Genomic DNA, 57,671 nt, shown 5'->3' with positions numbered 1-57,671 from the left:
AACTTTGAACAACTAGATTGAGGGATTCTGTTGTTCCTTTTGTCCAGATAATATTTTCAGCTTTCGGAGCGTTGATGAGTTCAGCAACTTGTTGCCGGGCATGTTCATAGCGGGATGTGATTTCCAGCGCTGCTTGGTGCTGGCTGCGATGTACGGTAGCGCTACTGTTTTGATAATAGTCTTGGGTTGCCTTTATCATCGCTTGTGGTTTGAGTGCAGTGGCTGCGCTATCCAGAAATATCGTCTGTTGTTGTGCTGGAAATTGTTGTAGCGCTGGAAATTGCTGGCGGAACTGTTCTGGTTCGAACTTTTTCATGAGTGTATTAATTTTGTTTTATGGTTATGTATCCGATTGTTTTGGCTGAAAATGGATAGGTTATTACATGGAATAATATTGCCATGTTTTACTCTTTATGCCAAAAAAAAGCACCGCAACTGCGGTGCATTAAAAAATCACTATGGACAGACAGGGTAAATGTACAGGAAGTGAAAAAAACAGTAGCTTAAGCTACAGGGTCTGGTTTCCCAGACAACTTGCAAACACAACATCACAACCACAAAGCCAAAAGTTTCATAGCGTTAAGCTGATTCACTTTTCGTTCCGGCTTAGGAAGTGGCGCCACTATAGGGATTTACTGGTGTATCCTCAAGGGACAATTTATAATGATTCGGATTACAAAAACTAATAACTAAATATAAAGAGTTACCGGTATCGCCAACATTACATAAGGGCTCACATGTCCAAACGTTTACCACCACTTAATGCGTTGCGGGTTTTTGATGCTGCGGCGCGTCATTTAAGTTTTACTAAGGCGGCTGAAGAGTTATTTGTGACGCAGGCCGCAGTTAGCCACCAGATGAAAAGTCTGGAGGATTTTCTTGGGTTGAAGTTATTTCGTCGTCGCAATCGATCACTATTGTTGACTGAAGAAGGTCAAAGCTACTATCTGGACATTAAAGAGATATTCACGGCGATAAATGAAGCGACACGTAAACTTCAAGCCAGAAGCGCTAAAGGGGCTTTGACGGTGAGTCTTTCACCTAGCTTTGCTATCCAGTGGCTGGTTCCAAGGCTGTCCAGTTTTAATTTAGCTTATCCAGGCATTGATGTCAGAATACAGGCGGTAGATAGAGAAGAAGATAAGCTTGCTGATGATGTTGATGTTGCCATATTTTATGGTCGTGGAAATTGGCCGGGGTTACGTACTGATCGTCTTTACGCAGAATATTTGCTTCCCGTTTGTTCTCCTTCGTTATTGACTGGAGAGAATCCTTTGAAAACTCCCGCAGATTTGGCGCGTCATACGTTGTTGCACGATTCTTCTCGTCGTGACTGGCAAGCGTATGTGCGCCAGCTTGATATGCAGTCGCAGATAAATGTTCAGCAAGGGCCGATATTTAGCCATAGTGCAATGGTGATCCAGGCTGCTGTTCACGGGCAGGGTATTGCACTGGCAAATAATGTCATGGCTCGGACTGAAATTGATGCGGGACGTTTAGTTTGCCCATTTAATGATGTGTTAGTGAGTAAGAATGCATTTTACCTTGTCTGTCATGACAGTCAGGCTGAATTGGGGAAAATTGCCGCGTTCAGACAATGGGTTTTGGCGCAGGCAGCCAGTGAGCAGGAGAAATTGGGCTTTATTACCAATGAGTAAGGATGGAATAAGGCATTACGAGCGGTAAAAGCTCTCAGAGAGAATATGAAAAAGGAAGATAACAGTGAATAGTCGTTTAATGCTTATCTTTGCTGGCCTTAGTGGTTTTTTCTATGTGGCGTTTGGTGCTGTAGGGTCACATTTATTATCTCCGATGATGGAAAAATATCAGATATGTTGGATTGATCTTGGTCTGCAATATCAGGGTATTCACACTCTGGCAATGATGGCGATGTCTGCCATGCTAATGCGTAAAGTGGTGCTCTGGTTTTACTGGAGCGGCGTCTTTTTTGCAGTAGGTATCTTGTTGTTTAGCGGCAGTCTCTATTGTATGGCCTTGTTGCAGGTTAAATTTTTTGCGTATATTACGCCAGTTGGAGGATTTAGCTTTCTTATCGGCTGGTTTTTAGTATTAATTGGCGCTTTGCGTCTAAGGAAATCGGCGCTTCGCCATGAATAAAATAGCTTTATATTGCCGCCCTGGTTTTGAAAAAGAGTGTGCAGCAGAAATCACTGATAAAGCGGGTCAAAAAGAGATTTACGGTTTTGCCCGGGTGAAAGATAACAGTGGCTATGTCCTGTTTGAGTGTTATCAACATGAAGATGCTGATCGGCTGATTCGTGAGATCCCATTTCGCGAGCTGATTTTTGCCCGTCAGATGCTGGTCGTGGGTGAATTATTGCGAGATTTGCCTCCTGAAGATCGGATAAGCCCGATTATAGGTATGCTGCATGGCGTCATTGAGCGTGCAGGCGAGTTACGGGTTGAGGTGCCTGATACTAATGAAAGCAAAGAGTTATTAAAATTTTGCCGAAAATTTACTGTTCCATTGCGTAATGCTATGCGTCAGGAAAAGATCTTGCTGATGCGGGAAAGCGTTAACCGCCCGGTAATACACGTTTTCTTTATTGCTCCGGGTTGCTGTTATGTTGGTTATTCTTACAGTAACAATAACTCGCCATTTTATATGGGTATTCCTCGGCTAAAATTTCCTTCGGATGCACCGAGTCGTTCAACATTAAAACTGGAAGAGGCGTTCCATGTTTTTATCCCATATGACGAATGGGAAGAGCGGCTGGCTAGCGGTTTATATGCGGTTGATCTAGGCGCGTGTCCCGGTGGTTGGACTTACCAATTGGTGAAACGTAGCATGATGGTTCATGCGGTAGATAATGGCCCGATGGCGCAAAGCTTGATGGATACCGGGCAGGTTAGGCATCACAAAGTTGATGGTTTTAAGTTTCAACCTTCGGCAAAAAATATTTATTGGCTGGTATGCGACATGGTGGAAAAACCAGCAAAAGTGACACAGTTAATGGCAGATTGGTTGGTTAATGGCTGGTGTCGGGAAGCGATTTTTAATCTCAAATTACCGATGAAAAAGCGTTATGAAGAAGTTGCGCATAATTTGCAGAAAATGAACTTGCAATTAAAAGAGGGGGGGATAAATGCACAAATTCAGGCAAAACACCTTTATCATGACAGGGAAGAAATAACGGTTCATGTCCGTCGTATTTGGTCTGCTTATGCAGCTAGCCGGAATGATTACTAATTCGCGATTGTTGATCACTATTCTGTAATAAACCGATAAAATAAGATTTCCTAAAACGCCTCCGTTATATTCTGAGGCGTTTTTTTCAATATTAAATGACATTGTTGCCTTTTATCTCTCGTTACTGTGTGGACTAAAGTGAGTGTATTAGGAGGATGTAATTCATTTTTTCAGTGAAGAAGGTATTACATAATACTCTATTATCAGGTGATTATTATTTAATGTGACAGTAAATATTGTATGATTTGTGTCTTAAAATTGTTGATTTTTTTACTTAACTTAAGGTAAATAGAAAAATAAATATATTATTGCAATCGTTTGATTAAACGATAAATTAATATGAGATAATTTGATGAATTAAAATTATAAAATGATGAAAATAAATTTTTTGATTAATATTTTAAGTGTGAAAATTACTTGTGATATTAATATTGAAATGATATTTATATTATATAAGATTAAATTTCTGTTTTTGATTTAATATATTTATGAATTAATCATATATGTTGATATTGTTATTTTATGCTCAAAAAATACAAATATGAATTAATTATATTGGGGCAGGGGGTATAATAAAGGAAATGTTAACCGCTCTGTGATATATATTTTTTACTGATTTAATTAAGTTTCTATTAAATTGTTATTAATTTGTTTGATAATATATTAGGTGTTTACTGGTTTAGAGTCTTTTCGTATATACGTCATATCGTTCAATATTTCAGTCAAAAGCGGTCGATTATTCTGATTTTGTCTATTCATATAACGGCTTGGGATAATTGCTGATTAAAATTATCAATAATAATGCTATAAATTTTTTAAAGTTTACTGCATGGATAGTTAAATAAATAGATAATTAATCAGTAAGAAAATACCACAAAGAAATTAGCGGCACTTTTTTCGCCTTAAATGGTTATGTTATATAAAACAATTGCTTATTTGTTTTATGTTATTTTTATCACGTTTATATTAAAAAAATATGTTAATTGCTTTTTACATAATTAACTTTAATGTTACGTTTATGTGAAAGGGATTTTAGTTGTTAATTTGTATGACCAAGGTCGGTCTGTTGTTTTCAGGTTTTATTGACTTGTATTTAATAAAATAAAAAGATTTTTATATCTAAGTCCTGAATTTATGGAGAAATATATGTCTTTAAAGAAGAAAATTTCATACTCGGAAGACGTTAGCGGTTCAGCAAAAGCAAATGAGTTGCTGAAATGGTTACAGGCTTATATACCAGGTAAGGATTCTAATATTGTCGTTGAGCATGAGCCTAGTAAAGATGCTGCTAAAGAATTAATCCGGGGTGATTATCGTTGGGGGAATCAGGACGACGATAAATCTAAAGCTTTCCAATTAAAGTATACTTTCCTGGAAAGTAAGCCAGATGATATGCCGTGGCATATTTCTGAATTTTCAGCATTTAATGAAGCACAAAGAGCATCTGCAAAACTATCAATACAATCTTGGGCCGATGTTGCTAATATCGATTTCGTTGAAACCACTGATGTTAAAGAAGCGAATATCACCTTTGGGTTCTTTGATGTTAGTTTGACGGGGAGTTACGCGTTTGCTTATCTGCCAAGGCCGGAGAAAACACAGTTAGGCACTTGGTATAACGCAAAAAGCCGTACTTTCTCCAATAATGATATCGATGTAAACGGTTATGGCCGTCAGACGTTTACTCATGAAATTGGTCATACTCTGGGGTTGCAACATCCGGCTGATTATAATGCGTCTGATAAGGTAAGCCCGACTTATAAGAACAGCGCTACTTATTTTGAAGATAGCCGTGCTTATACCGTCATGAGTTATTTTAGTGAGAAAAATACTGGTCAGGATTTTAAAGGTATTTATTCTTCCGCACCATTACTTAACGATATTTCTGCCATTCAAGCGGTATACGGCGCTAATAATACCATCCGTGCTGATGACACAGTATATGGTTTTAATTCCAACACCGATCGTGACTTCTATACCGCAAAAGATGAGAACAGCAAGCTGTTGTTCACTGCTTGGGATACAGGCGGCAATGATACGTTTGATTTCTCTGGCTTTACTCAGGATCAACGTATCAATCTGAATGAAGCCTCTTTCTCCGATGTCGGTGGACTAAAAGGAAACGTCTCTATTGCCCGTGGCGTCACGATTGAAAATGCGATTGGCGGCAGCGGTAATGATGTTTTGATCGGGAATGACGCCGCCAATACTCTGAAAGGCGGGGCTGGTGATGACATCATTTACGGTGGCTTAGGAGCAGATAATCTTTGGGGTGGAGAAGGCAACGATACATTTGTCTACCTGAGCGCCAAGGAATCGCCTCCTCTTGAGCGTGATTGGATCCATGACTTTGTTTCCGGTAAAGACAAGATTGATGTGTCACTGTTCGATCTGGGTGAAGCCGGGAAGGGGGGAGTTAAATTTGTAGAGGAATTTACCGGTGCAGTTGGAGAAGCTGTGCTTCGTTATAACACTGTTGATAAGGTGAATGATTTCGCCATTAATTTGGGCGGTAAATTTTCCTACGATGATTTTTGGGTGAAGATTGTCGGAGAGCCGATATTAGAGTCTGATTTCATTCTTGCATAACACAACAACACAACCGCATCTGATTTAGATGCGGTTATTCGTTTGGAGGCGGCATGGTTTTTGCAGCTTGGTATCTGAAATTTGCATTCTTTGTTGCTCTTACATTCAGCATTACTGGAGGAAGTATGGCAAGTAGCCTTGCTCTCCCACACGCCAGTGAATTGAAAGGCGTGTGGCAGCTATCGGATAAACATCAACAATGTGATATGTCATTGACTGACCAACCCTTACCAGAGGGATCAATTTGGTCACTTAATGGTGATAACGATTGTTTGGCGTATATGTTTGGCGAAGTGCCTGCCGGTTGGCGGCCGACTCCAGATGGCCTCACAATTACTGATGAACAGGGAAGTGCTTTGGCTTTCTTTGCTCATGAGCCAGATGGTTGGTTTGCCCGCTTTGCCGATGGTCGGGAATTAATGATGAAGCCCAATAAGACTAATAAGAAAAATGAATAAGGAAGAACACATTAACATCGGATAGTTATATTTTTAAAAAAATAAAAATAAGGAAATAGTGTGAAATTACTGCTCCCGAAGGATGAAATTACTGATGTCATTCGTGCTCGTAGCCGGGTATTTTGGGCTATTGGGTTGTTCACTGCCTTTATTAACCTGCTGATGTTAGTTCCGTCTGTTTATATGTTGCAGGTTTATGACAGAGTATTACCGTCGGGTAATGAAATCACTTTGCTGATGTTGACTCTGATTACCCTCGGCATGTTTACCATGATGGGAATGCTGGAATATATCCGTAGCATGATTGTCATCCGCATTGGCAGCCAGCTTGATATGAAGCTGAATAACCGGGTTTATACCGCATCTTATGAATCAAATCTGAAAAATGGCACCACGGATGCTGGCCAGATGCTCAATGACTTGGCAAATATTCGTCAGTTTCTGACGGGTAACGCTTTGTTTGCCTTCTTTGATGCCCCTTGGTTTCCAATCTATCTGCTGGTCATTTTTCTTTTTAACCCTTGGCTTGGTCTGTTGTCATTGGGAGGCGCACTGGTATTGATTGCCTTGGCTGTGCTGAATCAGTGGCTATCAAGTCAGCCGTTATCCGAAGCCAGTAAACTCTCTCTACGTTCAGCGAGTCTTGCCAGCACTAATTTACGTAATGCCGAAGTTATCGAGGCGTTAGGTATGTTGCCAGTGCTACGTCGGAGATGGTTTGGATTACATGAGCGTTTTCTCAATTTCCAGCGCATTGCCAGTGAGCGGGCTTCAGTAATTAATTCAGTCACTAAAACAGTGCGTTTGGCCTTGCAGTCACTGATCCTGGGATTAGGAGGCTGGTTAGCGATTGGTGGGCATATTACGCCGGGCATGATGATTGCGGCTTCAATTTTGATGGGGCGTGCGCTTTCACCGATTGAACAACTGATTCAAGCCTGGAAAGGCTGGAGTGGCGCGCGTTTGTCATGGCAGCGGTTAACCAATTTGCTGGAACAACAACCGGAACGGAAACCCGGCATGTCATTACCTGCGCCGAAAGGCAATTTGTCCGTGGATAAAGTTTCCGCAGCGCCTCCGGGAAGAAACAGTAAGGTTGTGTTAGAGGATGTGAGTTTTTCGTTGGATGCCGGTGATGTGATGGGATTAATTGGCCCCAGTGCGTCCGGAAAATCGACGCTTGCTCGGTTGCTGGTAGGAATATGGCCTGCACAAGAAGGCGTTGTTCGTTTAGATAATGCAGATATTTATCAATGGAATAAAGATGAATTGGGCTCCTCAATCGGCTATTTGCCGCAAGATATTGAACTATTTGGGGGCACCATTGCTGAGAATATTGCTCGTTTTAATGAAGTGGAGCCGGAAAAGGTGGTGCAAGCGGCAAGAAAAGCGGGCGTTCATGAGCTGATATTGGCCCTTGATAAGGGTTATGACACCGTAATTGGCGCCGGAGGCGTGGGGTTATCTGGCGGTCAGAAACAGCGAATTGGTCTTGCTCGTGCGCTATATGACGAGCCGTCATTGGTGGTGTTGGATGAACCTAATTCCAGTCTGGATGAGGCAGGGGAAAGAGCACTGAATGAGGCGATTTCTCAGCTAAAAGCACAAGGAAAAACAGTGATTGTGATTACTCATCGCACCTCATTGTTATCACAGACAAACAAAATATTGCTGCTGGTTCAGGGGAAAATGAAGATGTTCGGCTCGTCTCAGCAAGTGATGGCCGCTTTATCGCAAAGAAATAATAGTCAGGAACATTCTGCAACCAAAGCAGTCGCGCAGGCATCGTAGCTAGCATAGGTAAATGTGCATTTAATTATAATAATATCAAATAGCTGAGACGGAGATTTCTGTCCGGGAGTGGATATGTCTGATCAAGTTACGCCGGTAAGAGATAAAAAAGGACTGTTGCCTTTGGAAGAAAGGCGTTTTTTGAGACTAGGATGGTTAGTGATTGGTGTGGGGATCTTGGGGTTTCTCATTTGGGCCGCGTTCGCACCGTTGGATAAAGGCGTTGCATCTTCCGGTGTGGTGGTTGTGGATGGCAATCGTAAAACAGTTCAGGCCCCGGCAAGCGGTATTATCAGCCAGATTAAGGTTGTTGAAGGAGAAACAATAAAAGCGGGTCAGACACTCGTCCAGCTCAGTCAGGTGCAGGCAAAGGCGCAGGTCGACGCACTTCAGGATCAACTGTATACCACGCTGGCGACGGAAGCCCGTTTATTGGCCGAGCAGCATGGCGATGAAGCGTTAATTTTCCCCGATATATTACAGCAATTACAATCTGAACCGCGGGTGCATGAGATTATCGAACTGCAAAAACAACTTTTTGTATCACGCCGTGAGGTGCTGAGAAGCGATTTGCAAGGGCTTGAGCAGTCTGTCGAAGGCATAGATTTTCAAATTAAAGGGCTGAAATCTTCTCTTATCAGTAAGCGTATGCAGCAAGCGGCGCTTAAAGAGCAGATAACTAATCTCAAATCTTTAGCGGATGAGGGTTATTTTCCGCGTAATCGTTATTTGGAACTTCTGCGTGAACAGGCTGAACTCAATAGCAGCGTAGCGGAAATGGCAGGACGAGCTGGTCAGCTTGAAAAACAGTTACAGGAAACACAACAGCGCATTATTCAGCGCAAAGCAGACTATCAGCGGGAAGTGCGCACGCAATTAGCGGAGGTTCAGGTCTCTGCCAGTGAATATAGAAATAAGCTGGATACGGCACAGTTTGAACTGACTCATACCTCAATTGTTGCGCCGGTTGACGGCACGGTTGTGGGATTAAATATTTTTACCCAAGGTGGGGTTGTTGCTCCCGGCGAAAAATTGATGGAAATTCTGCCGAACCAGATGGCGCTTGAAGTGGAAACGCGTGTTGCAGTTAATTTGGCGGATAAGATTGGCAAAGGGTTAGATGTGGATCTGATGTTCACCGCTTTTAACCAAAATCGGACGCCAAAAGTTGAAGGAAAAGTTGCTGTGATTTCCGCGGATAGGTTGGTCGATCCAGTCACTAGCCAACCTTATTATCAGATGAGAGTAGTTGTTTCTCCTAAGGGGATGGAAAAACTAAAAGGGTTGGATATCAGACCTGGGATGCCGGTTGAAGTCTTTGTTAAAACGGGTTCCCGTTCTTTGTTAAGTTATCTGTTTAAGCCATTGTGGGATCGGGCTTCAACATCGTTGATAGAGGAGTGATTATGAAACTGAATAACACTTCTTTATCAATTGGTTTACTGATTCTTTTCAGCGTCAGTCTGTTCTCTTTTCCTGCATCGGCATTGAGTTTGACTGAGGCTTATGCGCTGGCGTTAGAAAATGATCCTACTTTTCTCTCTGCCGTGAAAGAGCGGGAAGGCGGTGAAGAGTATGAAAAGCTCGGCAGGGCAGAGTTGTTACCTAAGGTCATAATGTCTTATCAGAATTCACCGCGGAATTGGCAACATATGGAGTCTGTTGGGTATGATATCTGGGGCAGGAAGACAACTAGCAGCCGGGATCGTCAATATAGCAGTTATAATGCGGCTGTTGTGTTGACTCAGCCGTTGATCGATTTTGAAATATGGGCTCGCTATAAAGCCAGCCAGGCTCACACTTTGATGAGCAATGAGCGTTTTCGGGCAAGTTTTCAGCAATTGGCTGTGCGGGTCGTGAATGCTTACGTGGATGTGGCTTATGCACAGGATCAGATTGATTTAGTTATACGGCAGAAAATGGCTTATGAAAAGCAACTGGAACTGAATAAGAAGTTGTTTAGTTCTGGCGAAGGGACACGTACTGATGTGGTGGAAACGCAATCCCGTTACAGTCAGGCGATTGCCGATGAGATAGCAGCCAAAGACGATTTGGATGCGGCAATCCGAAGTTTACAGCTAATTGTGGGCGCTCCCCTCCCTGTTGATTTGCCTGTGCAACGGCTGTCAGATAAAAAGCGTTTCCGTATATTGAGGTTGTCGCCTGAGCGTTATGAGGAGTGGGAAAAATTGGCATTGGCTAACAACCCGGTTTTGGCTGCTTCTCGTCAGGAAGTGCAAGCCGCGTACCATGAAGTGCAGCGTAATCGGGCGGGTTATTTACCTAGGCTGGAGCTCTACGCTTCCCATTCTGAAAACGAATCCAGTAGCGATAATACCATAGATCAAAAATATCGAACCGATACCATTGGCTTGCGGATGAGTATGAATATCTATAATGGTGGTGCTACATCTGCCTCTGTACGTCAGGCAGCGGCCCACTATGGCAGGACTAAATATGATCTTGATGCTCAGGCTGGAGAAATCCTTAATGCACTACGCCGCAATTATAATCAGTACCTAAATAGTGAAAAACGGATCGGTGCTTATGAAATGGCGGTTGAGTCAGCTAGCTTGCAGGTAGATGCAACCAGTAAAAGTGTTGTGCTTGGGCAGCGGGTTAATGTGGATGTCTTGAATGCTGAACAGCAGTTATATACTGCTCGACGTGATCTCTCACAAGCAAAATACAATTATATTAAATCTTGGGTCGGCCTGCTTAGTGAGGCCGGAGAATTAAAAGGCGAACATCTGGATAAGATAGCGAAGTATTTTCGTTAAGTTGCTGTTGTCAGCCGGAGTTGTTGCAGATTACCACTTAAAGTCAGATCGGTACGTAATGACGCAACTTCCCGGCTGATAAACGCCATTTCTTTATTGGATTCTAGTTTACTGCGCCATTTTTCGGGTTGTTGGTCGAGGTTCTGGAACAGATTATCCAGTGTACCGGCCTGTTGTAGTAAAGTGACAGCGGTTTTCGGCCCGATCCCCTGAATCCCCGGAATTTTACTGCTGCTTATCCCCGCAAGCCCCCAATAATCAGGTAGTTGTTCTGGTAAAACGCCAAACTCTTGTTGAACAAATGGCATATCTAGCCAGCGTTTTTGAAAGTAGTCACGGATACGGATATTGGGTGAAAGTAACTGGCAATACCCTTTATCAGTAGAAACAATCGTCACGTTGTGACCAGCCGAAGTCACTTTTACGGCCAATGTCGCTGCTAGATCGTCAGCTTCATGCCCTTTTGCGTGCCAGCAGGCAATGCCTTGTTGCTCAAATGATGCCCTGATTTGCGGCATTTCTTGTTGCAGGTTGTCAGGCATGGGCGAACGGCCGGCTTTGTAGTCAGGTAGTATTTGGTGACGCCAACTGTGATTGCGATTCTCTTCATCGAATACTGCGACGGCATGTGTGGGGTGAGTGTGTTGGATAAGCTGTCTTAATGCATGTTCACAAGCAGGAATACATGGACTGCCCTGTACAGCATGAATGCGTCGGATAAGGTTAAGTGCATCAACAATAAGAAGGTGTATCATATAGGGCCACTTTAAATAGCGTAATGCTCCATCCGTGGAGCGCAGATATTTTTTTCAGGTAATTTTATTTGATAATTTCGTAGCAAGGTTCGTAGGCGGTGCCTCCCGGTAGTTTCATTCGATGCTGTTCCACAAAGTCTTTCAATAGCTTATCCATATGGCGCATTATTTTAACGTCCCCGTGGATTTTGAATGGACCTTGTTTTTCAATCGCTTGAATACCCACCTCTTTCACATTACCTGCAACAATCCCAGAAAAAGCCCGGCGCAGCGACGCTGCCAGTTTTTCAGGTGGTTGATCAGGATGGAGATTAAGATCAGCCATGTTTTCATGGGAGGGTTCAAACGGCTGTTGCAAATCATAATTGATCTTCATTGACCAATTAAAACTATATGCATCACCAGTACTGTGGCGGCTATCTCTCACTAATGGCATCGCTTCTTTCATTATTCTGGCAACTTCAGGCGCATTATCAATGATGATGTGATAGTAGCGTCGCATATCTTCACCCAATGTGTGAACAATAAATTCGTCCAGAACTTGGAAATAGTCCTCACTCTCCTTTGGCCCGGTAAGAATTAATGGCAGTACTTGCTCCTGATTTTCTGGATTCATCAGAATACCTAGCAAATAAAGTAATTCTTCCGCTGTACCGACACCTCCGGGGAAAATAACGATACCATGAGCAATACGAACAAAAGCTTCCAGACGTTTTTCGATGTCTGGCATGATAATCAGCTCATTCACTAATGGATTTGGGGGTTCAGCCGCAATGATTGATGGCTCGGTGATACCAATAAAACGGCTATTTTTATAATTCTGTTGGGCATGGCCGACAGCCGCGCCTTTCATCGGCGCTTCCATTGCCCCGGGGCCACAGCCAGTACAGATATTCAGTCCGCGTAACCCAAGCTGGTTACCGACTTTACGGCCATACTGATACTCTGGCTTACTAATTGAGTGGCCTCCCCAACAGACTATCATGTTGAGATCGTCATCGGTATGCAGCGCTCTGGCATGGCGCAGAATAGAGAATATTCTGTTGGTGATATGTGCGCTATTCTCTGAATCGGAATAATCCTGTTGTCCTGGATCGCTAATCTGTGTATGGACAAACAAGATATCCCGCAGAACTGCGAATAGGTTAGCTTGTAGTGAGTGAATAATTTTTCCATCAACGAATGCGTCTTCTGGAGGGTCCACCAGTTCCAGTTTCACTCCACGCTCACGGCGCAGTACGTTAATTTCAAAATCGGTGTATTTAGAGAGCAGCTCTTTACTATTATCAGTTTGGCTACCTGAATTGAGTACGGCCAGTGAGCAATTACGGAACAGGCGATACAGATCACTTTTTGCGGTACTCTTTAGCATATCTACTTCAAGTTGAGATAATAAATCCATCGAGCCAAGTGGGTTGATATGTGTGATCAAGAATGACTCCTTGTATACCGTGTATGGATTACATATCAATATCACTAAACTGAATATATTACATACCCTATTTCAGCTTATTTTTCAAAAATTGCGCTTAGGAAAACAGATTTAAAGCAGATTTATTGACGTGCCAATCTGCTTGTTTCTGGAACAAAGCTTGCACTGTTTGTACGCCACGGGTTGATATCTAGTCCTCCGCGACGGGTATAACGAGCGTAGACTGAGAGCTTTTCTGGCGCGCATAACTGTTGTAAGTCGTTGAAGATACGCTCAACACATTGCTCGTGAAACTCGTTGTGATGCCGGAATGATATCAAGTAACGTAACAGTGCTTCCCGATTGATTTTTGACCCTTGGTAGTGAATCTGGACAGATCCCCAGTCAGGTTGATGGGTGATCAGGCAATTAGATTTCAGTAGATGGCTAACCAAAACTTCTTCTACCAGCGGGCCTTGTGCTGCACCTTGCAGATAATGACGATTGAAATCATATTCAGTCACTTCAATATTCTGCTCGTCAATACATTCACCTGTAAAAGCAGAGATTGGCTGGTTATTGAAATGATCTAAATGATGAAGTGTCACTTCCACCTCGCCTTCAGCACAAGCGGCCAGATCGCGCTGTAGTGTTTCTTCAACGACTTGCCAGCTTTCAAAATGAGTCTGGTTAAAGCTGTTCAGATAGAGCTTAAAACTTTTAGATTCAATTAGGTTCTTACTTGTTGCATTTAAACTAACATGCCCGATAGCAACTTGTGGCAAACCGCGGCTATTCAGCCATGATAGCTCATATAGTGTCCAGATATCAGCGCCGTGAAACGGCAAATTATCCGGGAAAATTTCCATCGGTTCACGGTTCATATTGCGGGGTACAGCTTGCAATAAGCTGGCATCATATTGGTCACGATATAAAGTGGTCTTACCCAGTGTAAGTTGCTCAAGAGCTTGGTGATCCCGATATAACGACATGTTATTCCTCAAAATCTGATAGTAGTGATGGCTTAAGTCTAGCAAGTTAGCGCGTCTGTCTGAATTTTATTTGTTCGCTCAGTTTACTATCTTTGGTTTACTATAAAATTGCTAAGTACACCCTAACAGTTACCGGTTGAAAATAATATGATTTCTAATGTTACAGAAGCGTTGTCTAATTTTACCCGTTGTTATGTCGATTTGTGGCAAAAGGAAACCGGAGCCCCCCCTGCCAGCCGTGAACTTTATGGTGTACCATCACCTTGTATTACTCAGACTGGCGACAGCATAGTTTATTGGCTTCCACAGCCTTTTCCCTTAGAGGATAAGCTGAATAGCGTCGAAGTTGCACTGGATATTCAATTACAACCAGCAATTCATGATTTTTATACATCACAATTGGCCGGTGATATGACGGTAACGTTTGAAGGTCAACGGTTTAGTTTGATTCAGGTCTGGAGTGAAGATGACTTTATCCGTTTACAGGAAAACCTGATAGGACATTTGGTGACGCAGAAGCGGTTGAAACTGTCGCCAACGGCATTTATTGCGACGATGGAATCAGATGATATGGGTATCATTTCTCTGTGTAATTTGACCGGTGAAGTGATGTTGGAGCAATTTGGTAGCCATAAACGAACGCGGTTATTTACCGACTTAATTGGGTTTCTTGGTGCAATTAAACCTGTCTTTATTCGTTAGGCCCGGATTTTTAACGTTGCATTTGTAAGATATCTCTTACACTTCATGTAAGAGATATCATTGTTTACTTTTGTAAGTTTCACGTTAGTTTATTATTTTCATTTTATTTCAATAGGCTATAAATAATCACAGATTTTATTCCCTCTCCTCACTTACTGGTTCCAGTATGTGTAGCTTGTTTCATCGAACGAATTAATTCATGCTGTCCTTAGCAGGAAAGGAATCATTGCGCACAATTTCTCAAGGACAGATAAGTGATGATGGTCAGGATGACGCAATGCATAACAGGATCGTATGCAACATAAATAAAATGATAGGAAAGGGATAACCAACTAGGGACAATTTTTCAAGGAGTGAGCAGGGAGCATATTATTAGCGGGACTGCTATAAATCAACTTAAGGGGAGCGCTTGTTCGCTCCCTTCTCTTATTTGGCGGAGCAAGCAAATTTTCAGCTTAAGGGGTATCGATGGTATTCTTGCGAACTTGGTTGTTTTGAATAAAAACTGAGTCAGACTGAAAATATGAGTACTGCAAAAAAAATTCTGCATAAATTACAGTTAATTGAAGAAGCCATGAGGGCAATTGACTTGTGGCAGAGTCATCCGCCTAGACCGGAAGCTTTCGAAAGTGTTGAGCCATTTTCCATTGATACGATGTTAGCCGAAGAGTGGTTGCAGTGGGTATTAATTCCGAGAATGTATGCATTGTTGGAGCAGGGATTGGCGTTGCCTACAGCATTTGCTATCGCGCCTTACTTTGAGGAGTCTTATAAAGAAGATACTATCGGGCGTTACCAGCAACTGCTTGAACATCTTCGTGCGTTGGATCGCTTATTTATGCAGGATAATGCCTGATATGTTGGAAATATTATATCAGGATGATCATATTGTGGCAGTTAACAAGCCAGCGGGGTGGTTAGTTCATCGTAGCTGGTTGGCGCGTCACGAAACGGTCTTTGTTATGCAGACATTGCGTGATCAGATTGGTCAGCATGTTTTCCCGCTACACCGTCTGGATAGGCCAACGTCAGGCGTATTGCTGATGGCGCTTTCTAGCGATGTTGCCCGTCAGCTTTCCCAACAGTTTGAACATCATCAGTTACAAAAAACTTATCATGCTGTTGTGCGCGGTTATGTGTTGGAATCAGCGATTGTTGATTACGCTCTGGTTGAGGAACTGGATAAGATCGCGGATAAATTTGCAGATGGCGATAAAGAGGCCCAGCCTTGTGTGACTTATTACCGACCACTGGCAACGGTAGAATGCCCGGTAGAGATAGGCCGTTATCCTACATCACGCTTTAGTTTGTTGGAATTGACACCGAAAACAGGCCGAAAACATCAATTGAGACGCCATATGGCACATATTCGTCACCCAATTATTGGTGATACGACACATGGCGATTTACGGCAAAACAGAGGAGTTACCATTCATTATCAAACCAGCCGGTTGATGCTTCATGCCAGTTGTCTTGAGTTGGATCACCCTGTTACGGGTGAGAAATTATCGCTGACGGCGAAATGGGATGCATCATGGCAGCATTTAATACAACAATTTGGCTGGCAAGGTATTGTTCCCGATTTGGAATGTGATAGTAATTAGTACGAAGCGAACGGTAAATGTCGAGAACCCAAGGTTGTTTGTCCACGAGTAAGCAAGAATAGTAAGTGCGTTTACTTGGTGGGAGTGGTATGAATTGAGAGGTTCATATACCTTTCTGTTGGAGGCTGCGAGGGAGGTTTTCGCGGCCTATTCACCATTGCGTGTGCTGAGTTTTAGATGTGTTGATGAACGAAGATGCTTGGTACCATCGCGGTGATGCTGCAAAAATCCTGGCTTGTATATGTCTAACCTTAAATATGCTTCGTGTGGAAACAACAAGAAAGCTAGTATTTGTCGCAAAAGAAAAAAGATCAGCATGAATAACGTTTATATAGATAAGGCATCAATAGTTTCCTTGTGTAATATTATATTAATATTTAAATAAAAAATGCATAATTTTTTGAAAAAATGGATTTAAATATTATTTTAAGAAATATTTTTGTTCGGTTTGAAAAAAGATTGTTTTTTCCACAAGTTAAATTTAACTTTTTGAAAATTATAAATAAAATAAATTTTTATAAAGAATATAAATGTAAAGAAATGTAAAATTTATTTCGTTTTAAACTAAAATAAATATAAATTATCTGAACTAAATTATCTTTTATTATATTAACTATATTAGAGTAGGAAGATGACGTATATAAAGGAAATTAAGCCTGGGCAAAGTGAAAGTAAAGTGATTAAAGATTTAATAGATCATATTGTTTTTGATGAGAAGTTAGATAATCAATATGACTTTCTAGAAAGAGCTACAATTTTCGCTCAAGAATTGCCTCGTAGTATTAGAGAAGAGTTTTATCATTTTAAACGGCATGAGAAATATGCTGCTATTCATGTTAAAGATAACCCTGTTTTGCTTAATGGTGTTCAACCAACTCCAGGAAAATTAATAGAATTAGAAGATGGATATAAAATTAATGATGCTAAAATATTATTAGGTTTATATGGGTCTTTATTGGGAGAGGGTATGGGATTTACCTCCCAACGAAATGGTAGTATATACAATAATATTATTCCTTTCGAAGAATTACAAAATATCCCTAATTCAAGCAGTGGTTCAAATAAAGATTTTGGGTTTCATGTAGAAGATGCCTTTCACCCAGCAAGAGCTGAGTTCCTAGGACTTGTCTGTATGCGAAATGAAGAAAGAGCGCCAACAACAATTTCTTGTATTGACGGTATTGAACTTACTGATAAGGAAAAGGATCTGCTTTTTCAGGACAGGTTTTATATTTCTCATAATCCAATTCATTCAACTTCAAATATTGTTGATGAAGAAGGCCAGGCAATATTATTTGGTGCAAAAGAAGAGCCTTATGTAAGAATTAATGCTGCTGCTTTGAACCTAGATAACAATTTGTTAGATGAAATAAAAGCAGTCAATAAGGTAATTGATTTTTTTAATAAAAACAAAAAATCAATTGTTTTAAATACTTCCGATTGCATATTTGTTGATAACTTTAGATGTGTGCACGCTAGGGATGCATATGAACCTTTCTTTGGAGAAAAAGCACGTTGGTTAGCAAGAGTTGTCTTTACAACTGATTTAAAGAAATCTCGAGGAATGCGAGGATCTGTTCAAAGTCGAGCTATCATTGCTTAAGAGGTTTTTATGTTAGTTGAAAATACGATTATTTTAGAAAAAAAAAGTATAGTATTTTACAATGCTAATGGCGATTCTATAGAAAAAATAAACACTGATGCACCTAGAATATTGATTTTTGATTCGGGGGTTGGTGGTTTGTCAGTATCTAAATATATAGAAAATTTTTTTTTAGGTACTGACGTCGTTTACATTGCTGATAATAAGTTCTATCCTTATGGAAATAAGGATAGAACTTTGTTACTAGAAAGAATAGAAGATCTATTAGAGCAAGCAGTACAAGTATTTAAGCCAATTGGTTTAATCATTGCCTGTAATACAGCATCAACTTTATTGAGTAACAGTTTTATAGAAAAACTAAAAATGCCTTGTATTAAGGTGCTCCCTCCTATTTTAGAAGCTTTTCAGATCTCTTTGAAAAAGAATGTTCTTCTGATTGCTACACCTAATACAATTAACAGTGAATATGTTAATAATATATGTGCAAAGTTAATTGATGATAAGTTTATCTTTAAAACGTTAGGCTTAACAGAGTTGGTTAAATTTTCAGAGATGAAATCCAGAGGAATATCATTAAAAACCAATGATATAGAAAGTTTAATATTAAGATCAATGACAAAGGAGGAAGTTGATAATGTGGATGTCGTGATTTTAGGATGCACTCACTTTCCTAATATTAAAGATGAATTAAAGTATATTTTTAAAAATGTTAAGGAATGGGTGGATCCTGCCTATGATGCCGTCAACTCCCTTTATCAGGCGATTAACCAAATTAACTCTCAAAAGGGAATTCAGAAATTTTTATTCTTAACAGAACAAAGTAAGGTTGATAACTTTACTTCTCCATATACATATAGTGGTTTTTTATAAAGATCTTCTAGGATAGTTAATTCGTGATAAATCAAAATATTGAAAGTTATAAATGGACAGTGTTATTTATAGCTACGATAACGCAGGCATGTGCATGTTTTTTTGTTCAAGGAATAGGTTCTATCGCTCCACTATTGCAGCAACAGATGTCGTTATCTGCATTCCAAATTGGGTTACTAGTATCGTCTGCCCAACTTGCACCATTATTTGGCTTACTAGTAGCTGGAGAATTACTTGATAGGTTTAATGAAAAGTACGTGGTAAGTATAGGTGTTTTCTTGGTTGGAATGACTCTATGTTTTACCCTATTTTTTGATAGCTATTATGCAATTCTCATACTCTTATTTATTCTTGGGATTGGATATAGCTCTGCGCAACCAGGTGGGGCCAAATCCGTTTCTAATTGGTTTCCGAAAAGTCAGTTAGGTTTTGCTATGGGGATTAGACAAGCAGGATTGCCCTTAGGAGGGGCTTTGGCAAGTTTAATTCTACCATTTTTGGCAATTCGTTTTAATTGGCATTTTGCTTTCTTTGCTAGTGGATGTATTGCTATTTTTGGGGCTGCACTTTTTTTTATATTTTATAAAGATAAAGATCCTAGAGCAAAGAAAATACGGCACATTAATATTATATCGACTATCAGAAATAAAATATTGATGGTCAAAGAACCTGCGATGTTTAATATTATGTTGTCTGGCGCTTGTTTAACAGCTATTCAATATAGTGTGGTTATTTATCTAATTTCTTATTTTTATGAAGAACTAAAAATTTCTCCATCTATAGGTGCAACTTTATTATTCTTAGCTCTTATCTCTGGGGTTGTAGGAAGAATAGCTTTAGCTGCTTGGAGTGACAGAACAAAAACAAATAGATATTTTCAAGTATTATGTTGTTTATTTTGTTCTTTAATTGGAATCGCTATTTTATTTTTTATTAAAATTGATAGTTATTATTTTTTATTCCCATTAATGATCTTACTTGGTTTCTTTGGGGTAGGTTGGTATGGCCCTTGGGTAGCTTATATAGCAGACACAGCCCCTAAAGATAGGATGGGATTTGCTTTGGGTTTGGCTATGACAGCTAACCAAGTCTCTGTGATTGTTATTGCGCCATTAGTAGGGATATTAAGAGATATTACAGGTAGTTATAACTTAAGTTGGATATTACTGATACTTTTTACTTTCTTTACTTTACTAAGTACTTACTTTAGAAATAAAAAGGTATTAGCAGGCTAATAGAGGGTATGATTATTGTATCTTTATTGCTTGTTATCAATAGTTGTATAAAAAGCACTTTAAGGTGCTTTTTATTCTCCATTAACAATAAGTATTTTAATATAATAATTACGCTAGCTTTATTGTTTTTTATAATTAATAGTAAAGAGAAAAATAGTCGAGATAACTATCGATGAAATTAATAATATTGTAAATCCAGCAACGATTTCTTTAATATCAACACCTAAATAAATAGTATAAAAAAGAATGATCATAGTAATAAATACATAAATCCCTGATTGCATACCCAAAGTATAAAGAGAATTTTTTGAATATAACCCCAGATAAGAGAAAAAAACAGGTTGCATAATGGTATTAGCTAAAAATACCATAATTGTAAATAATAAATAGAGTATGCCAGAATTTATCATAATGCCAAGTAAACAGAATCCGAGAGAGAATAATTGCATGATATTACCTACCATGATTCTTTTGGTTAAAAGTGCAGATTTGATGACTTTCATGATCCCAATTGCACAGGGGAACCATATAATCAGTAATATGATATACATTTGAATCATATCAATATGTTCAAAGTATTTTGTTCGCATTGCTGGTATAATCATTAAGGATAGAAAAAAGCAAACATTGATTATAACTAAACTGGAAAAAGCACTAAAAATAACTAATTTATTGGTTGTTTTCATAGAATCTTTAATGTCGTATTTTTGTGTTTTTAAATTATTGTTTTTAAAGTCAGTAAAATAGATAATTGAAGCAGTAGAATAAATAAAGGTAGCAAAAATGTTTGCTGATGTGCGGTAATTTAAACCTAAAAGAGAGAAAATAACAGGGATTAAAAATGGTAGGCTTAATAACGCTAGGCTTAAAATAGAAAAATCATTATTCGTTTTCTTTTCATTTCCTGCGGTTATATACCCAATGGATTTCAAGATGCATCGCGACGGCAAGGGAGCGAATCCCCGGGAGCATAGATAACTATGTGACCGGGGTGAGTGAGTGCAGCCAACAAAGAGGCAACTTGAAAGATGACGGGTATAAGAATATTTCTTCCCATTATGACAATAAATCCACTTATTACCCCCCATAATATTCTATGTAGAGCATCCAACCAAACTGGAATAAGTGTTATTTCTCTTGCAAAGAGAATGCAGTTTGTAGTTGCTAATAATAAAAATAATCCAAAAATATTTTTTTCAAAAAAATTAATATTCATTTTTCGAATAAGAAAGGATATGGTCATGCATCCCAGAGATAACCCCAATAAATAGGAAAAAACAGGAATATAAGCGTCTAAAATCATACCTCCATCTTTAAGCATGGTATCTACCCAGATCATCAGTCCAGATGAACCGGTGATGTTTGCGGCACTTAATAGTATACTCAGCACAACAGCTTTATTGTTAAACATAGTGATGATTTTCCTTTACTTAGTGCTTATTTGTGCCGTTCTATTAATTTCATAATACTATTGTTGATCTTGAAAAAAAGTATATGGTCATTTTTCATATTAATATCAATATTATCAGCTAAAGTCGTTTAAAAAAGTGATTTTAACATTGAATTATTATTGGCTAAATAACTTGATTTAAGACGACTTAACTTCTGTTACTTGATCTTGGTTGTCACAGAAAACGATGTTTTTGATGATTACCTGTTACCGTTTTATGTAAAATAACTACAGTTATTGATCGCTACGTCTGTTCGTAATTAGTTTATTAGATATATGATTAGTCATTAGTGCTGTTTACATGACAGCATGAACTTAATAGTGGCAATATTTGCTTTGATGAGATGGCTTAGCTGGTAAAGGTAATTATCCCTGATTTGGGAAGGGTTGAGTTTTCTGCTGTTGCCAGCGAGGATAACTGATAATTGCTTTGAAGAGATAATAAATTATGGCGAAGATTGGTATTTTTGTTGGTACTGTTTACGGTAACGCGCTTGCTGTTGCAGAAGAAGCACAGCAGATCCTTGAACAACAAGGTCATGATATAGAAGTATTTGAAGAAGGGGAGTTGGAACAGTGGCAATCCTATCTTGATAACACGGTTTTAGTTATTACTTCAACGACTGGGCAAGGGGATTTACCTGATAATATTCGGCCGCTTTATTATGCTTTGCGAGATGAATTGGGTTATCAGCCAGAATTACGCTATGGCGTGATCGCTTTGGGAGATAGCAGTTATGAGAGCTTTTGTGGCGGCGGGCGTACTTTTGATGAATTACTACAAGAGCAAAGGGCAATAAGAGTCGGTGAGGTTTTGATGGTGGATGCGGTGGAAGAAGCTGAACCGGAAGTTTTTGCTCAGTCTTGGATCAGGCAATGGGGAGAATTGATTTAATAATTTCAATGCACCGCTTATACCGGGTAGGATATAAGCGGTGTAATTAATAGAACCGTTTTATTTACGGGTTAGTTTTTCCAGATCGGCTTCAATCTCGGCAATCTTGTTGGCAACGACATGTTCAAGATGACGCAAGTCATCGAGAATTTTGTGTTTCAAATCGACTTCTGCTTGATCTCGTTTGCAAATTTGATCCAACTCTTCAATCACATAACGCAGGTTAGTGTTGATTTCGTTGATCTCTTTGTATCCTTGCTCTGTATTGTTTGCAGTTACAGTCTTGCGTTGACGCGGATATTTGAATTTCACACTTTTGGCAAAGAATTCACCTTTATCCTTGCGGAAATAGATTTTCAGAATATCGTTGTTAGCTTCCTGACGCAGACTATAGCGGTCAATTTCTTCGGGGTATGTGATCCCCAGACTCTTTAAGTTATCGTACATGGCACCACCTTAAGGGTATTTTTCCCAGTAGGTTATTTTATACGTTATTTTGAATGTGGGTCGTGCTCAAACGTCTTATGTACGCTGTATCCGTTCCAGGTTGTGCACGTTGCCCGCGTTCAAACTCCCTATATTAATAACACTGACTGAGGTCGGTAATGATGATAAAAAGCAAAAAAATAGCGGACTTATTTATTATCCGCTATTTTAAAGTTTAATCTATCGATCTAAGTAGTTCATTAATGCCCACTTTTCCTCGTGTTTTGGCATCCACTTTTTTGACAATGACAGCACAATACAGGCTATAACTACCATCTTTTGATGGGAGGTTGCCAGAGACAACAACAGAACCCGCAGGGACGCGACCATAATGGATTTCGCCTGTTTCACGATCATAGATTTTGGTGCTTTGACCGATATAGACACCCATTGAAATCACTGAACCCTCTTCGACAATGACACCTTCTACAATTTCAGAACGGGCGCCAATAAAGCAGTTGTCTTCAATAATGGTCGGGTTAGCTTGCAATGGTTCTAATACGCCGCCGATGCCGACACCACCGGATAAATGGACGTTTTTACCAATTTGGGCACAGGAGCCGACTGTTGCCCAGGTATCTACCATTGTTCCTTCATCAACGTAAGCGCCGATGTTGACATAGGAAGGCATCAGTACGCAGTTACGGGCAATAAAAGCCCCTTGACGCGCCGCCGCAGGAGGTACTACGCGAAAACCCTCTTTTTCAAATCTTGCCTGATCATAGTCAGAGAATTTCATCGGAACTTTATCGAAATAACGGCTTTCTGCGCCATCGATAATCTGATTTTCATTAATACGGAAAGAGAGCAGGACCGCCATTTTCAGCCATTGATGCGTGATCCACTGACCGTCAATTTTCTCTGCAACGCGCAATTTTCCACTATCCAGCAGATTGATGACTTGAGTAACAGCATCACGTATTTCGTGGCTGACTGTTGCTGGAGTAAGCGTTGCGCGGTTTTCAAAAGCATTTTCGATAATGGATTGTAGTTGCTGCATTGCATCGGATTCCTTGGTTATCATCTGAGTCATGGGCTTATATTCAGTTATATTTTATCCTTTGGATTTAGGGTTGCTGTCAACCTTTCTGATAATTCTTCTCTGACTTTTTTATTTAAGGCTTTGTGGTCTTTATCTGCCAGAACAAAAAAGTCTTCGACACGTTCACCGATGGTGGTGATATGTGCTCCATGCAGTGAAACCCCCATTTCGGCAAAAATATTACCAACTCTTGCCAGTAATCCCGGTTGATCCAGGGCAAATAGCTCCATATAGGTGCGTCGTTCGTTATGGGTAGGTAAGAAGGTCACTTTTGTCGGTACGTTAAAGTGGCGCAGTTTGGTTGGCAATTTTCGTGTTTTCGGTGTCTTGGTATGGGGATCCAGAACCACTTGTAAAAGTGCGTTACGTACTATTTCGTGGCGATCCAATGCTAAAGGATGACCATTGGGTTCCAGTACCACGAAAGTGTCCATTGTCATGCCATCACGATTGGTAAATATTTGAGCATTATGAACACTCAGGTTACGTCTATCCAATTCGCCGACAACCGCCGCAAACAGGGAAGGGCGATCTAAGCTCCAGATAAAAATTTCTGTGCCGCCGCGAGTTGGCTTGGTACTTATCAGTATCAGTGACTCTTGAGAATCATGTTGTACTAGGTGGCGAGCGTGCCAGGCGAGTTGTTTTGGCGTATGACGAAGGAAATAATCTGCATGACAACGACTCCAAAGCTGATGGAGTTTCTGCTCGTTAATATTATCCTGACGCAACAGAGCAAGCGCCTGAAAACGGTTGTGACGGATGCGTTCCCGAAAATCTGGCGTATTTCCTTGCCGTAGTTGATTTTCTGTAGAGAAATAGAGTTCCCGTAATAAGCTCTGCTTCCAACTATTCCATAGGTTAATGTTGGTGGCGCAGATATCAGCGACTGTCAGACAGATCAGATAGCGTAGCCGAGTTTCATTGAGGATATCATGGGCAAATTGCTTGATGATTTCTGGGTCTTGAATATCTCTCCGTTGAGCTGTGACTGACATTAACAGATGATGACGAACCAGCCAGGCTACCAAATCAGCTTCCCGTGAGTTAAGCCCATGTTGTAGTGAAAACGCTAGCGCATCGTCAGAGCCAAGTTCAGAATGGTCGCCAGTACGCCCTTTGGCGATATCATGAAATAGTGCAGCAAGACGTAGAAGTTCAGGTTGAGGCAGGCGAGGATATAACTCAACACAGAGTGGATGGGCTGCACGATTATTCTCATCGGCAAAACTTTCCAGCTTTCTCAGTACACGGATAGTATGTTCATCGACGGTATAGGCGTGAAACAGATCAAATTGCATCTGACCGACGATATTGCCCCAAAGGGGGGTGTAAGCGCCAAGAACACTGTGACGATGCATGGGCACAAATGCGTTTTCAACCGCCCTTGGGTGACGCAGGATATCCATAAAGATTTGGCGAGCTTCCGGTAATTCACACAATGGCTGAGATAGATTGCGGCGTGCATAACGGAGGTGGCGTAACGTAGTAGAATAAATGCCTTGGACTTCTTCATGTTCCGCCATGCGATAAAACATCCGCATAATAGCCGCGGGTTCTTTGATAAATAGGGTTTCATCAATGAGATCAATAAGTTGTCCCCGTAGCTGGAATTCACTATCCAGTGGGCGAGATTTTTCATTGGTTTCCAGGGCTAGAATAGCTTCATCAAACAGTTGCAGTAGCATATTGTTGAGTTCGCTGACGCGGCGAGTCATCCGGTAGAAATCTTTCATCATCCATTCTACCGGTTGATTACGTTCTCCTTGATAGCCTAGCAGTTGAGCGATACTGAACTGGCGATCAAATAACAGACGATTATCATAACGATTGACAATCAGATGAAGAGCAAAGCGGATACGCCAAAGGAAACTTTGGCATTCATTTAATTCATTACGCTCTTCTGCTGTTAGGAAACCAAAGTCGACCATTTCATCTATGGAGGTTGCGCCAAAATGGCGGCGGGCAACCCACAGTAAGGTATGAATGTCTCGCAATCCTCCGGGGCTGCTTTTGATATCAGGTTCCAGATTATAACTGGTGCTGTGATAGCGCTGATGGCGTTCGTGCTGTTCAACAATTTTGGCATCAAAGAAGTCAGTGGAAGGCCAAAAACCATTACTGAATGTATGTCGCTGTAATCGCAGAAAAATGGATGGATCGCCACAAATTAACCGTGATTCGATTAAATTCGTCGCAATAGTCAGATCTGATAGCCCTTCTAGCAAACACTCTTCAAGTGTGCGAACACTGTGGCCGACTTCCAGTCGGATATCCCATAGTAAAGTGATAAATTGCCCAACATTCTGAGCTTGAAGTTGTGTGAGCGTTTGCTCACTGAGGATCAGCACGTCAATATCAGATAGTGGATGCAGTTCCCGCCGACCATATCCGCCGACGGCAATCAATGAAAGTGATGAAATTTTATCAAATCCGTAGGCATACCATAATCGTTGTAACAACTGGTCTATGTAATCACTGCGTGCAGAAATTAAGGCTTCTGCGGAAATACCCGCTTTAAAGGCATGTTCCAGCCAAAGCTGAAATTCTTCAAGGTGCTGTTTCAACACGGGGTAGCGAAGATCTTCACCAGAAAAATCAGCGGGAGAAAGAGGGGGGATAGGGGCCTGAATTGTGGCGATATCTGCTGACATAAGTACAAACCTATGAGAAAGGCGAATCATAATGGTCAGATTACTGAGAAAGTAGGGGGTTGAACAGGGGGAGATTACAGATGCAAAAGTTGGAAGCCTTGTGGGTAATTTCATCAAGGCTTCGTTGTTTGCTATTTATTATTCATTAATTAAAACTGTGGAGAGCGCGGGTTCTTCTTCTTTACGCAATGTCATGATTTCACAACCATTATCAGTAACAACAATGGTGTGTTCATACTGAGCGGACAGGCTGCGGTCCTTCGTTTTGACGGTCCAGCCGTCTTTCATGGTACGGATGCGGTAGTCACCGGTATTAACCATTGGTTCGATAGTGAAAGCCATGCCTTTTTGCAGAACAACCCCGCCATCATCTGCATCATAGTGCAGTACTTGTGGTTCCTCATGGAAGCCTGCGCCGATGCCGTGACCGCAATATTCACGGACCACAGAAAAATCATTGGCTTCGACAAATTGCTGGATAGCTTTACCAAGGGTACGCAGACGAATACCGGGTTTAACCATTTTCAAGGCTAGATAGAGGCTTTCCTGAGTGATGCGGCATAGGCGTTCACCCTGAATGGTTGGTTTGCCAACTATGAACATTTTTGATGTATCACCGTGGAAACCCTCTTTGATGACAGTCACATCGATATTGACAATATCGCCATCTTTCAATGCCTTATCATCACTTGGGATACCGTGACACACGACGTCATTAACAGAAATACAAACGGATTTTGGGAAACCGTGATAACCAAGGCAGGCAGAGACAGCTTGTTGTTTGTTGGTAATGTGATCGTGACAGATACGATCTAATTCACCTGTTGTTACTCCGGGTTTGACATAAGGTTCAATAATTTCCAGCACTTCTGCCGCCAGTTGACCGGCGACACGCATTTTTTCAATATCTTCAGAGGTTTTAATTGAGATTGCCATGAAACTTATCCATTCAAAACCAGCAAATCTGCTGGTTGTCTGTTTTTCAACAAGGAAAAAATTATTGAACTAATGGTATCAGCCTACAGAATATCTGCCAATAACAGTTGGCGGCCCTATTTCCCTCGTTACCTTAATATTTGCCTATTAAGAATACCCGTTCATAACCCTGCGTTTCTTTTCACATTGAGCTATCAGAAAATAGCAACAAAAGTTGGTGTCTTAGGTGGGTTTGTGATATAAAGCGCGCCGGCGTTCTGTGTATTTGCCGCTGAGGCAAAACAGAGTGACGTTAAATATACTCACTTGTGTAATAACACACACGGGTCGGCACATACACCGGGGTGCTCTCATGCAGAATATGCAGCTAAGGAGTCGGTGTTATGGGGCTCGTGGAGGCATAACCCCAACTTAAATTTTACAGAGGTTTACAATGGCAACTGTTTCCATGCGCGATATGCTGCAAGCGGGCGTTCACTTCGGTCACCAGACTCGTTACTGGAACCCAAAAATGAAACCATTCATCTTTGGTGCTCGTAACAAAGTGCATATCATCAACCTGGAAAAAACTGTTCCAATGTTCAACGACGCGTTAGCTGAACTGAACAAGATTGCTTCACACAAAGGCAAAATTCTGTTTGTTGGTACTAAGCGTGCTGCGAGCGAAGCGGTTAAAGAAGCAGCTCAGAGCTGTGATCAATACTTCGTTAATCACCGTTGGTTAGGTGGTATGTTGACTAACTGGAAAACCGTTCGTCAGTCCATCAAACGTTTGAAAGATTTAGAAGCACAGTCTCAGGACGGTACTTTTGACAAACTGACCAAGAAAGAAGCGTTAATTCGTTCTCGTGAACTTGGTAAGTTAGAAAATAGCCTGGGCGGTATCAAGGATATGGGCGGCTTACCTGACGCTCTGTTTGTTATCGATGCTGAACATGAACACATTGCTATCAAAGAAGCAAACAACCTGGGTATCCCAGTATTTGCTGTTGTTGATACGAACTCTGATCCAGATGGCGTTGATTTCATCATCCCTGGTAACGATGACGCAATTCGTGCAGTAAAACTGTATCTAGGTGCTGTTGCTACTGCTGTTCGTGAAGGTCGTTCTCAAGATCTGGCTGTTCAGGCAGAAGAAAGCTTTGTAGAAGCTGAATAATAAGGCAAGCTCATTATTGAGCCCTTATTAACCAGGTATTGAAATATATTGGTTAGGGGGGCCTGTTATGGCCCCCTTTTACGTATCTAATATAAGAACTATCCATGCGGAATACTCTCTTCCTGCGGGATACATCGAGGAATAAAACAAATGTCTGGAATTACCGCTGCTTTGGTAAAAGAACTGCGTGAGCGTACTGGCGCAGGTATGATGGAATGTAAAAAAGCGCTGGTTGAAGCTAATGGCGATATCGAATTAGCGATTGACAACATGCGTAAATCAGGTCAGGCGAAAGCGGCTAAGAAAGCTGGCCGTGTTGCTGCTGAAGGTATCATCCTGGCGGAAGTGGCTGCTGATGGCAAATTCGGCGCTTTGGTTGAACTGAACTGTGAAACTGATTTCGTTGCTAAAGATGCTGGCTTTATCGCTTTCGGTAAAGAAGTTATGGCAGCCGTATTGGCTGATAAAATCTCTGATGTTGAAACGCTGAAAGCTAAGTTCGAAGAACAGCGTACTGCATTGGTTGCTAAAATCGGTGAAAACATCAACATTCGTCGCGTTTCTGTATTAGAAGGCGAACAACTGGGTACTTACCTGCATGGTGCGCGTATCGGTGTTCTGGTTGCGGCTGAAGGCGCTAATGAAGAGCTGATTAAGCATGTAGCTATGCACATCGCTGCAAGTAAGCCAGAATATGTTAACCCAAGTGATGTACCTGCTGATGTTGTTGAGCGTGAGCACCAAATCCAACTGGATATCGCAATGCAGTCTGGTAAGCCACGTGAAATCGCAGAGAAAATGGTTTCTGGCCGTATGAATAAATTCACCGGCGAGATCTCTCTGACAGGTCAGAATTTCGTGATGGATCCAAGCAAAACAGTTGGCGATCTGTTGAAAGAAAACAATGCTAAAGTGACCAGCTTCATCCGTTATGAAGTGGGTGAAGGTATTGAGAAAGTTGAGACTGATTTCGCAGCAGAAGTTGCTGCAATGAGTAAATAGTCTTAATTTTTACAAACAGGGCCGCCAAATGGCGGTTCTGTTTTATCTAATCTAAATCGCCTATTTCAGTAGGTGTTGAGTTTTTGCATCTGGTCAGAATGACCCGGATGTATGTAAATCCCCAATATACTTTTCTGCTTAGGACAGAACATCATGGCAACCAATGCAAAACCCGTATATCAGCGTATCCTGCTTAAACTTAGTGGAGAAGCCCTGCAAGGTGCAGAAGGTTTTGGTATAGACGCCAGCGTTTTAGATCGTATGGCTCAGGAGATCAAAGAACTGGTTGAGTTGGGCATACAGGTCGGTGTCGTCATTGGCGGTGGTAATCTGTTTCGTGGTGCTGGCTTGGCAGAAGCAGGAATGAACCGTGTAGTCGGCGACCACATGGGCATGTTGGCAACAGTGATGAATGGTCTGGCAATGCGGGATGCATTACACCGCGCCTATGTGAACGCCCGTCTAATGTCTGCAATTCCTTTAAATGGCGTTTGCGATAACTATAGTTGGGCAGAAGCGATTAGTTTGTTACGTCATGGTCGTGTTGTTATTTTCTCTGCGGGTACAGGCAATCCGTTCTTTACTACAGATTCGGCAGCGTGTTTGCGTGGTATTGAGATTGAAGCAGATGTTGTGTTAAAAGCAACTAAAGTAGATGGTGTTTACTCGGCTGATCCGGCTAAAGATTCAGAAGCGGTATTGTTTGATAGGCTCTCTTATCAGCAGGTATTAGAGCGTGAATTGAAAGTGATGGATTTGGCGGCATTCACTCTGGCTCGTGATCATAGCTTACCCATTCGCGTATTTAACATGAATAAGCCGGGGGCGTTGCGTCGTGTGGTGATGGGGGAAAATGAAGGTACCCTGATTTCCCATGAGTAATGTGCAAAGACACCAGAGATGTTTGGCGGTATGATGAGTCGCCTGATACGCCAAATTTAACAAACATGGCCATAATGACTTATGGCTTGAAAACAACCAGTTCCCAAGGGTTTGTAACGTGATTAATGAAATCAAAAAAGACGCACAAGACCGTATGGAAAAGAGCGTCGAAGCACTTAAAAACCAAATTAGCAAGGTTCGTACTGGCCGAGCTTCTCCTAGTCTGCTGGATGGCCTCACTGTTGAGTATTATGGTACGCCAACGCCTTTGCGTCAGCTTGCTAACGTCGTTGCTGAGGATGCACGTACCCTGGCTATCACGGTATTTGATCGTACTATGACGCCGGCGATTGAAAAGGCAATCATGGCTTCTGATTTAGGGCTGAATCCATCTTCTGCGGGGACAACAATCCGTGTTCCTTTGCCTCCATTGACAGAAGAGCGCCGTAAAGATTTGATTAAGGTGGTTCGTGGCGAAGCTGAGCAGGGGCGTGTCTCTGTGCGTAATATTCGTCGTGATGCTAACGACAAAATCAAAGCGCTGTTGAAAGACAAAGAGATCAGTGAAGATGATGAGCGTCGTGCGCAGGATGATATTCAAAAGCTGACGGATAACTTCATCAAAAAAGTTGATGAAGCTTTAACCAAGAAAGAAGAAGAACTGATGGAGTTCTAATCTCTTTCATGAGATATATACCTTATGGATTTCAAGATGCATCGCGGCGGCAAGGGAGCGAATTCCCGGGAGCAGAGATAACTCTGTGACCGGGGTGAGTGAGTGCAGCCAACAAAGAGGCAACTTGAAAGATGACGGGTATATCAAGCGCCGCTATCTTGTGGCGCTATTTTTATTCGGCATTTCTCTGAAGTCGTGAGCGTTCATAGCCAGGCAAATCAGATAAGTATCAATACACACCAGATAAAACAATTCAGAGCATCAGTATGAAAAGGTTGACCATCCTTGGTTCCACAGGTTCCGTAGGCAAAAGTACACTTACTGTAGTTCGCAATAATCCTGATAAATTTAAAGTAACAGCGCTTGCCGCTGGAAAAAATATCCAGGTTATGGCTGAGCAATGTCTGGAATTTCGGCCTCAATATGCTGCAATGGCGGATGAAGTTTCCGCAAAAGAGTTGCGTCAGTTGCTCATTGAACAAGGTTGTAAAACCGAAGTATTTTTCGGGGAACAGTCTGCGTGTGATTTGGCTGCTTTGAATGATGTTGATCAGGTTATGTCTGGGATTGTTGGTGTTGCTGGTTTATTGCCAACGCTGGCTGCCATCCGGGCGGGTAAACAGATTTTACTGGCTAATAAAGAGTCGCTGATTACCAGCGGCCGGTTTTTTATGGATGCGGTAGCGAAACATAATGCTCAATTATTACCCATTGACAGTGAACATAATGCTATTTTCCAGAGTTTACCTGAGGTCATACAGCAAAACCTTGGGCGTGCAGATCTAAAACAACATGGAATTGCTAATATCATTCTGACAGGATCTGGCGGGCCTTTTCGTCATACCCCTTTGGAGCAATTAGCTTTTGTTACGCCGGACCAGGCTTGCGCTCATCCGAATTGGTCGATGGGGCGTAAGATCTCGGTAGATTCTGCGACAATGATGAATAAGGGCCTGGAATATATTGAGGCATGTTGCCTGTTCAATGCATCTGCTGCGGAAATGGAAGTGGTAATCCATCCTCAATCGGTTATTCACTCTATGGTCCGTTATCAGGATGGCAGCGTTATTGCTCAATTAGGAACGCCGGATATGTGTACACCCATTGCCTATGCAATGGCGTACCCAAATCGTATTGCTTCTGGTGTTGAACCTCTTGATTTTTATTCTTTAGGTACATTGACGTTTTCGAAACCAGATTATGAACGGTATCCATGTTTGAAACTGGCGATTGAAGCTTGCCATGCAGGTCAGGCGGCAACGACGACCTTGAATGCAGCGAATGAAGAAATCGTTAAGATTTTTTTACAAAATGGAATCTCTTTCACAGATATTGCAATTATAAACCGGCAGGTTGTAGAAAAATTAAATTTACCGGAACCTCAGAGCATTGAGGAAGTCTTACAGATTGATAATCTCGCAAGAGATTTGGCTATGAAGACTATTCGTTCATTTATCAGATAGTCTTTGATTGGCAAATGGGTATTTGTCCGCATTTTTACCTGGTGGTATAGTTTGCGTATAACTGTTGGTTGATATAATTAACGGTCCAGATTTTGGAAGTTCTCTTCCAGATAATTAGGCTTTTACCCAAGCCGTGGATACCAGACACGGCTTTTTTATGTTTGAGATGCCTGAACTTGTAAGAGAATTACCCTGACCAGTAAAGGATTAATTGAGTGATATTATCCAGCAATCATCATCAGAACGATTTATCGTCATTATTACCTAAACATGTTGCTATTATTATGGATGGTAATGGCCGTTGGGCAAAGAAACGAGGGAAATTAAGAGCCTTTGGTCATCGTGCGGGGATTAAAGCGGTACGGAGTGCGGTGAGTTTCTCGGCTAAACATAAAATTGAGTCACTGACGTTATACGCTTTCAGTAGTGAAAACTGGAATCGGCCGGAGCAAGAAGTCAGTTCTTTAATGGAATTATTTATTTTTGCACTAGATAGCGAAGTCAAAAGTTTACATAAGCATAATATTAGATTATCTGTTATTGGCGATATCAGCCGGTTCAGTGAGCGTTTACGGGATCGTATCTGTCGCTCAGTTAAGTTGACTGCTAATAATACGGGGCTGCAACTTAATATTGCTGCAAATTATGGTGGTCGTTGGGATATTGTTCAAAGTATTCAGAAAATTGCTCAGCAGATTAAAGATAATCCCTTTGAGCCACAGGATATTACTGAAGAATTAGTTAATAATTATATGAATCTAAGCCAGCAGCCTCAGGTTGATTTAGTCATCAGAACCGGAGGTGAACATCGTATCAGTAATTTTCTGTTATGGCAGATAGCTTATGCAGAATTCTATTTTACCGATATACTCTGGCCTGATTTTGATGAAACCGTTTTTGAAGGTGCAATTAATGCCTTTGCCAAAAGAGAACGCCGGTTTGGCGGAACAATACCAGACGATGCCGATGTGGGATCATAGGAGGAACTCTTGTTGAAGTACCGCCTTATAACGGCTGTGATATTAATCCCTCTTGTGATTGCCGCTCTGTTTTTGCTGCCGCCAGTAGCGTTTGGGTTGGTTATTATCGCTGTTTCAGCCCTTGCTGCATGGGAATGGGGGCAATTCGCCGGCTTATTTAGCCAAAAGAAACGGGCTACTTTGGCAGCTCTGTTTGCTATTGGTTTATTAGCCCTACAGTATACTCTGCCAGATTTCACTGATTTGATTGGACAACCGCAAATCACTTTTATCCTATGGGGGGGAATGATTTGGTGGATTGTCGCGACGCTTCTGGTTGTTACCTATCCTTCTTCCGCTGCAATTTGGAAGAAATCCATTTTATTGCGCCTTTTGTTTGGTGTCCTGACGTTAGTGCCGTTTTACTGTGGAATGATGGTTTTACGGACTCAGGGATATGATGATAATTCATATTATGGCGCATGGTGGTTACTGTATGTCATGTTGTTGGTATGGGGAGCGGATTCCGGTGCTTATCTCTTCGGACGCACTTTAGGTAAACGTAAAATGGCGCCGAAAGTTTCTCCGGGAAAAACGCTGGAAGGATTAATCGGGGGGTTAATGACAGCGGCCATTATTTCATGGCTGTTTGGGAAATATGCTCCAGTACCTGCAATGCCTGAAAAACTTATGTTGTGTTCTGCTATTGTTGTTATCGCTTCTGTATTTGGTGATTTGACTGAGAGTATGTTCAAACGTGAATCAGGTATTAAGGATAGCAGCCAGCTAATTCCGGGACATGGCGGTGTTATGGATCGCATTGATAGTCTGACTGCTGCGATCCCTGTTTTTGCCGGCATGATATTGCTGGTGTTTTGATCTCTCTGTTTGACGGCGTTTAAAAAATATGATGGGAATTCTCTGGAATCTGGCGGCTTTTATTATTGCGCTAGGCATATTGATCACTGTGCATGAGTTTGGTCATTTTTGGGTAGCCAGGAAGTGTGGTATTCACGTTGAACGTTTCTCCATTGGTTTTGGTAAAGCGCTATGGCGGCGTATGGATCGCCAGGGAACGGAATATGTTATAGCCCTTATTCCACTGGGGGGATATGTGAAAATGCTTGATGAGCGTGTTTCACCTGTTTCTCCTGAACACCGTCATATGGCATTCAATAATAAGACACTTGGTCAACGTGCTGCGGTTGTCAGTGCCGGGCCAATTGCTAACTTTTTATTGGCGGCTGTGGTTTATTGGTTAGTGTTTATTATTGGCGTGCCGGCAATACGTCCTGTTGTTGCGGATATCAAACCAGATTCTATCGCTGCGCAAGCAAATATTTCATCAGGAATGGAACTAAAATCCGTAGATGGTATCGAAACGCTTGATTGGAATTCAGTTCGTTTTGCTCTGGTGGGCAAGATAGGTGACGATAACATGACGGTTCAGGTTATTTCTCCAGGTTCATCACATCCGGTAGAGAAAACTCTGGATTTGCGGCAATGGCGCTTTGATCCTGATAAGCAGGACCCTGTGTTGTCATTAGGAATTATGCCTGTTGGTCCTCGTTTGGATTCTCTGGTGGAAAAAGTCATCCCTGGCTCCGCAGCGGAAAAAGCAGGTTTGCAAAAGGGGGATAGGATAGTTAAAGTCGGTAGCCAGGAAATAGATACGTGGCATACTTTTACATCCTTTGTCAGTAATAATCCGAATGTCCCGCTGGAACTTTCCGTGGATCGGGCTGGTCATATTATTTCTCTCTCTATGACACCGGAAGTAAGACAACAATCCGGTGGCAGGAAAGTTGGTTTTGCCGGTGTGGAACTGCGAATTGTGCCATTAGCCGATGAATATAAAATCGTTCAGCAATACGGGCCTTTTTCTGCCATGTATCAGGCAGGAGATAAGACTTGGCAATTGATGCGATTAACTGTCAGTATGATTGGTAAGCTGATCGTTGGTGATGTGAAAATTAACAACCTGAGTGGGCCTATCTCTATTGCCAAAGGGGCGGGGGTGTCGGCTGATTCCGGCTTGGTGTATTATTTGATGTTTTTGGCGCTAATAAGCGTCAATCTTGGGATTATTAACCTAATCCCACTACCTGTGTTAGATGGTGGACACTTGCTCTTCTTGTTTATCGAAAAGATAAAGGGGGGGCCGGTTTCCGAGCGTGTACAAGACTTCAGCTATCGCATCGGTGCTATGATACTGGTGTTATTGATGGGGCTTGCACTTTTCAATGATTTCTCCCGTTTTTAAAGCGGAAGACTGGTTAGGAAGACGCATTACAACGATGGCGATGAAAAAGTTACTCATAGCGTCGCTGCTGTTCGGCAGCGCCACTGCATACGGTGCAGACGGATTCGTAGTTCAGGACATTCACTTTGAAGGTCTTCAACGTGTCGCCGTAGGTGCAGCATTATTGAATATGCCAGTTCGCGTAGGTGATACGGTCAGCGATGAAGATATCGGTCGTACCATTCATGCACTATTTGCTACTGGTAACTTTGAAGACGTTCGTGTCCTGCGTGATGGCAATACACTTATTGTTCAGGTAAAAGAACGGCCGACTATTGCCAGCATCACTTTCTCCGGCAATAAATCGGTGAAAGATGACATGTTGAAACAGAACCTTGAGGCATCTCATGTTCGGGTCGGAGAAGCCCTTGACCGCACGATGCTGTCCAATATCGAAAGAGGGTTGGAAGATTTTTATTACAGTGTGGGTAAATACAACGCGAGTGTAAAAGCGGTTGTTACGCCTCTTCCACGTAACCGTATCGATTTAAAACTGGTTTTCGCTGAAGGTGTTTCGGCAAAAATCCAGCAAATTAACATTGTCGGTAATAAATCATTTTCTTCTGATGAGTTATTGAATCGTTTCCAACTGAGAGATGATGTGCCGTGGTGGAATCTGACTGCTGATCAGAAATATCAAAAACAAAAACTGACTGGTGACCTTGAAGCATTGCGCAGTTTTTACCTTGATCGTGGTTATGCCCGTTTTAACATTGATTCGACTCAGGTCAGTTTGACGCCAGATAAAAAAGGTATTTATGTCACGATAAATATAACTGAGGGGGATCAGTACAAAATATCCGGTATTGACCTGAACGGTAATATGGCGGGTTATCAGTCAGAAATTACTAAGCTGGCTGCCATTGAACCTGGTTCTCTGTATAACGGGACTCAGGTGACTAAAATGGAAAATGACATCAAAAACCTGCTTGGTCGCTATGGTTATGCTTATCCACGAGTGATGACGCAACCTGAAATCAATGATCAGGATAAGACAGTAAAACTGCATGTCAATATTGATGCAGGTAACCGTTTCTATGTCCGTAAAATCCGTTTTTCTGGTAATGACACCACTAAAGATTCCGTTCTGCGTCGTGAAATGCGTCAAATGGAAAGAGCATGGTTAGGGAGTGATTTGGTTGAACTGGGTAAAGAGCGTCTTAACCGTTTGGGTTATTTCGAAACGGTAGACGTTGAAACTCAGCGTATACCAGGCAGCCCTGATCAGGTCGATGTCGTTTATAAAGTTAAAGAACGTAATACTGGTTCTCTGAACTTTGGTGTTGGTTTTGGTACAGAAAGTGGTGTTAGTTTCCAGATTGGCGCTCAGCAGGATAACTGGTTGGGTACAGGTAACGCTGTTGGAATTAATGCCAGCAAGAACGATTATTCAACCTACGCAGAACTCTCCTTCACTGATCCATATTTCACGATTAATGGCGTGAGTCTTGGCGGTCGGGTATTCTACAACGATTTCAGGGCCGATGATGCTGAATTATCCGGTTACACTAACCAAAGCTATGGTATAAGTGGTTTCCTTGGTTTCCCGATTAATGAAAATAACTCCCTGAATTTTGGCTTAAATTATATTCATAACTCGCTGTCTGAAATGCTTCCTCAGGTAGCAATGTGGCGTTATCTGAGGTCTATGGGCGAGAAACCTGATCTTGAAAGTAAAGCCGAATTCAAAGCGGATGACTTTGCTCTTACTATGGGATGGACATATAACAACCTCGACCGTGGTTTCTTCCCAACATCAGGCGTGAAATCGACTCTGAATGGTAAAGTGACTATTCCTGGTTCCGATAACGAATTTTACAAAGTGACTCTTGATACTTCCGCCTATTATCCAATTAATGATGATCGTACTTGGGTGATTTTGGGGCGCAGTCGTTTAGGGTATGGGGATGGATTAGGTGGTAAAGAGTTGCCATTCTATGAAAACTTCTATGCAGGTGGCTCCAGTACGGTTCGTGGTTTCCGATCTAACAATATCGGTCCTAAGGCTATTTACCTGAATAAGGATGGGTCGCCTAAGAAAGAGAGTCCATCTCGTGATGCTGTAGGTGGTAACGCAATGGCGGTAGCCAGCCTTGAGTTAATTACGCCAACGCCATTCCTTGATAGTAAGTATTCGAATTCTGTCCGAACTTCATTCTTTATTGATTCAGGTACGGTTTGGGATACCGATTGGAATGATTCTGCGGTGATGAAAAGCAAAGGTATACCTGATTATAGTAAACCAGGTAATATCCGCGTTTCGGCGGGTATTGCATTGCAATGGATGTCTCCTTTAGGTCCGCTAGTGTTCTCTTATGCTAAGCCGATTAAAGACTACGAAGGTGATAGATCAGAGCAATTCCAATTTAATATTGGCAAAACCTGGTGATAATGCGTTTTTATCTTATTATTGATAGAGCAAGCTCTGAAATCGCAGGTTTCAGAGCGTTAACTAAGTTTTCCAATCTGTTACAGATAGCGTGGTTTAAGGAGTTTATAGTGAAAAAATTGTTGTGTGCAGCAAGCTTTGGTATTGCATTAGCTTTTTCTGCTGGTGCTCAGGCAGCAGACAAAATTGCCGTTGTCAATGTCGGTGAGATTTTCCAGCAGTTGCCTGCCCGTGAAGCTGTTATGAAGCAGTTGGAAAATGAGTTTAAAAACCGCGCATCTGAACTGCAACGGATGGAAACTGACTTGCAGTCCAAAATCCAGAAATTACAGCGCGATGGCTCTACGATGAAATCCAGTGAACGTACTAATCTGGAAAAAGAGGTGATGGCTAAGCGTGAAGAATTTGGCAAAAAAGCCCAAGCTTTTGAACAAGATCACCGTCGCCGCGAGATGGAAGAACGCAACAAAATTCTAAGCCGTATTCAGGACGCAATCAAAGTCGTTGCTGGCAAAGAAGGCTATGATGTCGTTATTGATGCGAATGCTGTTGCTTATTCAGTATCTGGTAAAAATATTACTGCAAGTGTATTGAAACAGGTTAAATAATAGATGTCTTCAATTCGATTGGCTGATTTAGCTCAGCAGTTGAATGCACAATTACATGGTGATGGCGATATTGTTATCACCAGTATTGCGCCAATGCATTCGGCTAATAGCGAACAGATCACTTTTTTGTCGGACAGTCGTTACCGTGAACGTTTAGGTGAATGTCAGGCTGCCGCTGTCGTTCTCCAGGCGTCAGATCTTCCTTATTGCAATATTCCGGCGTTGGTTGTCGCCAATCCTTATCTGGCATATGCCTATATGGCTCAGATTATGGATACAACACCGGTTCCCGCACAGGATATTCACCCTTCTGCGGTGATTTCACCTCAGGCGACTTTGGGTAAAAACGTTGCTGTCGGAGCCAATGCTGTTATCGAATCTGGCGTTGTTCTTGGTGACAATGTTGTTATCGGCGCAGGTTGCTTTATTGGTAAAAATACGCGTATTGGCGCGGGAAGTCGTCTTTGGGCGAATGTCTCTGTTTATCATAATGTTGAAATGGGTGAACAGTGTTTGATTCAGTCAGGAGCAGTGATTGGGTCTGATGGTTTTGGCTATGCGAATGATCGTGGTAAGTGGGTTAAAATTCCTCAATTAGGTTCAGTCATTATGGGTGACCGGGTTGAGATTGGCGCCTGTACGACGATTGATCGGGGAGCTTTGGATAATACCATTATTGGCAATGGAGTCATTATCGATAACCAGTGTCAGATTGCTCATAATGTCATCATTGGTGACAATACGGCGGTTGCTGGCGGTGTGATCATGGCCGGTAGTCTGAAAATTGGTTGTTACTGTATGATTGGCGGCGCCAGTGTAATTAATGGGCATATGGAAATCTGTGATAAGGTGACAGTCACGGGAATGAGTATGGTAATGCGTCCCATCACTGAACCTGGTGTATACTCCTCTGGCATTCCGGCACAACCAAATAAAGTTTGGCGTAAGACAGCAGCTTTAGTCATGAATATCAATGAAATGAATAAACGTCTTAAGTCAATTGAGGGTAAGCTGGAAGACGAAAACGAGTAATTGCACTATATTTAATTGCACTATATTTTTGGTTGTGTCTTATTTTTGCGGCCTGCCTGGGAACTCTGGATTTGGGGTTTAAGCGGGCCGTGTCGTTAATACAATTAGTCCTTTTTGACAGGAAGAGTATTTAGATGAGTGATAATCATACTCTGCACATTGAAGAAATTTTAGATCTGCTTCCACATCGTTATCCGTTTTTATTAGTGGATCGCGTTCTTGATTTTGAGGAAGGTAAATTCTTACGTGCAGTAAAAAATGTATCTTTAAACGAACCCTTCTTTCAAGGGCATTTTCCCGGCAAACCTATTTTCCCTGGCGTTCTGATCCTTGAAGCTATGGCACAGGCCACCGGAATTCTGGCATTTAAGAGCGTCGGCAAACTGGAGCCAAATGAGCTCTATTATTTTGCCGCTATCGATGGTGCCCGTTTTAAACGCCCCGTAGTGCCTGGGGATCAAATGATATTAGAAGTAGAATTTATTAAAGAGCGTCGAGGTGTTGCACGTTGTAGAGGCGTAGCAAAAGTCGATGGAGAAGTAGCTTGCGAAGCAGAAATGATGTGTGCTCGCCGTCGTGAGGTTTAATCTATGATTGATGAAACCGCTTATATACATCCTAGCGCTATTGTAGAAGATGGTGCGGTTATTGGCGCTAATGTGCATATTGGACCGTTTTGTTGTATTGGTTCACAGGTTGAAATTGGCGAAGGTACAGAGCTGAAGTCTCATGTTGTTATCAATGGAATAACCAAAATCGGCCGTGATAACCAGATTTTTCAGTTTGCTTCTATTGGCGAAATGAATCAGGACCTGAAATATCACGGTGAACCAACTCGGGTTGAAATTGGTGATCGTAACCGTATTCGCGAAAGTGTCACCATTCATCGTGGTACTGTGCAGGGTGGCGGTGTAACGAAAATCGGCAATGATAATTTGTTGATGATCAATACCCATGTCGCTCATGACTGTATTATCGGTGATCGTTGTGTCATTGCTAATAATGGTACTTTAGGAGGGCATGTTACTCTGGGTGATTATGTCATCATTGGTGGTATGAGTGCGATTCATCAGTTTTGTCAGATTGGCGCTCATGCTATGGTGGGAGGGTGTTCTGGTGTGGTACAGGATATTCCGCCATATGTTATCGCTCAGGGGAATCATGCCACACCTTTTGGCATTAATGTCGAAGGCCTGAAACGCCGTGGTTTTGATAAAGATTCATTGCACGCAATTAGAAATGCATACAAGATTTTGTATCGTAATGGAAAAACTTTAGAAGAAGCACAACAAGAAATTGCTGAGTTAGCTGAAGGTAATCAGCAGGTAAAAATCTTCAGCGATTTTCTGGCAAATTCTACCCGTGGCATTGTCCGTTAAGTAGATGAAGGATACTCCTTTGGCTACCATTTCTTCTATTGATAGTCTGCGTCCGTTGACTATTGGATTAATCGCCGGAGAAACCTCCGGTGATATCCTTGGCGCAGGTTTAATTCGTGCTGTAAAAGCGAAAGTACCTAATGCCCGTTTTGTTGGTGTGGCAGGTCCTCTTATGCAGGCTGAAGGTTGTGAAGCCTGGTATGAGATGGAAGAGCTAGCAGTAATGGGGGTTGTCGAAGTTCTTGAACGTTTGCCTCGTTTGTTGAAAATCCGTAAGGATCTGACAACTCGTTTCACTGAACTGAAACCTGATGTGTTTGTGGGCATTGATGCGCCGGATTTCAATATCACCTTGGAAGGTCGGTTAAAACAGCGGGGCATCCGCACCATTCATTATGTCAGCCCGTCTGTATGGGCTTGGCGCCAGAAACGTGTTTTCAAAATTGGTAAAGCCACTGATATGGTCTTGGCTTTCTTACCTTTTGAAAAAGCGTTTTACGATAAGTTTAATGTTCCGTGCCGGTTTATTGGACACACTATGGCGGATGCTATGCCATTACAACCAAATAAAGCGACGGCGCGTGAGTCATTAGGTATTCCTCCAGAGGCTGTTTGCTTGGCTTTATTGCCGGGGAGCCGACATTCTGAGGTTGAGATGCTGAGTGCAGATTTTCTTAAAACTGCTCAGTTATTACAGCGCAGCATATCTGACCTGCATATATTTGTGCCATTAGTGAATGCTAAACGGCGTGAACAATTCGAGCGCATTAAGCAGGAAATTGCGCCAGAGCTGAATGTTCACCTTGTGGATGGCAAAGCGCGAGATATCATGATCGCAAGTGATGCTGCACTTTTGGCCTCTGGTACTGCTGCTCTGGAATGTATGCTGGCAAAATGTCCAATGGTGGTGGGTTACCGGATGAAGCCATTGACTTTCTGGTTGGCAAAACGTCTGGTAAAAACGCCTTATGTTTCATTGCCTAACTTATTATCCGGTGAAGAGTTAGTTAAAGAATTATTGCAGGAAAAATGTCAGCCGCAAAAACTTGCAGATGAATTGTTGCCGTTACTACAAGGCAGTGAAAAAGTTGAAATATTGAAGCAGACATTTTTACGTTTGCATGAAAGCATTCGTTGTAATGCTGACGAACAAGCAGCACAAGCAGTGTTGGAATTGGCAGGAAAATGATGGAATTTATATATCCTCAGGCAAGTCTGATTGCTGGGGTTGATGAAGTTGGTCGAGGCCCATTAGTGGGTGCAGTTGTGACTGCGGCGGTTATTTTAGATCCATTACGGCCGATAGTTGGTTTGGCCGATTCTAAAAAACTTAGTGAAAAACGCCGTGAGGCACTGTATCTGGAGATCACAGAAAAAGCATTGTGCTGGAGTTTAGGGCGTGCAGAGCCGGCAGAAATTGATCAATTGAATATCCTGCATGCAACTATGCTTGCGATGCAAAGGGCTGTGGCTAATTTGCCTATTTCTCCTGAATATGTGCTGATTGATGGTAACCGTTGCCCTAAATTACCCATGCCGGCACAAGCGGTAATAAAAGGCGATGGACTGGTTGCTGAAATCAGTGCCGCTTCTATTGTGGCGAAAGTGACCAGAGATCGGGAAATGGCCGAACTTGATCAACTGTTTCCTGAATATGGATTTGCTAAGCATAAAGGCTACCCAACGGCATTTCATTTAGAAAAGTTGGCCCAGTTGGGAGCGACGGAACATCATCGTAAAAGTTTTGCGCCGGTTAAGAGAGCAATTGGCCTTTAAGTAAACTTGTTGACTGAATACAGCTATTCTTCAAATTGATATCATCTGGATAAATATATGGCCGAACCCCGTTTTGTGCACTTACGTGTTCACAGCGACTATTCAATGATTGATGGCTTAGCCAAAACCAGCCCTTTAGTGAAAAAGGTGGCGCAGTTAGGTATGCCGGCTTTTGCGATCACTGATTTTACTAATTTATGTGGGTTGGTGAGGTTTTACGGCAGTGCTCATGGGGCAGGAATAAAACCGATTATTGGTGCTGATTTCTATGTGGAAAGTGAACTGCTTGGCGATGAGTACGCTAGCCTGACCATTCTTGCACGCAATAATACGGGCTATCATAACCTGACATTGCTGATATCAGAGGCTTATCAGAAGGGATATGGTGCGATTGGTCCGACAATTAAACAGGAATGGTTGATAAACCATAAAGAAGGGCTAATTTTGCTCTCCGGTGGTCGTATGGGGGATGTGGGTAAATTCCTGCTACGTGGTAATCAGGTTATGGTGGACCAATGCCTTGAGTTTTATCAGGAGCATTTTCCCGGTTGTTATTATTTGGAGTTGATCCGCACTGGGCGTGCAGATGAAGAAAGTTATCTGCATGCAGCGGTTGCGCTGGCGACGGAAAAAAACCTGCCTGTCGTTGCGACCAATGATGTTTGCTTCATTGATAGCGAAGATTTTGATGCTCATGAGATTCGCGTAGCGATTCATGATGGCTATACTTTGGCTGACCCCAAACGTCCGAAAAATTACAGTCCTCAGCAATATCTGCGTAGTGAACAGGAAATGTGTGAGCTATTCGCTGATATCCCGGAAGCGCTGGAAAACAGTGTAGAAATTGCTAAGCGCTGTAATGTCACTATTCGCCTTGGTGAATACTTCCTGCCTCAATTCCCTACAGGGGAAATGAGTACTGAAGATTATCTGATAGATAGATCTAAACAAGGGTTAGAAGAGCGTTTGGCATTTCTCTATCCAGATCCTAAAGTACGTGCAGAAAAACGTCTTGAATATGATGAGAGACTCGAGGTTGAACTTCGGGTTATCAACCAGATGGGATTCCCAGGCTACTTCCTGATCGTGATGGAATTCATTCAGTGGTCGAAAGACAACGGTGTTCCTGTTGGTCCGGGACGCGGTTCGGGTGCCGGTTCTTTGGTAGCTTATGCTCTAAAAATAACTGATCTCGATCCTTTGGAATTTGATTTGCTATTTGAACGATTCCTTAACCCTGAACGTGTTTCCATGCCCGATTTCGACGTCGATTTCTGTATGGAAAAACGCGATCTGGTGATTGATCATGTGGCTGATATATATGGTCGTGATGCCGTATCTCAGATCATCACATTCGGTACGATGGCAGCGAAAGCGGTAATTCGGGATGTTGGCCGTGTGCTAGGGCATCCATACGGATTTGTTGATAGGATTTCTAAATTGATACCGCTTGATCCAGGTATGACATTGGAGAAAGCATTTGCCGCGGAGCCGCAACTTCCTGAAATCTATGAAGCGGATGAGGAAGTTAAAGCGCTGATAGATATGGCGCGTAAGTTGGAAGGTGTCACTCGTAATGCCGGGAAACACGCGGGTGGGGTGGTTATTGCCCCAACTAAGATCACCGATTTTTCGCCGCTCTATTGTGACCCGGAAGGTTTGAACCCGGTTACTCAGTTTGATAAAAACGATGTGGAATATGCAGGGTTGGTGAAATTTGACTTCCTCGGACTGAGGACACTGACTATTATCAACTGGGCATTAGAGATGATCAACGCGCGTAGAGCGAAGAAAGGTCAAGAGCCGATTGATATTACAGCGATTCCACTGAGCGACGCTAAAAGCTTTGATATGCTGCAACGTGCTGAAACAACAGCGGTATTTCAGCTTGAATCCCGTGGTATGAAGGATCTGATTAAACGTCTGCGTCCCGACTGCTTCGAAGATATGATCGCGCTTGTGGCTTTATTCCGCCCAGGTCCTTTGCAATCAGGAATGGTGGATAACTTCATTGACCGCAAACATGGCCGGGAAGAGCTTTCATACCCGGATATACAGTGGCAGCATGAATCTTTACAGCCTGTGTTGGAGCCAACTTACGGCATTATCCTTTATCAAGAACAAGTGATGCAGATTGCTCAGGTGCTAGCGGGATATACTCTCGGTGGTGCAGATATGCTCCGGCGAGCGATGGGCAAGAAAAAGCCGGAGGAAATGGCTAAGCAGCGTTCTGTCTTTGAAGAAGGCGCGAAAAAACTGGGTATTGATGGCGAACTGGCAATGAAAATCTTTGACTTGGTAGAGAAGTTTGCCGGTTACGGATTTAACAAATCTCACTCCGCTGCATATGCCTTGGTTTCTTATCAGACGTTATGGTTGAAAGCGCATTATCCGGCTGAATTCATGGCTGCGGTAATGACTGCTGATATGGATAATACAGAAAAAGTCGTTGGTTTGATTGATGAATGCTGGCGCATGGGGCTGAAAATCTTACCACCTGATATCAATAGTGGCTTATATCATTTCCACGTTAATGATGACGGGGAGATCGTATATGGTATCGGTGCAATTAAAGGGGTAGGTGAAGGGCCGATTGAAGCGATCATTGAGGCTCGTCAGAAAGAGGGTTATTTTAGAGAACTGTTTGATTTATGTGCCCGTGTTGACATCAAGAAGTTAAATCGTCGAGTGATGGAAAAACTGATCATGTCAGGGGCATTTGACCGTTTGGGGCCGCACCGTGCAGCACTGATGTCTACGCTGGAAGATGCCCTAAAAGCAGCGGATCAACATGCTAAAGCGGAAGCCACTGGTCAGACTGATATGTTTGGTGTATTGGCCGAAGAACCAGAAGAAGTGGAGCGCTCTTATGCCAATATTCCTCAATGGCCGGAACAAATTGTTCTTGATGGTGAACGGGAAACTCTGGGTCTCTATTTAACTGGGCATCCTATCACCCGTTATTTAAAAGAAATTGAGCGCTATACTAATGGATTGAGGTTAAAAGATGTGAATCCAACACCACGCGGTCAAGTAACGACGGTGATAGGTTTGGTGTTAGCATCTAAAGTGATTATAACCAAACGAGGTAACCGGATTGGTATTTGTACCTTAGATGACCGTTCAGGACGTCTAGAAGTTATGTTATTTTCCGATGCCTTGGAGAAATATCGGCATTTGTTAGAACAAGACCGGATATTAATTGCTACAGGGCAGGTCAGCTTTGATGATTTCAATGGTGGTCTTAAAATGACAGCTCGTGAATTAATGGATATTAGTGAGGCGCGTGAAAAATATGCGCGTGGACTTGCTATCTCGCTGTCAGACAGGCAAATTGATGATCAATTGTTAAGCCGTCTTCGTAGTGCATTGGAACCACATCGTTCAGGAACGATACCAGTTCATCTTTATTACCAGAGGGAAGACGCCCGCGCCCGTTTAAGATTTGGCGCGACGTGGAGGGTAACGCCAACGGATAACCTTCTGACAGATTTGCGAACTCTGCTGGGTAATGAGCAGGTAGAATTAGAATTTGACTGAAATAGGAATGTTATGAGTCTGAATTTTCTTGAATTTGAACAGCCGATTGCCGAGCTGGAAGCGAAAATTGATTCGCTAACCGCAGTTAGCCGTCAAGGTGAAAAATTAGATATAAATCTGGATGAAGAAGTACAACGTTTGCGAGAAAAAAGTTTGGAATTGACTCGTAAAATCTTTTCAGATTTAGGTGCCTGGCAAATTGCTCAGCTTGCCCGTCACCCGCGTCGTCCTTATACGTTGGACTATATTCAGCATATTTTTACTGATTTTGAAGAGCTTGCTGGTGATCGTGCTTATGCTGATGACAAAGCCATTGTTGGTGGTCTGGCTCGTCTTGATGGGCGTCCAGTGATGATTATTGGTCACCAAAAAGGCCGTGAGACCAAAGAAAAAATTCGCCGTAATTTCGGTATGCCAGCGCCAGAAGGCTATCGTAAGGCCTTGCGCCTGATGGAAATGGCAGAGCGTTTTAAACTGCCAATTATTACTTTCATTGATACTCCTGGTGCATATCCAGGGGTTGGTGCGGAAGAGCGTGGTCAATCTGAGGCGATTGCTCGCAACTTGCGTGAAATGTCCCGTCTGTCTGTGCCTGTTATTTGTACTGTCATTGGTGAAGGCGGCTCTGGTGGCGCATTAGCGATTGGTGTTGGTGATAAAGTAAATATGCTGCAATATAGTACTTATTCTGTTATCTCCCCAGAAGGGTGTGCCTCAATTTTGTGGAAAAGCGCGGAAAAAGCACCTTTGGCGGCAGAAGCAATGGGGATCACTGCACCTCGTTTAAAAGAATTGGAATTAGTCGATACTGTGATCTCAGAGCCATTAGGTGGCGCCCATCGTGACTATGAAACAATATCCGCGTCGTTGAAAGCTCAGTTGTTGGTTGATTTGGCAGAGCTTGATCATTTGACATCTGAAGAATTAATCAACCGCCGATATCAGCGTTTGATGCAATATGGTTATTGTTGATATTTGAATTAATTGCTTGAATAAGGGATGGTAAATGACTGGAAATGATAAATTTCAGCCATTCCATCCTTTACTGTTTCTACTTCTTTTTATCATTTCATATTCTTGATGAAAGTAGTGAAAAACATATCTGACTGACAGCGGTTTTAGACTTGCTAAAGTAGATAATAATGAATTCATATTATTGCAAGCTAATGAATTTTTGAACCTATAATGACAAACATTGATGAGAAACTATTTGTCACTTTGGCTAAGCAGCTTGGTGAATATAAGAAAATCTTGGTTGGATTCAGTGGTGGGTTAGATTCCTCTGTTTTGCTTCATTTGCTGGTTAATTGGCGTAATCAACATAATCAGGAAATTCAACTAAGAGCAATGCATATTCACCACGGTTTAAACCTAAAAGCAGATCAATGGGTTGAACATTGCCAGCAGATCTGTGATGACTGGCGGGTGGAGTTTCATTCCGCAAGAGTCATGATAGATGCTCGTCAAAAGGGGATTGAGGCTGCTGCTCGCGATGCTAGATATCAGGTATTCAAGCGAGAATTACAAAAAGACGAAATTTTGGTAACAGCTCAACATCTTGATGATCAGGCGGAGACTTTTTTACTGGCATTAAAGCGAGGTAGCGGTCCGGCAGGTCTTGCCTCTATGCCTTCAATCGCTGCATTTGCCGATACATTATTGTTACGCCCGCTACTTGACTATAGTCGGAATGAACTGGAGATGTATGCCAGTGAACATCGTCTGAATTGGATTGAAGACGACAGTAATCAAGATGATCGTTATGACAGAAATTTTCTGCGCTTACACATCATGCCGTTACTGAATCAACGTTGGCCGCATTTCCCACAAGCTGTTGCTCGTAGTGCAAGTTTATGTGGTGAGCAAGAGCAGCTTCTAGATGAATTACTGGATCAGTCTCTGAAAGAGCTAATAACTCAAGATGGTGCTTTGGGTATTTCGTCTTTGGCTGTATGTTCCGAAGCCAAACGAAATGCTTTGTTACGCCGTTGGTTTGGTTATCATGAGATGAAAATGCCTTCACGAGAGCAGCTTAATCGGCTTTGGTATGAGGTGGCGCTTGCTCGCACTGATGCTGAGCCTCGACTACAATTTGGTAAATATGATGTACGTCGTTATAAGCAAAAACTCTGGTTGGTTCCTCAATGGCAATCTTTGAAAGAGACTATTCTTGAGTGGAATATTTGCAATACTTTGGTATTACCGGAGCACCTGGGAGAATTGAATATTGCTGATCGCGGTATTCAAGTAAGGGCCCCGGTTGGTAATGAGCGAGTGTCTGTTCGCTTTGGTGTCCAGGGAATGATAAGCATTGTGGGGCGTCAACACTCCCGGCATAGTAAAAAATTGTGGCAAGAGCTTGGTGTTGCTCCGTGGCTTAGAGAACGAATTCCATTGCTTTATTACAATGAACAATTAATAGCGGCGTTAGGTATTTTTGTCACCAAGGAAAGTGAAGCGGCGGAAGGAAGGGAGATGTTAACAATTAGCTGGCATAAAACGCTGTTAAAATAAAAAGTTAAGCCGCCCAAGGCGGCTGTTTTCTATCAAGATTCAGAGTGTTCAATAGTAATAGTGCCAATTTTAGGGTGACTGAAGCTAGCAATATGATCTAACCGCAATTCACGGGGTTTACCTTCTGTTTCAATTATCAAGTATTCAACTTTTTTTCTTAAAACCAAATCACAGGCTTTTCCTTCAATAACTTCTCCACCTCGCAACTTTATGTGGAGGTGGAGCTGATGTTGGCAAGTTGACTCAAGATTGTCGTAGTCGTCACAGTTAATTGGTTGATATTCAGTATTTATAGACATATTCGCTCACCACTATGGTTAGTGGCGGTTATTGCCGCCCGTGGTTGTTAAAAATTGTAACTCAAAAGCACTGTTAATGACTATAGCACAGGAAATCAATCGTGATTAATGAATAACTTTGGTTATTCATTCTGAACAGTAAATAAATAAAAGTCTTATTTCACAGCAAGTTCCTGACAAAAGTATTAAAATCGGCCTACGTTATTTTGCTATTGTTGGGTAACATCCTTAAGAAGGACAGTACTTACGCTATTAGGCTTGAATAATCGCTATGTTCCTTGTGTTACTTATAAGATGAGAATTATAGAGCTCATTATACTGTGTGGAGATAAATGTGAATAAGAAACTTTTGACAGCGTTAGTTGCTGTGGGCGTATCTGCTTTGATGGGATGTAAAGGTAACTCAGTACAGCAAACGAGTTCACAGCCAGTAGATCAGACTTTTCATGGCGTTCTTCCTTGTGCTGATTGTTCTGGTATTGATACCACACTGTTATTGGATAATGATGGTACTTATATTCTGGAGCAAACTTATCTTGGCGCTCGTGATGGTGACCAGTCGTTCTTTGAATCTGGTCTATGGGCGAAAAATGGAGAGAAAATTAGCCTGACAAAATCAGACGACCAGAAATCTTATTATCTGCCGAAGGGTGAAAATTTGGTCATGTTGGATATTGAAGGCAATCAAATTGAATCATCATTCAATTATGAACTGCAACGGGTAAAACCGAAGAAACTGATGGGTGAATACAGCTACATGGCTGATGCTGCTTCATTTACTGATTGTAGTACAGGTAAGCGGTATGCCGTACCGGAAAGTCTGGATTTGGAGCAAGGCTATCACCAAGTCGGTGTGGAAGGTGGAACGCCGGTTTACGTTGCAGTTGAAGGCTATTACAGCGTTAGTCCTTCAATGGAAGATGGGCAATTCGATCCTGCCTTGATTCAGACGGGTAAAATCTATTTCGATAAATCGAAATCTTGTAATGTGAAGAAATAATTCTAGTTTCAATATGTATGGTGATAATGGGCTAAGAAGCGTAAAATGCTCTGTTATAATGTGACCATTATCACCATATTATTCAATAAGTTACTGCAATAATTCAATTAACAACCAAGTTGTTGCTTCAGGTAATCAACAACATCGTCTAGTTTCAGCATTTGTTTTTCGTCACCGCGACGATATTTATATTCTACTTCGCCATTATCGAGATTACGGTCACCAATAACGATAGTGTGTGGTATACCGATAAGCTCCATATCGGCAAACATCACGCCTGGGCGTTCTTTACGATCATCAAAAATAACATCAATGCCGCTAGCGCGTAGATCAGCATACAGTTTCTCTGCAACTTCTTTAACTCGGTATGACTTGTGCATATTCATTGGCAAAATAGCAACTTGGAATGGTGCAATTGCATCAGGCCAGATGATACCGCGGTCATCGTGATTTTGTTCAATCGCTGCGGCGACAATTCGAGTAACACCAATACCATAACAGCCCATAGTGACTATCTGATTGTGGCCGTCTTCGCTTTGAACGGTAGCTTTCATGGCATCAGAATATTTGGTGCCAAGTTGGAAAATATGACCAACTTCAATACCACGCTTGATAAGCAATGTCCCTTTACCATCCGGGCTGGTATCGCCTTCAACAACATTACGGATATCAGCAATTTCAGGTAGTGGCAGATCACGCTCCCAGTTGATACCGAAATAGTGTTTTTCATCGATATTAGCACCTGCGCCAAAGTCACTCATCACTGCCACACTGCGGTCGATAATAACAGGTATTGGCAGATTGACAGGTCCCAATGAACCTGGGCCTGCACCAATAATTGAACGAATCTCTTCCTCGGTAGCAAAAGTCAGTGGGCTGGCAACTAAAGATAATTTCTCTGCTTTGATTTCATTAAGTTCATGGTCGCCCCGAACCAGTAAGGCAATCAATTTATGACTTGTGCTTTCTGCTGCATGAACCATCAGGGTTTTAACCGTTTTCTCAATTGGCAGATTAAATTGCTCAACCAGTTCAGCAATTGTTTTTGCGTTTGGAGTATCTACCAGATGCATCTCTTCTGTTGGTGCTGCGCGATCATAAGCAGGAGCAACAGCTTCGGCTAATTCAATATTAGCTGCATAATTGGATTCAGTTGAGAAAACGATATCATCTTCTCCACTGGCTGCCAGAACCTGAAATTCATGGGAAGCACTACCACCGATGGAACCGGTATCTGCCAGCACAGCACGAAAATTCAAACCTATGCGGGTAAAAATTTTGCTGTAGGCTTCGTACATATTGTCATAAGTTTCTTGTAATGATGCCTGGGTAGCGTGGAAAGAGTAAGCATCTTTCATTAGGAATTCACGGGAGCGCATCACGCCGAAACGAGGGCGAACTTCATCGCGAAATTTAGTCTGAATTTGGAATAATGTCAGTGGTAATTGCTTATATGAGCTGACTTCATTGCGGATCAGATCAGTGATGACCTCTTCATGAGTTGGACCTAGTACAAAAGGACGGTCGCCTCGGTCAACAAAACGTAGTAACTCTGGACCGTATTGTTCCCAGCGGCCACTTTCTTGCCATAGACCTGCCGGCTGTACGACGGGCATAGATATTTCAATCGCTCCGGCATTGTTCATCTCTTCACGAACAATGTTTTCGACTTTTTTAAGTACCCGGATACCCGTAGGCATCCAATTATACAGACCTGAAGCGAGTTTACGGATCATACCCGCACGAAGCATCAGTTTATGGCTGACAACCTCCGCGTCGGCAGGAGTCTCTTTTAATGTAGAGAGCAGATATTGGCTAGTACGCATTGTTAGGTTCCATTAGAGCAGCAAATTGCTTCTGACTGGCAGAAATTTGCCAGCCAATAAAAAGCGAAAATAAGCCTTTAGTCTACCAGTGAGTTTAAAATGCCAAAAGGGTATATGCTGATTTTTAGTGGGGATCTATGGCGATCACTTCAGTCAATGTGCCACATATTCTCCAGCGTACATTAAAATTCAGTAAATGAGCCGCATATTCCCGATTTTCCTGTTCTCCTCTCCGGTAAGCAGGACGAGGATCTTGGGTCAAAACTTGGCTGATAAAACGACGTAAATTCGGATAAATATTTTGAACTGAGATGAGTTGTTGCTCAGCGGCAGGTAAAAATATCACTTCCATATCGGTAGAAGGGGATTGTTGTGCAAAACCTGCTATCGCATGTGGCTGACATTCGGCAAAAGGTAAATAAGGCTTAATATCAATAACAGGCGTACCATCAACTAAATCCAGGCTACCCAATTCCAGAGTAACTTGACCTTTCTTGTATTCGATCCCTTTAAGTTCAATTAGAGACATACCAATTGGATTAGGCCGAAAAGTCGAACGGGTTGCGAATACGCCCATTTTTGCATTGCCGCCTAGACGAGGAGGACGCACCATTGATTTCCAGCCACCTTCCATTGTTTGATGGAAGATAAAAATAACCCACAAATGACTAAATTGTTCCAGACCACGAACTGCATCCGGTTGATTATAGGGAGGAATAAATACCAGTTTCCCGCCACCGTCTTCTATAAGACCTGGTTGGCGGGGAATGGCAAATTTTTCTTTATAAGGGGAGTGGATAACCCCTATCTGTGTGAAATGGAAATCGGTCATTGGGTGATAAGCAGGGCTGAGCCTTCACATATTGCTATCTGGTAGCATCCTTGGCCTGATAATATTTCGCACTGATGCAATAAAACAGCGTTAGCATCCAAATAAGCTGCTTTGGTTATCATCTGGTTGCGAGCTACGGTGATATTCGCTGGTGGATCTTGTAAGGAACTGCGACATGATTGACCAGAAACAATCCCTAAATCTTTAAATGAGGCACCTAATAATTCTTCACTCTTGGTATATAACTTTACGGATGAAGGGAAATGCTTTTTTTCTCCAGTTGATAGTTCTGTAAGTTTCATATCTGATAATTGGGAAGAGTCAGGAAATGTTGTTTGTTGTATTGAGCATCCTGTTATGGACAGTGCTAACAAAGAGGCAAGTAGCCTACGCATTATAGATCCTCGAATTTTTACGGTTAGAGTTAGGCGAGTAGATCAGGTTAACAAGAAATATCGAAAACATGATGCCATGATAAATCAGGCGGACAATTTGTCCGCCTGATTATTCTAATATTGATGAGCGTAATATGAAAGATTACCAACCTTTCACTGCACCACCATTAAAGATCTTATTGGCAGCTTCATCAACTTCGTCGGATTGATATGCTTTAACGAATTTCTTAACGTTTTCAGCATCTTTGTTATCTTCTCGACTAACTAGTAGGTTTACATATGGAGAATCTTTATCTTCAACAAATAAACCATCTTTTGCTGGAGTCAGGCCAATCTGGCTTGCATATGTCGTATTGATGATTGCCAGAGCAATTTTTTGATCATCCAGTGAACGTGGTAATTGTGGAGCTTCCAGTTCGACTAATTTTAGATTTTTAGGATTTTCAACAACGTCCAGAACTGTTGGTAATAAACCTATGCCATCTTTCAGTTTAATTAGACCTTGTTTCTGTAACAGTAATAAAGAGCGGCCTAAGTTCGTTGGATCGTTTGGTAACGCAATTTGGGAACCATCCTGCAATTCATCCAGAGATTTAATTTTTTTGGAATAACCTGCAATTGGATAAACAAAAGAATTGCCAACTATGACCATCTTATAACCGCGATCTTTGATTTGCTGATCCATATAGGGTTTGTGCTGGTATGCATTCAGATCAATATCACCTTTACTCAGAGCTTCGTTTGGTAATACAAAATCATTAAAGGTCACCAATTCTACATCTAGACCATATTTATCTTTAGCGACTTTTTTGGCAATTTCAGCAACTTCCTGCTCTGCACCAACGATAACGCCGACTTTAATATGGTTTGGATCTTTTTTCTCTTGCCCACAACCCGACAAAATTAATGAACCTAAAAGAGCGCCGATAGTTGCGATTGTTTTTAATTTAACAGACATACTTTACCCCTATAGAATACTGATTTATTAGCACCGAACAGGTACTGTTATTAAAATAATCTTGTTATTTATGTGTTGTGGCCTTGACTAAACGGTCACCACTTAATTGAATTAAATAAACTAAAATAACCAGTAACACTAATACGGTATTCATTACTGTTGCATTATAGCCGATATAACCGTATTGGTAGCCAATTTGGCCTAATCCGCCTGCACCTACAGCACCTCCCATTGCAGAATAACCGACTAAAGTTATGAGGGTAATTGTGGCTGCATTGAGCAGACCAGGCAATGCTTCAGGTAACAGAATTTTCTTTATAATCTGGAATGGAGTTGCTCCCATTGCTCTAGCGGCTTCAATGAGTCCCGATGGAATTTCTAATAAAGCATTTTCCACCATACGAGCAATAAATGGTGCAGCACCTATGGTTAATGGGACAATGGCAGCCTGTAAACCGATCGATGTCCCCACAATTAATCTGGTAAAAGGAATCATCCACACCAGTAAAATAATAAATGGGATAGAGCGGAAAATATTAACTACCGCTGAAAGAAAACGATAGAGTTTACTATTTTCCATAATTTGACCGGGACGGGTGACATATAATAATACACCGACCGGCAGCCCGATAATGAAGCCAAAGAAACCAGAAACAAAAGTCATTACTAGAGTTTCCCAGACGCCTTTAGCCAGTAATAAAATCATTCCTTCAGACATAACCGAGAACCTCTACTTTCACATGATGATCTTGTAAAAACTTAATCGTTGATTCAACGCCGCCATTTTCACCGTGTAATTCAGCTAACATCACACCAAATTTTACGCCGCCGGCATAATCGATTTGAGAACTTAATATATTCATATCAATATCAAAACGACGTACCGCCATTGAAATCAGTGGGGCATCAACAGACTGACCGGTGAACTCTAATTTCAATAATGGACTAAGATCTGGCGCTGGGTGGCTTTGCATTTTTTGTACATAATCTTCAGGGATATCCAGATGCAAAGTTGACTGAATAAATGCCTGAGCGATAGGCGTCTTGGGATGAGAGAACACTTCACTAACAATGTCTTGTTCAATCAATTGCCCACCACTAATAACGGCTACCTGGTCACAAATACGTTTGACGACATCCATTTCATGTGTAATTAACAGAATGGTTAGTCCCAGACGGCGATTAATATCTTTCAATAATTCTAGAATAGAACGTGTTGTTGCAGGATCTAGGGCACTGGTTGCTTCATCACATAAAAGGACCTTAGGTGAATTAGCTAGAGCGCGTGCAATGGCAACGCGTTGCTTTTGTCCGCCGGAGAGATTTGCTGGATAAGCATCATGCTTATCTGCAAGACCAACAAGCTCCAATAACTCGTCTACTCGCTTTTTAATTTCAGACTTTGGAATGTTATCCAGTTCCAAAGGTAAAGCTATATTGCCAAACACTGTTCTTGAAGACAGCAAATTGAAGTGCTGGAAAATCATGCCAATACGACGACGTGCACGAGTTAAATCACTATCAGATAAGATAGTTAAATCCTGACCATCAACCAGTACTTGCCCGGAAGTTGGACGCTCAAGCATATTTACACAGCGAATTAGTGTACTTTTACCTGCGCCGGATGAGCCAATAACACCGTAAATTTGCCCTTGTGGGACATGCAGGCTGATATCTGAAAGCGCGTTAATAGAACGGGCACCCTGCTGGAATATTTTATTGATATGAGAAAGTTTTATCATTTTTATTCTTATTTGTTTTTATAAAAATTTTGAAAATTGATAGCTTGAACATTTTTGAGAAAACAAACCACCCGTTGAATCGGATGTTAAGGTGTCTAGACGTCTAAGTCAACTGTGAATAAATTAATTGCTGCATTCTCATTCATAGCTAAATCGTGCGATACTGGAAGCTTATTACATTCTTGGAGCAATCGGGTGACACAAGGTATTCCTGCCGTATTTTTAGATCGTGACGGAACAATAAATATCGATCATGGTTATGTACATGAAATAGATGATTTTCAATTTATCGATGGTGTCATTGAAGCCATGATTGAATTGAAAAAGATGGGGTATGCACTGGTATTAGTTACAAACCAGTCAGGTATTGCCCGTGGCATTTTCGATGAAGAGCAGTTTTTGCAACTGACGGAATGGATGGATTGGTCGCTGGCAGACCGTGGCGTGGATTTGGATGGCATCTATTATTGCCCTCATCACTCAGATGCAACTGAAGAGCAATATAAGAAGAGTTGTGACTGTCGTAAACCACAGCCGGGTATGTTGCTGGACGCACAGAAAGAACTTGGTATTGATATGACAGCTTCTTTTATGGTTGGTGACAAGCTGGAAGATATGCAAGCGGCGACGTTGGCGAAAGTGGGAACTAAAGTGTTAGTTCGTACAGGTAAACCAATTACTGATGAAGCTGAACAAGCGGCTGATTTAGTCATAAATAGCCTTGCAGACTTACCTAAAGCGATTAAGGACATTAAAAAGTAGGCTGTTTTGTTCTTTATATCATCATATTGTTGAAAAAGCATTCTGTTGGAAATTTTTTTTCAATAAATACTTGCCAGCGTCAAAGAACTCCCTATAATGCGCCACCACTGACCGACACAACGCTGATAAACATTGTGAGGTCGGGCAGAGAAAAAGCGAATAAGCGCTTGACTCTGCGGGCGAAAAGCGTAGTATACGCAGCCCGGCTGAACGAGAATGTTAATTTTTATGTCAGCCTGCTCTTTAACAATTAATCAGACAATCTGTGTGGGCACTCACAAGACCGTATCACAAAAAAATACGTTTTAAAGTCTTGAAGAGTGAACAACAGTTAATTCATTACGAACTAATTTAGTAACGTTATTTTGGCAGGATAACGCGAAGGCAAGCGAGCAACACCGAGACAGTACTTCAGTACGGCGAGGTGTAGCGCAGTGAAGCCGACAAAGTTAGCCAAACAAAAGAGCGTTAATTAGTGAATTCTTTGAGCATCAAGCTTTCAATTGAAGAGTTTGATCATGGCTCAGATTGAACGCTGGCGGCAGGCCTAACACATGCAAGTCGGGCGGTAACAGGAAAGCGCTTGCGCTTTTGCTGACGAGCGGCGGACGGGTGAGTAATGTCTGGGGATCTGCCCGATGGCGGGGGATAACCACTGGAAACGGTGGCTAATACCGCATAATGTCGCGAGACCAAAGTGGGGGACCTGAAA

Annotated in this window: 52 protein-coding genes and 1 rRNA gene (1 of these 53 running past the window's edge); 36 read left to right on the top strand and 17 right to left on the bottom strand. The window is 42.0% G+C overall.

The window, feature by feature from the left end; genetic code table 11:
- Positions 1-316: the start of a cysteine desulfurase CsdA gene (gene csdA / locus OO184_RS07685; protein WP_265378667.1), read on the bottom strand. The gene continues 908 nt to the left of window position 1, outside the view; only the first 316 of its 1,224 coding nucleotides appear in the window; the start codon lies at positions 314-316; its stop codon lies beyond the left edge, outside the window.
- A gap of 421 nt (positions 317-737) precedes the next feature.
- Here csdA and OO184_RS07680 point away from each other — a divergent pair, with 421 nt between their 5' ends.
- The 8 genes from OO184_RS07680 (at position 738) to OO184_RS07645 (ending at position 10,829) form a co-directional block, all read left to right on the top strand.
- A complete protein-coding gene (locus OO184_RS07680) occupies positions 738-1,658 on the top strand; it encodes a transcriptional regulator GcvA (protein ID WP_049583703.1) in 921 nt (306 codons plus the stop codon).
- A 64-nt stretch (positions 1,659-1,722) separates the two neighbouring features.
- Complete coding sequence (locus tag OO184_RS07675; RefSeq protein WP_049583702.1) at positions 1,723-2,118, top strand: DUF423 domain-containing protein; 396 nt, start codon at positions 1,723-1,725, stop codon at positions 2,116-2,118.
- Positions 2,111-3,211: a 23S rRNA (cytidine(2498)-2'-O)-methyltransferase RlmM gene (gene rlmM / locus OO184_RS07670; protein ID WP_049583701.1), complete on the top strand. Its 1,101-nt coding sequence runs from the start codon at positions 2,111-2,113 to the stop codon at positions 3,209-3,211. The genes OO184_RS07675 and rlmM overlap by 8 nt, the downstream gene beginning before the upstream one ends.
- 1,134 nt (positions 3,212-4,345) lie before the next feature.
- Positions 4,346-5,800, top strand: coding sequence for a serralysin (prtA, locus tag OO184_RS07665; protein ID WP_265378666.1), 1,455 nt, complete (start codon positions 4,346-4,348; stop codon positions 5,798-5,800).
- A gap of 53 nt (positions 5,801-5,853) precedes the next feature.
- Positions 5,854-6,258: a protease inhibitor Inh/omp19 family protein gene (locus OO184_RS07660; RefSeq protein ID WP_265378665.1), complete on the top strand. Its 405-nt coding sequence runs from the start codon at positions 5,854-5,856 to the stop codon at positions 6,256-6,258.
- 60 nt (positions 6,259-6,318) lie between these two features.
- Positions 6,319-8,049: a type I secretion system permease/ATPase gene (locus OO184_RS07655; protein ID WP_265378664.1), complete on the top strand. Its 1,731-nt coding sequence runs from the start codon at positions 6,319-6,321 to the stop codon at positions 8,047-8,049.
- Positions 8,050-8,124: 75 nt separating this feature from the next.
- Positions 8,125-9,453 (top strand): HlyD family type I secretion periplasmic adaptor subunit, encoded by a 1,329-nt coding sequence (locus OO184_RS07650; protein ID WP_265378663.1) that lies wholly within the window; start codon positions 8,125-8,127, stop codon positions 9,451-9,453.
- A 2-nt stretch (positions 9,454-9,455) separates the two neighbouring features.
- Positions 9,456-10,829, top strand: coding sequence for a TolC family outer membrane protein (locus tag OO184_RS07645; RefSeq protein ID WP_265378662.1), 1,374 nt, complete (start codon positions 9,456-9,458; stop codon positions 10,827-10,829).
- Here OO184_RS07645 and xni read toward each other — a convergent pair.
- The 3 genes from xni to queF form a co-directional block, all read right to left on the bottom strand.
- A complete protein-coding gene (gene xni, locus OO184_RS07640; protein ID WP_265378661.1) occupies positions 10,826-11,584 on the bottom strand; it encodes a flap endonuclease Xni in 759 nt (252 codons plus the stop codon). The genes OO184_RS07645 and xni overlap by 4 nt on opposite strands.
- Before the next feature lie 64 nt (positions 11,585-11,648).
- Positions 11,649-13,016 (bottom strand): nucleotide 5'-monophosphate nucleosidase PpnN, encoded by a 1,368-nt coding sequence (ppnN, locus tag OO184_RS07635; RefSeq protein WP_265378660.1) that lies wholly within the window; start codon positions 13,014-13,016, stop codon positions 11,649-11,651.
- A 122-nt stretch (positions 13,017-13,138) separates the two neighbouring features.
- Positions 13,139-13,987, bottom strand: coding sequence for an NADPH-dependent 7-cyano-7-deazaguanine reductase QueF (gene queF / locus OO184_RS07630; RefSeq protein ID WP_265378659.1), 849 nt, complete (start codon positions 13,985-13,987; stop codon positions 13,139-13,141).
- Between the two features lie 147 nt (positions 13,988-14,134).
- Between queF and syd the strand changes: the two genes are divergently transcribed.
- From syd to OO184_RS07600, 6 genes are all read left to right on the top strand, one after another.
- Positions 14,135-14,689 (top strand): SecY-interacting protein, encoded by a 555-nt coding sequence (gene syd, locus OO184_RS07625; protein ID WP_265378658.1) that lies wholly within the window; start codon positions 14,135-14,137, stop codon positions 14,687-14,689.
- A gap of 523 nt (positions 14,690-15,212) precedes the next feature.
- Positions 15,213-15,545, top strand: coding sequence for a YqcC family protein (locus tag OO184_RS07620; protein ID WP_265378657.1), 333 nt, complete (start codon positions 15,213-15,215; stop codon positions 15,543-15,545).
- A gap of 1 nt (position 15,546) precedes the next feature.
- Positions 15,547-16,293, top strand: a complete 747-nt coding sequence (gene truC / locus OO184_RS07615) for a tRNA pseudouridine(65) synthase TruC (protein WP_265378656.1) — start codon at positions 15,547-15,549, stop codon at positions 16,291-16,293.
- Between the two features lie 631 nt (positions 16,294-16,924).
- Positions 16,925-17,896 carry a Fe(II)-2OG oxygenase family protein gene (locus OO184_RS07610; RefSeq protein WP_265378655.1) on the top strand — a complete coding sequence of 324 codons (972 nt, stop codon included), beginning with the start codon at positions 16,925-16,927 and terminating at the stop codon, positions 17,894-17,896.
- A 9-nt stretch (positions 17,897-17,905) separates the two neighbouring features.
- On the top strand, positions 17,906-18,766 hold the full coding sequence (murI, locus tag OO184_RS07605; RefSeq protein WP_265378654.1) for a glutamate racemase: 861 nt from the start codon (positions 17,906-17,908) through the stop codon (positions 18,764-18,766).
- Positions 18,767-18,789: 23 nt separating this feature from the next.
- The gene (locus OO184_RS07600; RefSeq protein WP_265378653.1) at positions 18,790-20,001 is read left to right on the top strand and encodes an MFS transporter; all 1,212 of its coding nucleotides are present in this window, start codon (positions 18,790-18,792) and stop codon (positions 19,999-20,001) included.
- A 119-nt stretch (positions 20,002-20,120) separates the two neighbouring features.
- Here OO184_RS07600 and OO184_RS07595 read toward each other — a convergent pair whose 3' ends face one another.
- On the bottom strand, positions 20,121-20,933 hold the full coding sequence (locus OO184_RS07595; RefSeq protein ID WP_265378652.1) for a hypothetical protein: 813 nt from the start codon (positions 20,931-20,933) through the stop codon (positions 20,121-20,123).
- A complete protein-coding gene (locus tag OO184_RS07590) occupies positions 20,930-21,412 on the bottom strand; it encodes a hypothetical protein (protein ID WP_265378651.1) in 483 nt (160 codons plus the stop codon). The genes OO184_RS07595 and OO184_RS07590 overlap by 4 nt, the downstream gene beginning before the upstream one ends.
- Before the next feature lie 487 nt (positions 21,413-21,899).
- Between OO184_RS07590 and OO184_RS07585 the strand changes: the two genes are divergently transcribed.
- Positions 21,900-22,346 carry a flavodoxin gene (locus tag OO184_RS07585; protein WP_265378650.1) on the top strand — a complete coding sequence of 149 codons (447 nt, stop codon included), beginning with the start codon at positions 21,900-21,902 and terminating at the stop codon, positions 22,344-22,346.
- A gap of 60 nt (positions 22,347-22,406) precedes the next feature.
- On the opposite strand, the gene OO184_RS07580 is transcribed toward OO184_RS07585, so the two are convergent.
- From OO184_RS07580 to map, 4 genes are all read right to left on the bottom strand, one after another.
- Positions 22,407-22,793 (bottom strand): DUF3461 family protein, encoded by a 387-nt coding sequence (locus tag OO184_RS07580; RefSeq protein ID WP_036781518.1) that lies wholly within the window; start codon positions 22,791-22,793, stop codon positions 22,407-22,409.
- A 214-nt stretch (positions 22,794-23,007) separates the two neighbouring features.
- Entirely contained in the window at positions 23,008-23,832 is an 825-nt protein-coding gene (gene dapD / locus OO184_RS07575) for a 2,3,4,5-tetrahydropyridine-2,6-dicarboxylate N-succinyltransferase (RefSeq protein WP_265378649.1), read from the bottom strand.
- 47 nt (positions 23,833-23,879) lie between these two features.
- The gene (gene glnD, locus OO184_RS07570; protein WP_265378648.1) at positions 23,880-26,528 is read right to left on the bottom strand and encodes a bifunctional uridylyltransferase/uridylyl-removing protein GlnD; all 2,649 of its coding nucleotides are present in this window, start codon (positions 26,526-26,528) and stop codon (positions 23,880-23,882) included.
- 138 nt (positions 26,529-26,666) lie between these two features.
- Positions 26,667-27,464, bottom strand: a complete 798-nt coding sequence (gene map / locus OO184_RS07565; protein ID WP_265378647.1) for a type I methionyl aminopeptidase — start codon at positions 27,462-27,464, stop codon at positions 26,667-26,669.
- Between the two features lie 433 nt (positions 27,465-27,897).
- On the opposite strand from map, the gene rpsB reads away from it, so the two are divergent.
- The 18 genes from rpsB (at position 27,898) to tilS (ending at position 49,145) form a co-directional block, all read left to right on the top strand.
- Positions 27,898-28,623 (top strand): 30S ribosomal protein S2, encoded by a 726-nt coding sequence (rpsB, locus tag OO184_RS07560; RefSeq protein ID WP_088373931.1) that lies wholly within the window; start codon positions 27,898-27,900, stop codon positions 28,621-28,623.
- Positions 28,624-28,773: 150 nt separating this feature from the next.
- Entirely contained in the window at positions 28,774-29,625 is an 852-nt protein-coding gene (gene tsf / locus OO184_RS07555; protein ID WP_265378646.1) for a translation elongation factor Ts, read from the top strand.
- A gap of 153 nt (positions 29,626-29,778) precedes the next feature.
- Positions 29,779-30,507 carry a UMP kinase gene (gene pyrH, locus OO184_RS07550; protein ID WP_049583680.1) on the top strand — a complete coding sequence of 243 codons (729 nt, stop codon included), beginning with the start codon at positions 29,779-29,781 and terminating at the stop codon, positions 30,505-30,507.
- Between the two features lie 118 nt (positions 30,508-30,625).
- Positions 30,626-31,183, top strand: a complete 558-nt coding sequence (frr, locus tag OO184_RS07545; protein WP_049583679.1) for a ribosome recycling factor — start codon at positions 30,626-30,628, stop codon at positions 31,181-31,183.
- Between the two features lie 266 nt (positions 31,184-31,449).
- A complete protein-coding gene (gene ispC, locus OO184_RS07540; RefSeq protein WP_265378645.1) occupies positions 31,450-32,646 on the top strand; it encodes a 1-deoxy-D-xylulose-5-phosphate reductoisomerase in 1,197 nt (398 codons plus the stop codon).
- A 284-nt stretch (positions 32,647-32,930) separates the two neighbouring features.
- Positions 32,931-33,626, top strand: coding sequence for a (2E,6E)-farnesyl-diphosphate-specific ditrans,polycis-undecaprenyl-diphosphate synthase (gene ispU / locus OO184_RS07535; RefSeq protein WP_376712543.1), 696 nt, complete (start codon positions 32,931-32,933; stop codon positions 33,624-33,626).
- Between the two features lie 9 nt (positions 33,627-33,635).
- On the top strand, positions 33,636-34,484 hold the full coding sequence (gene cdsA / locus OO184_RS07530) for a phosphatidate cytidylyltransferase (RefSeq protein WP_265378644.1): 849 nt from the start codon (positions 33,636-33,638) through the stop codon (positions 34,482-34,484).
- Positions 34,485-34,512: 28 nt separating this feature from the next.
- Positions 34,513-35,868, top strand: coding sequence for a sigma E protease regulator RseP (rseP, locus tag OO184_RS07525; RefSeq protein WP_265378643.1), 1,356 nt, complete (start codon positions 34,513-34,515; stop codon positions 35,866-35,868).
- 34 nt (positions 35,869-35,902) lie between these two features.
- Positions 35,903-38,296: an outer membrane protein assembly factor BamA gene (bamA, locus tag OO184_RS07520; RefSeq protein WP_265378711.1), complete on the top strand. Its 2,394-nt coding sequence runs from the start codon at positions 35,903-35,905 to the stop codon at positions 38,294-38,296.
- A gap of 110 nt (positions 38,297-38,406) precedes the next feature.
- Positions 38,407-38,904 carry a molecular chaperone Skp gene (gene skp / locus OO184_RS07515; RefSeq protein WP_265378642.1) on the top strand — a complete coding sequence of 166 codons (498 nt, stop codon included), beginning with the start codon at positions 38,407-38,409 and terminating at the stop codon, positions 38,902-38,904.
- A 3-nt stretch (positions 38,905-38,907) separates the two neighbouring features.
- A complete protein-coding gene (gene lpxD, locus OO184_RS07510; RefSeq protein WP_265378641.1) occupies positions 38,908-39,936 on the top strand; it encodes a UDP-3-O-(3-hydroxymyristoyl)glucosamine N-acyltransferase in 1,029 nt (342 codons plus the stop codon).
- Between the two features lie 134 nt (positions 39,937-40,070).
- Positions 40,071-40,523: a 3-hydroxyacyl-ACP dehydratase FabZ gene (gene fabZ / locus OO184_RS07505; RefSeq protein WP_265378640.1), complete on the top strand. Its 453-nt coding sequence runs from the start codon at positions 40,071-40,073 to the stop codon at positions 40,521-40,523.
- A gap of 3 nt (positions 40,524-40,526) precedes the next feature.
- Positions 40,527-41,315 (top strand): acyl-ACP--UDP-N-acetylglucosamine O-acyltransferase, encoded by a 789-nt coding sequence (gene lpxA / locus OO184_RS07500; RefSeq protein WP_265378639.1) that lies wholly within the window; start codon positions 40,527-40,529, stop codon positions 41,313-41,315.
- 4 nt (positions 41,316-41,319) lie between these two features.
- Positions 41,320-42,504, top strand: a complete 1,185-nt coding sequence (lpxB, locus tag OO184_RS07495; RefSeq protein WP_265378638.1) for a lipid-A-disaccharide synthase — start codon at positions 41,320-41,322, stop codon at positions 42,502-42,504.
- Positions 42,501-43,091: a ribonuclease HII gene (gene rnhB / locus OO184_RS07490; RefSeq protein WP_265378637.1), complete on the top strand. Its 591-nt coding sequence runs from the start codon at positions 42,501-42,503 to the stop codon at positions 43,089-43,091. The genes lpxB and rnhB overlap by 4 nt, the downstream gene beginning before the upstream one ends.
- 57 nt (positions 43,092-43,148) lie before the next feature.
- A complete protein-coding gene (dnaE, locus tag OO184_RS07485; protein ID WP_265378636.1) occupies positions 43,149-46,631 on the top strand; it encodes a DNA polymerase III subunit alpha in 3,483 nt (1,160 codons plus the stop codon).
- Between the two features lie 12 nt (positions 46,632-46,643).
- A complete protein-coding gene (accA, locus tag OO184_RS07480) occupies positions 46,644-47,603 on the top strand; it encodes an acetyl-CoA carboxylase carboxyl transferase subunit alpha (protein WP_265378635.1) in 960 nt (319 codons plus the stop codon).
- Between the two features lie 213 nt (positions 47,604-47,816).
- A complete protein-coding gene (gene tilS / locus OO184_RS07475; protein ID WP_265378634.1) occupies positions 47,817-49,145 on the top strand; it encodes a tRNA lysidine(34) synthetase TilS in 1,329 nt (442 codons plus the stop codon).
- 32 nt (positions 49,146-49,177) lie between these two features.
- Here tilS and rof read toward each other — a convergent pair whose 3' ends face one another.
- Complete coding sequence (gene rof, locus OO184_RS07470; RefSeq protein WP_036781226.1) at positions 49,178-49,444, bottom strand: Rho-binding antiterminator; 267 nt, start codon at positions 49,442-49,444, stop codon at positions 49,178-49,180.
- A 334-nt stretch (positions 49,445-49,778) separates the two neighbouring features.
- Here rof and nlpE point away from each other — a divergent pair, with 334 nt between their 5' ends.
- Entirely contained in the window at positions 49,779-50,444 is a 666-nt protein-coding gene (gene nlpE / locus OO184_RS07465; RefSeq protein WP_265378633.1) for an envelope stress response activation lipoprotein NlpE, read from the top strand.
- A gap of 107 nt (positions 50,445-50,551) precedes the next feature.
- On the opposite strand, the gene proS is transcribed toward nlpE, so the two are convergent.
- The 6 genes from proS to metN form a co-directional block, all read right to left on the bottom strand.
- Entirely contained in the window at positions 50,552-52,270 is a 1,719-nt protein-coding gene (proS, locus tag OO184_RS07460) for a proline--tRNA ligase (RefSeq protein ID WP_265378632.1), read from the bottom strand.
- Between the two features lie 124 nt (positions 52,271-52,394).
- Positions 52,395-53,102, bottom strand: coding sequence for a tRNA (N6-threonylcarbamoyladenosine(37)-N6)-methyltransferase TrmO (gene tsaA / locus OO184_RS07455; RefSeq protein ID WP_265378631.1), 708 nt, complete (start codon positions 53,100-53,102; stop codon positions 52,395-52,397).
- A complete protein-coding gene (rcsF, locus tag OO184_RS07450; RefSeq protein WP_265378630.1) occupies positions 53,099-53,497 on the bottom strand; it encodes an envelope stress sensor lipoprotein RcsF in 399 nt (132 codons plus the stop codon). The genes tsaA and rcsF overlap by 4 nt, the downstream gene beginning before the upstream one ends.
- Positions 53,498-53,639: 142 nt before the next feature.
- Positions 53,640-54,455, bottom strand: coding sequence for a MetQ/NlpA family lipoprotein (locus OO184_RS07445; RefSeq protein ID WP_265378629.1), 816 nt, complete (start codon positions 54,453-54,455; stop codon positions 53,640-53,642).
- 64 nt (positions 54,456-54,519) lie between these two features.
- A complete protein-coding gene (locus OO184_RS07440) occupies positions 54,520-55,173 on the bottom strand; it encodes a methionine ABC transporter permease MetI (protein ID WP_265378628.1) in 654 nt (217 codons plus the stop codon).
- Positions 55,166-56,197 (bottom strand): methionine ABC transporter ATP-binding protein MetN, encoded by a 1,032-nt coding sequence (metN, locus tag OO184_RS07435; RefSeq protein WP_265378627.1) that lies wholly within the window; start codon positions 56,195-56,197, stop codon positions 55,166-55,168. The genes OO184_RS07440 and metN overlap by 8 nt, the downstream gene beginning before the upstream one ends.
- 195 nt (positions 56,198-56,392) lie before the next feature.
- Between metN and gmhB the strand changes: the two genes are divergently transcribed.
- Together gmhB and OO184_RS07425 are read left to right on the top strand one after the other, a co-directional pair.
- A complete protein-coding gene (gene gmhB, locus OO184_RS07430) occupies positions 56,393-56,959 on the top strand; it encodes a D-glycero-beta-D-manno-heptose 1,7-bisphosphate 7-phosphatase (RefSeq protein WP_265378626.1) in 567 nt (188 codons plus the stop codon).
- 500 nt (positions 56,960-57,459) lie between these two features.
- Positions 57,460-57,671 (top strand): 16S ribosomal RNA (locus OO184_RS07425); the annotation flags it as partial.

It is taken from the genome of Photorhabdus aballayi (genome assembly GCF_026153155.1).
GTDB lineage: Bacteria > Pseudomonadota > Gammaproteobacteria > Enterobacterales > Enterobacteriaceae > Photorhabdus > Photorhabdus luminescens.
Note: the sequence above shows the minus strand (reverse complement) of the source record. Positions and strands in the feature narration are given on the sequence as shown.

Coding starts and splice junctions, on each gene's coding strand:
- OO184_RS07680 (WP_049583703.1), top strand. CDS start 738: ATGTCCAAACGTTTACCACCACTTAATGCGTTGCGGGTTTTTGATGCT.
- rlmM (WP_049583701.1), top strand. CDS start 2,111: ATGAATAAAATAGCTTTATATTGCCGCCCTGGTTTTGAAAAAGAGTGT.
- prtA (WP_265378666.1), top strand. CDS start 4,346: ATGGAGAAATATATGTCTTTAAAGAAGAAAATTTCATACTCGGAAGAC.
- OO184_RS07660 (WP_265378665.1), top strand. CDS start 5,854: ATGGTTTTTGCAGCTTGGTATCTGAAATTTGCATTCTTTGTTGCTCTT.
- OO184_RS07650 (WP_265378663.1), top strand. CDS start 8,125: ATGTCTGATCAAGTTACGCCGGTAAGAGATAAAAAAGGACTGTTGCCT.
- OO184_RS07645 (WP_265378662.1), top strand. CDS start 9,456: ATGAAACTGAATAACACTTCTTTATCAATTGGTTTACTGATTCTTTTC.
- xni (WP_265378661.1), bottom strand. CDS start 11,584: ATGATACACCTTCTTATTGTTGATGCACTTAACCTTATCCGACGCATT.
- queF (WP_265378659.1), bottom strand. CDS start 13,987: ATGTCGTTATATCGGGATCACCAAGCTCTTGAGCAACTTACACTGGGT.
- syd (WP_265378658.1), top strand. CDS start 14,135: ATGATTTCTAATGTTACAGAAGCGTTGTCTAATTTTACCCGTTGTTAT.
- OO184_RS07620 (WP_265378657.1), top strand. CDS start 15,213: ATGAGTACTGCAAAAAAAATTCTGCATAAATTACAGTTAATTGAAGAA.
- truC (WP_265378656.1), top strand. CDS start 15,547: ATGTTGGAAATATTATATCAGGATGATCATATTGTGGCAGTTAACAAG.
- OO184_RS07610 (WP_265378655.1), top strand. CDS start 16,925: ATGACGTATATAAAGGAAATTAAGCCTGGGCAAAGTGAAAGTAAAGTG.
- murI (WP_265378654.1), top strand. CDS start 17,906: ATGTTAGTTGAAAATACGATTATTTTAGAAAAAAAAAGTATAGTATTT.
- OO184_RS07590 (WP_265378651.1), bottom strand. CDS start 21,412: ATGTTTAACAATAAAGCTGTTGTGCTGAGTATACTATTAAGTGCCGCA.
- OO184_RS07585 (WP_265378650.1), top strand. CDS start 21,900: ATGGCGAAGATTGGTATTTTTGTTGGTACTGTTTACGGTAACGCGCTT.
- OO184_RS07580 (WP_036781518.1), bottom strand. CDS start 22,793: ATGTACGATAACTTAAAGAGTCTGGGGATCACATACCCCGAAGAAATT.
- dapD (WP_265378649.1), bottom strand. CDS start 23,832: ATGCAGCAACTACAATCCATTATCGAAAATGCTTTTGAAAACCGCGCA.
- glnD (WP_265378648.1), bottom strand. CDS start 26,528: ATGTCAGCAGATATCGCCACAATTCAGGCCCCTATCCCCCCTCTTTCT.
- map (WP_265378647.1), bottom strand. CDS start 27,464: ATGGCAATCTCAATTAAAACCTCTGAAGATATTGAAAAAATGCGTGTC.
- rpsB (WP_088373931.1), top strand. CDS start 27,898: ATGGCAACTGTTTCCATGCGCGATATGCTGCAAGCGGGCGTTCACTTC.
- tsf (WP_265378646.1), top strand. CDS start 28,774: ATGTCTGGAATTACCGCTGCTTTGGTAAAAGAACTGCGTGAGCGTACT.
- pyrH (WP_049583680.1), top strand. CDS start 29,779: ATGGCAACCAATGCAAAACCCGTATATCAGCGTATCCTGCTTAAACTT.
- ispC (WP_265378645.1), top strand. CDS start 31,450: ATGAAAAGGTTGACCATCCTTGGTTCCACAGGTTCCGTAGGCAAAAGT.
- ispU (WP_376712543.1), top strand. CDS start 32,931: ATGGATGGTAATGGCCGTTGGGCAAAGAAACGAGGGAAATTAAGAGCC.
- rseP (WP_265378643.1), top strand. CDS start 34,513: ATGATGGGAATTCTCTGGAATCTGGCGGCTTTTATTATTGCGCTAGGC.
- bamA (WP_265378711.1), top strand. CDS start 35,903: ATGGCGATGAAAAAGTTACTCATAGCGTCGCTGCTGTTCGGCAGCGCC.
- lpxD (WP_265378641.1), top strand. CDS start 38,908: ATGTCTTCAATTCGATTGGCTGATTTAGCTCAGCAGTTGAATGCACAA.
- fabZ (WP_265378640.1), top strand. CDS start 40,071: ATGAGTGATAATCATACTCTGCACATTGAAGAAATTTTAGATCTGCTT.
- lpxA (WP_265378639.1), top strand. CDS start 40,527: ATGATTGATGAAACCGCTTATATACATCCTAGCGCTATTGTAGAAGAT.
- lpxB (WP_265378638.1), top strand. CDS start 41,320: ATGAAGGATACTCCTTTGGCTACCATTTCTTCTATTGATAGTCTGCGT.
- rnhB (WP_265378637.1), top strand. CDS start 42,501: ATGATGGAATTTATATATCCTCAGGCAAGTCTGATTGCTGGGGTTGAT.
- dnaE (WP_265378636.1), top strand. CDS start 43,149: ATGGCCGAACCCCGTTTTGTGCACTTACGTGTTCACAGCGACTATTCA.
- accA (WP_265378635.1), top strand. CDS start 46,644: ATGAGTCTGAATTTTCTTGAATTTGAACAGCCGATTGCCGAGCTGGAA.
- tilS (WP_265378634.1), top strand. CDS start 47,817: ATGACAAACATTGATGAGAAACTATTTGTCACTTTGGCTAAGCAGCTT.
- rof (WP_036781226.1), bottom strand. CDS start 49,444: ATGTCTATAAATACTGAATATCAACCAATTAACTGTGACGACTACGAC.
- proS (WP_265378632.1), bottom strand. CDS start 52,270: ATGCGTACTAGCCAATATCTGCTCTCTACATTAAAAGAGACTCCTGCC.
- tsaA (WP_265378631.1), bottom strand. CDS start 53,102: ATGACCGATTTCCATTTCACACAGATAGGGGTTATCCACTCCCCTTAT.
- rcsF (WP_265378630.1), bottom strand. CDS start 53,497: ATGCGTAGGCTACTTGCCTCTTTGTTAGCACTGTCCATAACAGGATGC.
- OO184_RS07445 (WP_265378629.1), bottom strand. CDS start 54,455: ATGTCTGTTAAATTAAAAACAATCGCAACTATCGGCGCTCTTTTAGGT.
- OO184_RS07440 (WP_265378628.1), bottom strand. CDS start 55,173: ATGTCTGAAGGAATGATTTTATTACTGGCTAAAGGCGTCTGGGAAACT.
- metN (WP_265378627.1), bottom strand. CDS start 56,197: ATGATAAAACTTTCTCATATCAATAAAATATTCCAGCAGGGTGCCCGT.